53 protein-coding genes and 1 riboswitch (1 of these 54 cut by a window edge) are annotated in these 55,683 nt (G+C 59.9%); of the genes, 38 read left to right on the top strand and 15 right to left on the bottom strand.

What is annotated here, in order from left to right; translation table 11 throughout:
- The first annotated feature begins 103 nt into the window (after nucleotides 1-103).
- Nucleotides 104-1,288, top strand: a complete 1,185-nt coding sequence (locus G5154_RS06285) for an FIST signal transduction protein (RefSeq protein WP_421250545.1) — start codon at nucleotides 104-106, stop codon at nucleotides 1,286-1,288.
- 17 nt (nucleotides 1,289-1,305) lie between these two features.
- Entirely contained in the window at nucleotides 1,306-3,402 is a 2,097-nt protein-coding gene (locus G5154_RS06280) for an ATP-binding protein (RefSeq protein ID WP_421250544.1), read from the top strand.
- 249 nt (nucleotides 3,403-3,651) lie between these two features.
- On the opposite strand, the gene G5154_RS06275 is transcribed toward G5154_RS06280, so the two are convergent.
- The 3 genes from G5154_RS06275 to narQ form a co-directional block, all read right to left on the bottom strand.
- Nucleotides 3,652-4,227, bottom strand: a complete 576-nt coding sequence (locus G5154_RS06275; protein ID WP_005334473.1) for an LON peptidase substrate-binding domain-containing protein — start codon at nucleotides 4,225-4,227, stop codon at nucleotides 3,652-3,654.
- Between the two features lie 103 nt (nucleotides 4,228-4,330).
- The gene (narL, locus tag G5154_RS06270) at nucleotides 4,331-4,969 is read right to left on the bottom strand and encodes a two-component system response regulator NarL (protein WP_216979212.1); all 639 of its coding nucleotides are present in this window, start codon (nucleotides 4,967-4,969) and stop codon (nucleotides 4,331-4,333) included.
- Complete coding sequence (narQ, locus tag G5154_RS06265) at nucleotides 4,969-6,681, bottom strand: nitrate/nitrite two-component system sensor histidine kinase NarQ (RefSeq protein ID WP_421250543.1); 1,713 nt, start codon at nucleotides 6,679-6,681, stop codon at nucleotides 4,969-4,971. Before narQ ends, narL begins: the two co-directional genes overlap by 1 nt.
- Before the next feature lie 78 nt (nucleotides 6,682-6,759).
- Nucleotides 6,760-6,900, top strand: a riboswitch (molybdenum cofactor riboswitch).
- Between narQ and moaA the strand changes: the two genes are divergently transcribed.
- The 16 genes from moaA (at nucleotide 6,888) to G5154_RS06185 (ending at nucleotide 19,807) form a co-directional block, all read left to right on the top strand.
- Nucleotides 6,888-7,883 carry a GTP 3',8-cyclase MoaA gene (gene moaA, locus G5154_RS06260; protein WP_421250542.1) on the top strand — a complete coding sequence of 332 codons (996 nt, stop codon included), beginning with the start codon at nucleotides 6,888-6,890 and terminating at the stop codon, nucleotides 7,881-7,883. Its footprint overlaps the riboswitch before it by 13 nt.
- A 239-nt stretch (nucleotides 7,884-8,122) precedes the next feature.
- Entirely contained in the window at nucleotides 8,123-8,665 is a 543-nt protein-coding gene (gene napF, locus G5154_RS06255) for a ferredoxin-type protein NapF (protein ID WP_201907391.1), read from the top strand.
- 29 nt (nucleotides 8,666-8,694) lie between these two features.
- Nucleotides 8,695-8,949 carry a chaperone NapD gene (locus tag G5154_RS06250; RefSeq protein ID WP_041234405.1) on the top strand — a complete coding sequence of 85 codons (255 nt, stop codon included), beginning with the start codon at nucleotides 8,695-8,697 and terminating at the stop codon, nucleotides 8,947-8,949.
- A gap of 101 nt (nucleotides 8,950-9,050) precedes the next feature.
- Nucleotides 9,051-11,540, top strand: coding sequence for a nitrate reductase catalytic subunit NapA (gene napA / locus G5154_RS06245; RefSeq protein ID WP_421211639.1), 2,490 nt, complete (start codon nucleotides 9,051-9,053; stop codon nucleotides 11,538-11,540).
- 16 nt (nucleotides 11,541-11,556) lie between these two features.
- On the top strand, nucleotides 11,557-12,294 hold the full coding sequence (napG, locus tag G5154_RS06240) for a ferredoxin-type protein NapG (RefSeq protein ID WP_201907395.1): 738 nt from the start codon (nucleotides 11,557-11,559) through the stop codon (nucleotides 12,292-12,294).
- On the top strand, nucleotides 12,291-13,166 hold the full coding sequence (napH, locus tag G5154_RS06235) for a quinol dehydrogenase ferredoxin subunit NapH (protein ID WP_216979208.1): 876 nt from the start codon (nucleotides 12,291-12,293) through the stop codon (nucleotides 13,164-13,166). The genes napG and napH overlap by 4 nt, the downstream gene beginning before the upstream one ends.
- Nucleotides 13,166-13,621, top strand: a complete 456-nt coding sequence (locus tag G5154_RS06230; RefSeq protein WP_421211642.1) for a nitrate reductase cytochrome c-type subunit — start codon at nucleotides 13,166-13,168, stop codon at nucleotides 13,619-13,621. The genes napH and G5154_RS06230 overlap by 1 nt, the downstream gene beginning before the upstream one ends.
- Nucleotides 13,622-13,632: 11 nt before the next feature.
- Nucleotides 13,633-14,226 (top strand): cytochrome c3 family protein, encoded by a 594-nt coding sequence (locus tag G5154_RS06225; RefSeq protein ID WP_216979206.1) that lies wholly within the window; start codon nucleotides 13,633-13,635, stop codon nucleotides 14,224-14,226.
- Nucleotides 14,227-14,468: 242 nt separating this feature from the next.
- Nucleotides 14,469-14,975 (top strand): molybdenum cofactor biosynthesis protein B, encoded by a 507-nt coding sequence (gene moaB, locus G5154_RS06220; RefSeq protein WP_005344126.1) that lies wholly within the window; start codon nucleotides 14,469-14,471, stop codon nucleotides 14,973-14,975.
- Between the two features lie 9 nt (nucleotides 14,976-14,984).
- On the top strand, nucleotides 14,985-15,509 hold the full coding sequence (gene moaC / locus G5154_RS06215) for a cyclic pyranopterin monophosphate synthase MoaC (protein ID WP_421250541.1): 525 nt from the start codon (nucleotides 14,985-14,987) through the stop codon (nucleotides 15,507-15,509).
- Entirely contained in the window at nucleotides 15,506-15,751 is a 246-nt protein-coding gene (moaD, locus tag G5154_RS06210) for a molybdopterin synthase sulfur carrier subunit (RefSeq protein WP_005353453.1), read from the top strand. Before moaC ends, moaD begins: the two co-directional genes overlap by 4 nt.
- Before the next feature lie 2 nt (nucleotides 15,752-15,753).
- Entirely contained in the window at nucleotides 15,754-16,227 is a 474-nt protein-coding gene (gene moaE, locus G5154_RS06205; RefSeq protein WP_139407100.1) for a molybdopterin synthase catalytic subunit MoaE, read from the top strand.
- 91 nt (nucleotides 16,228-16,318) lie between these two features.
- On the top strand, nucleotides 16,319-17,047 hold the full coding sequence (gene modA / locus G5154_RS06200; protein WP_421244097.1) for a molybdate ABC transporter substrate-binding protein: 729 nt from the start codon (nucleotides 16,319-16,321) through the stop codon (nucleotides 17,045-17,047).
- A 111-nt stretch (nucleotides 17,048-17,158) separates the two neighbouring features.
- The gene (modB, locus tag G5154_RS06195; RefSeq protein ID WP_005361814.1) at nucleotides 17,159-17,839 is read left to right on the top strand and encodes a molybdate ABC transporter permease subunit; all 681 of its coding nucleotides are present in this window, start codon (nucleotides 17,159-17,161) and stop codon (nucleotides 17,837-17,839) included.
- A complete protein-coding gene (modC, locus tag G5154_RS06190; protein ID WP_421250540.1) occupies nucleotides 17,836-18,939 on the top strand; it encodes a molybdenum ABC transporter ATP-binding protein in 1,104 nt (367 codons plus the stop codon). The genes modB and modC overlap by 4 nt, the downstream gene beginning before the upstream one ends.
- 91 nt (nucleotides 18,940-19,030) lie before the next feature.
- Nucleotides 19,031-19,807: an alpha/beta fold hydrolase gene (locus G5154_RS06185; protein WP_421250539.1), complete on the top strand. Its 777-nt coding sequence runs from the start codon at nucleotides 19,031-19,033 to the stop codon at nucleotides 19,805-19,807.
- A 71-nt stretch (nucleotides 19,808-19,878) separates the two neighbouring features.
- Here the strand turns inward: G5154_RS06185 and moeB are convergent, their stop codons facing one another.
- Nucleotides 19,879-20,634: a molybdopterin-synthase adenylyltransferase MoeB gene (gene moeB / locus G5154_RS06180; protein WP_421250538.1), complete on the bottom strand. Its 756-nt coding sequence runs from the start codon at nucleotides 20,632-20,634 to the stop codon at nucleotides 19,879-19,881.
- Nucleotides 20,631-21,857, bottom strand: a complete 1,227-nt coding sequence (gene moeA / locus G5154_RS06175) for a molybdopterin molybdotransferase MoeA (RefSeq protein WP_421250537.1) — start codon at nucleotides 21,855-21,857, stop codon at nucleotides 20,631-20,633. Before moeA ends, moeB begins: the two co-directional genes overlap by 4 nt.
- Before the next feature lie 227 nt (nucleotides 21,858-22,084).
- On the opposite strand from moeA, the gene folE reads away from it, so the two are divergent.
- Nucleotides 22,085-22,741 (top strand): GTP cyclohydrolase I FolE, encoded by a 657-nt coding sequence (gene folE / locus G5154_RS06170; protein WP_421250536.1) that lies wholly within the window; start codon nucleotides 22,085-22,087, stop codon nucleotides 22,739-22,741.
- A 412-nt stretch (nucleotides 22,742-23,153) separates the two neighbouring features.
- Nucleotides 23,154-24,809: a methyl-accepting chemotaxis protein gene (locus G5154_RS06165; protein ID WP_421250535.1), complete on the top strand. Its 1,656-nt coding sequence runs from the start codon at nucleotides 23,154-23,156 to the stop codon at nucleotides 24,807-24,809.
- Between the two features lie 72 nt (nucleotides 24,810-24,881).
- Here G5154_RS06165 and G5154_RS06160 read toward each other — a convergent pair whose 3' ends face one another.
- Entirely contained in the window at nucleotides 24,882-26,612 is a 1,731-nt protein-coding gene (locus tag G5154_RS06160; protein ID WP_421250534.1) for a formate--tetrahydrofolate ligase, read from the bottom strand.
- A gap of 67 nt (nucleotides 26,613-26,679) precedes the next feature.
- Between G5154_RS06160 and G5154_RS06155 the strand changes: the two genes are divergently transcribed.
- Entirely contained in the window at nucleotides 26,680-27,108 is a 429-nt protein-coding gene (locus G5154_RS06155) for a hypothetical protein (RefSeq protein ID WP_106842653.1), read from the top strand.
- A gap of 42 nt (nucleotides 27,109-27,150) precedes the next feature.
- Here the strand turns inward: G5154_RS06155 and G5154_RS06150 are convergent, their stop codons facing one another.
- On the bottom strand, nucleotides 27,151-28,053 hold the full coding sequence (locus tag G5154_RS06150) for a LysR family transcriptional regulator (protein ID WP_421250533.1): 903 nt from the start codon (nucleotides 28,051-28,053) through the stop codon (nucleotides 27,151-27,153).
- 109 nt (nucleotides 28,054-28,162) lie between these two features.
- On the opposite strand from G5154_RS06150, the gene G5154_RS06145 reads away from it, so the two are divergent.
- From G5154_RS06145 to G5154_RS06130, 4 genes are all read left to right on the top strand, one after another.
- Nucleotides 28,163-28,723 (top strand): YceI family protein, encoded by a 561-nt coding sequence (locus G5154_RS06145; protein ID WP_005334411.1) that lies wholly within the window; start codon nucleotides 28,163-28,165, stop codon nucleotides 28,721-28,723.
- Complete coding sequence (locus G5154_RS06140) at nucleotides 28,723-29,460, top strand: hypothetical protein (protein WP_421250532.1); 738 nt, start codon at nucleotides 28,723-28,725, stop codon at nucleotides 29,458-29,460. The genes G5154_RS06145 and G5154_RS06140 overlap by 1 nt, the downstream gene beginning before the upstream one ends.
- 182 nt (nucleotides 29,461-29,642) lie before the next feature.
- Nucleotides 29,643-30,767: an adenosylhomocysteinase gene (locus G5154_RS06135; RefSeq protein WP_421250531.1), complete on the top strand. Its 1,125-nt coding sequence runs from the start codon at nucleotides 29,643-29,645 to the stop codon at nucleotides 30,765-30,767.
- Between the two features lie 76 nt (nucleotides 30,768-30,843).
- Nucleotides 30,844-31,152 carry a SelT/SelW/SelH family protein gene (locus tag G5154_RS06130; protein WP_019445942.1) on the top strand — a complete coding sequence of 103 codons (309 nt, stop codon included), beginning with the start codon at nucleotides 30,844-30,846 and terminating at the stop codon, nucleotides 31,150-31,152.
- A gap of 114 nt (nucleotides 31,153-31,266) precedes the next feature.
- On the opposite strand, the gene G5154_RS06125 is transcribed toward G5154_RS06130, so the two are convergent.
- Entirely contained in the window at nucleotides 31,267-32,976 is a 1,710-nt protein-coding gene (locus tag G5154_RS06125) for a lysophospholipid acyltransferase family protein (RefSeq protein ID WP_159144013.1), read from the bottom strand.
- A gap of 204 nt (nucleotides 32,977-33,180) precedes the next feature.
- The gene (gene pepT / locus G5154_RS06120; RefSeq protein WP_216961791.1) at nucleotides 33,181-34,404 is read right to left on the bottom strand and encodes a peptidase T; all 1,224 of its coding nucleotides are present in this window, start codon (nucleotides 34,402-34,404) and stop codon (nucleotides 33,181-33,183) included.
- Nucleotides 34,405-35,418: 1,014 nt separating this feature from the next.
- On the opposite strand from pepT, the gene speA reads away from it, so the two are divergent.
- Together speA and G5154_RS06110 are read left to right on the top strand one after the other, a co-directional pair.
- Complete coding sequence (gene speA / locus G5154_RS06115; protein ID WP_005344160.1) at nucleotides 35,419-37,320, top strand: biosynthetic arginine decarboxylase; 1,902 nt, start codon at nucleotides 35,419-35,421, stop codon at nucleotides 37,318-37,320.
- Nucleotides 37,321-37,593: 273 nt separating this feature from the next.
- The gene (locus G5154_RS06110) at nucleotides 37,594-37,782 is read left to right on the top strand and encodes a hypothetical protein (protein WP_005334402.1); all 189 of its coding nucleotides are present in this window, start codon (nucleotides 37,594-37,596) and stop codon (nucleotides 37,780-37,782) included.
- A 62-nt stretch (nucleotides 37,783-37,844) separates the two neighbouring features.
- Here the strand turns inward: G5154_RS06110 and G5154_RS06105 are convergent, their stop codons facing one another.
- The 3 genes from G5154_RS06105 to G5154_RS06095 all read right to left on the bottom strand — a co-directional run bounded on the left by G5154_RS06105 (nucleotide 37,845) and on the right by G5154_RS06095 (nucleotide 41,956).
- Complete coding sequence (locus tag G5154_RS06105; RefSeq protein ID WP_236768505.1) at nucleotides 37,845-38,150, bottom strand: hypothetical protein; 306 nt, start codon at nucleotides 38,148-38,150, stop codon at nucleotides 37,845-37,847.
- A 281-nt stretch (nucleotides 38,151-38,431) separates the two neighbouring features.
- Complete coding sequence (locus tag G5154_RS06100) at nucleotides 38,432-40,438, bottom strand: methyl-accepting chemotaxis protein (RefSeq protein ID WP_421250529.1); 2,007 nt, start codon at nucleotides 40,436-40,438, stop codon at nucleotides 38,432-38,434.
- Nucleotides 40,439-40,660: 222 nt separating this feature from the next.
- On the bottom strand, nucleotides 40,661-41,956 hold the full coding sequence (locus G5154_RS06095) for an amino acid permease (protein WP_159157265.1): 1,296 nt from the start codon (nucleotides 41,954-41,956) through the stop codon (nucleotides 40,661-40,663).
- A gap of 251 nt (nucleotides 41,957-42,207) precedes the next feature.
- Here G5154_RS06095 and G5154_RS06090 point away from each other — a divergent pair, with 251 nt between their 5' ends.
- The 6 genes from G5154_RS06090 (at nucleotide 42,208) to G5154_RS06065 (ending at nucleotide 48,345) form a co-directional block, all read left to right on the top strand.
- Complete coding sequence (locus G5154_RS06090) at nucleotides 42,208-42,591, top strand: Rid family detoxifying hydrolase (protein ID WP_005344164.1); 384 nt, start codon at nucleotides 42,208-42,210, stop codon at nucleotides 42,589-42,591.
- A gap of 22 nt (nucleotides 42,592-42,613) precedes the next feature.
- On the top strand, nucleotides 42,614-43,903 hold the full coding sequence (locus G5154_RS06085; RefSeq protein WP_201991871.1) for a serine dehydratase subunit alpha family protein: 1,290 nt from the start codon (nucleotides 42,614-42,616) through the stop codon (nucleotides 43,901-43,903).
- A gap of 64 nt (nucleotides 43,904-43,967) precedes the next feature.
- Nucleotides 43,968-44,621 carry a helix-turn-helix transcriptional regulator gene (locus G5154_RS06080; protein WP_005334376.1) on the top strand — a complete coding sequence of 218 codons (654 nt, stop codon included), beginning with the start codon at nucleotides 43,968-43,970 and terminating at the stop codon, nucleotides 44,619-44,621.
- A 154-nt stretch (nucleotides 44,622-44,775) separates the two neighbouring features.
- Nucleotides 44,776-45,363 (top strand): histidine phosphatase family protein, encoded by a 588-nt coding sequence (locus G5154_RS06075; RefSeq protein ID WP_421250528.1) that lies wholly within the window; start codon nucleotides 44,776-44,778, stop codon nucleotides 45,361-45,363.
- Nucleotides 45,364-45,513: 150 nt separating this feature from the next.
- Nucleotides 45,514-46,707, top strand: a complete 1,194-nt coding sequence (fabV, locus tag G5154_RS06070) for an enoyl-ACP reductase FabV (protein ID WP_005353312.1) — start codon at nucleotides 45,514-45,516, stop codon at nucleotides 46,705-46,707.
- Between the two features lie 162 nt (nucleotides 46,708-46,869).
- Nucleotides 46,870-48,345, top strand: coding sequence for a YfcC family protein (locus tag G5154_RS06065; protein WP_421250527.1), 1,476 nt, complete (start codon nucleotides 46,870-46,872; stop codon nucleotides 48,343-48,345).
- Nucleotides 48,346-48,408: 63 nt separating this feature from the next.
- Here the strand turns inward: G5154_RS06065 and G5154_RS06060 are convergent, their stop codons facing one another.
- Entirely contained in the window at nucleotides 48,409-49,623 is a 1,215-nt protein-coding gene (locus G5154_RS06060; RefSeq protein ID WP_043851260.1) for a pyridoxal phosphate-dependent aminotransferase, read from the bottom strand.
- Between the two features lie 387 nt (nucleotides 49,624-50,010).
- Here G5154_RS06060 and G5154_RS06055 point away from each other — a divergent pair, with 387 nt between their 5' ends.
- On the top strand, nucleotides 50,011-50,223 hold the full coding sequence (locus G5154_RS06055; protein ID WP_421250526.1) for a DUF1653 domain-containing protein: 213 nt from the start codon (nucleotides 50,011-50,013) through the stop codon (nucleotides 50,221-50,223).
- Between the two features lie 270 nt (nucleotides 50,224-50,493).
- The gene (aqpZ, locus tag G5154_RS06050) at nucleotides 50,494-51,183 is read left to right on the top strand and encodes an aquaporin Z (RefSeq protein ID WP_421250525.1); all 690 of its coding nucleotides are present in this window, start codon (nucleotides 50,494-50,496) and stop codon (nucleotides 51,181-51,183) included.
- A 92-nt stretch (nucleotides 51,184-51,275) separates the two neighbouring features.
- Here the strand turns inward: aqpZ and G5154_RS06045 are convergent, their stop codons facing one another.
- Complete coding sequence (locus G5154_RS06045; RefSeq protein WP_419772928.1) at nucleotides 51,276-52,025, bottom strand: lytic transglycosylase domain-containing protein; 750 nt, start codon at nucleotides 52,023-52,025, stop codon at nucleotides 51,276-51,278.
- A gap of 324 nt (nucleotides 52,026-52,349) precedes the next feature.
- Between G5154_RS06045 and G5154_RS06040 the strand changes: the two genes are divergently transcribed.
- Nucleotides 52,350-52,790, top strand: coding sequence for a GNAT family N-acetyltransferase (locus tag G5154_RS06040; RefSeq protein WP_005344181.1), 441 nt, complete (start codon nucleotides 52,350-52,352; stop codon nucleotides 52,788-52,790).
- A gap of 5 nt (nucleotides 52,791-52,795) precedes the next feature.
- Here the strand turns inward: G5154_RS06040 and G5154_RS06035 are convergent, their stop codons facing one another.
- Entirely contained in the window at nucleotides 52,796-53,338 is a 543-nt protein-coding gene (locus G5154_RS06035; protein ID WP_005344183.1) for a DUF1439 domain-containing protein, read from the bottom strand.
- A gap of 95 nt (nucleotides 53,339-53,433) precedes the next feature.
- Here G5154_RS06035 and cls point away from each other — a divergent pair, with 95 nt between their 5' ends.
- Both cls and G5154_RS06025 read left to right on the top strand, forming a co-directional pair.
- Nucleotides 53,434-54,915, top strand: coding sequence for a cardiolipin synthase (cls, locus tag G5154_RS06030; RefSeq protein ID WP_216979185.1), 1,482 nt, complete (start codon nucleotides 53,434-53,436; stop codon nucleotides 54,913-54,915).
- A 107-nt stretch (nucleotides 54,916-55,022) separates the two neighbouring features.
- On the top strand, nucleotides 55,023-55,683 hold the 5' portion of the coding sequence (locus G5154_RS06025; RefSeq protein ID WP_421250524.1) for a DUF945 family protein. 602 nt of this gene lie beyond the right edge of the window; the window shows 661 of its 1,263 coding nt (coding positions 1-661); the start codon lies at nucleotides 55,023-55,025; its stop codon lies off the right edge, out of view.

The raw sequence follows: 55,683 nt of genomic DNA, 5'->3' as shown, positions 1-55,683 counted from the left end.
TGTCATTGGTCTCAGTTGACCGCTATGTTAGCAAGCGAAGCGAGATAATTGTTTGATAAAGGTATGATTTTTGCTTGAGGCTGCCATTCGATAAAACAAGGAGATGGTGTTGAAATTTCTGACCGTTCACTCCCTCGCCCAGAATTCATCGCTGGCGGCCCAAGATATCTGCGCGCAGCTGCGCCACCATGCCGATCAGGCCCCCTCCCTGCTGTTGCTCTATTTTACCCAAGCCCATGAGGGGGCGATACTGCGCGACGCGCTCAAATGCCAGTTCCCGACGACCCGCCTGCTTGGGTGCAGCTCTTGCGGTGGTGTCATGACCGATATGGGACACCACGCCCGAGACGGATATGGGCTGGCCGTTGCTGCTCTGTACGATGAGAAAGGGGCATTCGGGGTAGCCGGTGCCAGCGGTGACGGGGTGGATGTGCGGCAGTTGCTGCGCCGAGCCATGAGCGACTGTGGTCGACCGGGCGAGCTGCCCCAGCTGATCCTGTTTCATGCCAGTCCCGGCAAGGAGGAGGGGCTGCTGGCCGGAATCGAGGCAGAACTCGGTGCCTCGGTGCCGGTGGTCGGTGGATCCGCGGCTGATAGCAGCGTCAGCGGTGACTGGCAGCTCTGCTGGGATGAGGCGGTGGCTCAGGATGGCATCGGTCTGGCGGTGCTCTATCCCGATTGCCAGCTGGCTTTTCAGTTTCACTCCGGTTATGTGCCTGCCGAATTCAGTGGTGAGATCACCGCCTGCAACGGGCGGGAGGTACTCACCATCGATCACCAGCCTGCTGCCGAGGTCTATGCCCGCTGGTGCGGTCGCGAGCAGCCCTGGCCGGTGGGGGCGATTTTGCGGGAGACCACGCTCACCCCGCTGGCCCGTCAGGTGGGAGCGCTGGATGGCATTCCTTACTACAAACTCTCCCACCCCGAAGCTGTGACCGAACAGGGCGGGCTGCGGCTCTTTACCGATGTGGTGCAAGGGGAGCGTCTGCTGTTGATGTACAGCAGTCAGGAAGGGTTGTTGCAGCGCAGCCTCAATGCCATGCGTATCGAGCCAGGGTATGGGGTCGACGTGGAATTGCAGCCTATCGGCGCTCTCATCATCTTTTGTGCTGGTTGTCGTTTGGCACTAGGTGATATGTTGTGCCAATTTGTCGAGCAGAGCCAGGCTCGCCTCGGCAAGATCCCTTTTATCACCCCCTTTACCTTCGGCGAGCAGGGGCGGCTGCCCAATGGCGAGCTGGCCCACGGCAACCTGATGGTATCGAGTGTGATCTTTCTGACCGCTTGAGCAGAGCAGGATACAAGATGATTGGCAACAGTGAATTGGAAGCCCTTGGCGACAAACTGCAGGCGACCCTGGTCGATCTTATGCGCTGTCGTGAGCGCGAGGCCAAGTATCGTCATGAATCCCATACCCTGCTGAAAGGGGTGGCCACACTGGCTGATGCCAAAACGCTGGAGCAGGTGCTGGAGAGCCTCATTCAAGTGCTCAAGCCCTTTATTGGATTTGAACATGCGGATGTGGTGGCCTGGAGTGGGGAACAGGGCATCACCCACCTCAGTACCGAGCCGGAACAGTGCGGTCGCAGCTGGGTGATGACCCCGGCCTTTGCTCGTGCCATTGCCGGAGAGACGTTGGTGATCTATGACCCGTTCCAGTTGCCTGAGCTGGCACCGCTGGCGAACAAGCCGGGCTGGGCCAGCCTGATGCTGACCGGGCTGCAGGCCCCCGGCTTTACCGCCGTTATCCTCTGTCGGCACTCACTGGCCGGCTCCTTCGATCTGACCAGCAAGGCCGCCATGGAGCGTTGCCGTCCGCTTATCGCCCAGGCATTGGTCAACATCACCTATCGGGCCCGTTTGCAAGAACAGGTCGCAGTGAAAACCGAGGCGCTGCAGGCCAGTGAACGCCGTTTTCGCAGTTTTGCCGCCATGGCCTCCGACTGGTTCTGGGAGACGGATGCCGAACATCGGCTCAGCTATGCTTCCGAGCCAGGTTACCTTGACGATATGACCCCGCTGGCGACCCGGCCAACCCTCTATGACTATGTTTGCAACAAGCAGAGCACCGAGTCACAGGTATATCTTGAACTATTGGAGAAGCGTAAACCGGTCCGGGCTGTACGCATGCAGGTTGCGATGCTCGATGGCCCACGCTGGATGGAGGTGAGTGCCGAACCCTGTTTTGATCATGAAGGGACTTTTACCGGATATCGTGGTACCGCACGTGATATCAGCCACCAGATCCGCCGTGAAGAGGAGCTGGCCCGCGCACGGGATGATGCAGAAGCGGCCAACCGTGCCAAATCCCAGTTTCTCGCCATGATGACCCACGAGATCCGCTCCCCCATGAATGCAGTGCTGGGGATGCTCGACCTGGTGCTGCACGCCGAGCTGGCTCCCGAGCAGAAGCAACTGCTACGCCACGCAACCCACTCGGCGCGATTGCTACAGACCATCATCGATGACGTGCTCGATTTTTCGAAAATCGAGTCGCAAACCCTGGTGTTTCGCTGCGAGACCCTGCAACCGATCCAGTTATGCCAGTCCATTATTGACCCTTTGCAGAGTCGTGCTGAATCCAAGGGGATTGCACTGAACTATCGGGTAGATGAGGCTGTCCCTGCCGAGTTGCAGGGGGATCCGATGCGCCTTTCTCAGGTGATGGGCAATCTGCTGGACAACGCCCTCAAATTTACCGAGCAGGGGGAGGTTAATCTACATCTGGGCTGGCAGGATGAGAGATTGCGGGTCTCTGTCTCCGATACCGGGATAGGGATCGCCAGGGCAGATCTACCCACCTTGTTTGAGCCCTTCTCCCAGGTTGATAATTCTGCGACTCGCCGCTTTTCCGGTACTGGGCTAGGCCTTGCCATCAGCAAGCGACTGGTGACCCTGATGGGGGGAGAGATCCACCTGAAGAGTGAGCCGGGCAAGGGAAGCTGTTTCTGGTTCGAGCTGCCGGGCATGGCACTGCCTTGCCATTGCCAACCCCTGCGAGAGGAGAGTGATCAGCCCTTGTTGCCACTGGACGTACTGGTGGTGGAGGACAGTCCGGTCAACCAGCTGGTGGTGTCGCTGATGTTGCAGAAGATGGTGAGAAAGGTACGGCTTGCAGCCAACGGACTTGAGGCTCTTGCAGAGGTGGATGAGCAGCAACCTGATCTGATCCTGATGGATATGCGGATGCCGCTGATGGATGGACTGGAGGCGACGAGACGATTGCGTGAGCTTGGTTACACCATGCCCATCATTGCATTGACCGCCAATGCCATGGCGGAGGACAAGGCGTGCTGTTTGGAACAGGGGATGGATGATTTTCTCGCCAAACCCATCACCTTGTCGCGGCTGAGGGAGTGTTTAAAGCGTCACTTTGGTCAGCGGTTACCGACACGCGGATAAAAAAAATGGTCAACTTTGTGGGTTGACCAGTTCTTCAGCAAATACTGAAGAGAGCACGGGATAAATCGGGTTGTATCAATCTACATGAAAAATCTGTGCCAACTTTATTGGGACTCTTTTGTGTTCAATTTTGGCCGTTCAGCGCAGCGGCTCTCTCTTGTTATGGCGTTCTGCGTTCCTACTTACTCGCAAAATGCGAATTTCAAATTTTCATTCTTGGAATAATTGCATTTTGCAACGCTGTTTTTGTCATTGTGAAATCAGGCGATGCAGAAATTTACGGGCCGCTTCGCTGTTTTGTTTGGCAATCAGCATCTGCTTTTCATAAATCGGCATCGGCAATATCTCGAGCCAGCGTTGGCAGAGCCAGGCGGCATCTTCAAAGCGTTTGTCCGGATAGAGTTCATCAAGCTCCGGATACTGCTCGAACACTTCCCGCAGGCGATTGACCAGCAGCTTGTCGTTGAAATCGGAGTGGGTGCTCGGCCAGTTGGGCAGCATCTCCACCTTGGCGCGGCGCAGGCCCATCTCGTCTGTTTCCATCTCGTGGATACAGAAGCGCTCCAGTCCTAGCACCGTCACCCCCAGCAGGCCATCATTGAGGGTGTAGAAGTCGGTCACCTTGACCCGGGTGCCCACCGGCAGAATGCGGCCGGATTGTCCCGAGGTAGTCGACTCTTCCATCACGATGCCAAAGCCCTGATCGTTGATGAATGACTCCTTGAGCATCTGCAGGTGGCGTGGCTCGAACAGACGCAGAGGAAGCTTGCCGCCCGGCAGTATGTGGGAAGGCAAGGGGAACAGTGCCAAAGGTTGTAGTTTCATGTTCCATCCTCCATTGAGTAGTTGCTGAATATGACAATGCAGCGACTGTGCCAGAGAATGAAAAAAGCCACCGGAGGGTGGCTTTTCGGGCGGTTGAGCGCGCTTAGTTGCGCTGCTCCAGATACATGACAGCCGCTTCCACGCGGCTTTGCGCCTCGAGTTTCTTCAGCAGGCTCTTCACGTGAACCTTGACCGTTCCCTCGGAGATATGGAGTACCGAGGCGACCTGTTTGTTGGAGAGGCCTTTTGCAATTTCGCGCAGGATTTGCATTTCGCGACGCGTTAAGCTTTCCAGCTTCTGCTGCAGGTGATCCAGCTCGTAGATGTTTTCGAGATAGGGGCGCAGCGGTTCGCTCAGGATCTGCTTGCCGGTCATCACGTCTGCCAGTTGGGCCAGCAGCAGGTCAGGCTCGGTATCCTTGAGCAGGTAGCCATCGGCACCCGCCTTGAGCAGGGCCACCACATCCTGACGGGCATCGGATACGGTGAGGATCACTACCCGGGAGGTGATCTCCTCAGCGCGCAGCGCCTTGAGGGTGTCGAGGCCGGAGAGCCCCTTCATGTTGAGATCGAGCAGGATCAGATCCGGCTCGGACTCTTTGGCCAGTGCCACGGCGTCTGTGCCGTTGGAGGCTTCACCGGTCACTTCCATGTTATCTTCCAGAGCCAGCAGCTGCACAATCCCTTTGCGCATGAGGGGATGGTCGTCTACGACCAGAACAGTGTATTTCATCTCGTCCATCAGGCGTCTCTCGTTAGACTGGTGGGAAAGGTCAGATGCACGCGGGTGCCTTGTGGCTGCTGTTCGCTGATGGTCAACAGTCCATGCAGTTTGCTTGCTCGCTCGTTCATGATGCTCAAACCGTAATGGTTGATCGCCGAGCTGGCAAGTCCGATCCCGACACCGTCATCTGAAATTTGAACCTCAATGTTACCACTGGCGAGGGTCTCACAGCTAACATCAATCACTTGCGCGTTGGCGTGTTTGATGGCATTGAGTACTGCCTCACGGATCAGCTGCAAAATGTGGATATGCTGGCCTGCCTCCAGGTCGTTGTCGGCCAGTCCGTAATGGAACCGGATCTCGGCCTGGGTCTGGGGCTGTAGCTGATCGAGCATTACCCGGATTGCTTCCCCCAGATTGGCATCCCCTATGGTGAGGCGGAAAGTCCCGAGCAGCTCGCGCAATTGGGTATAGGCATTGCTGAGCCCCTCGTCGATCTGCAGCATCGCCTCCTGCGCCTTATCATGCTGCCCCTTGGCGTAAGAGCGCTTGAGCAGGGTGGACTGGATCTTGAGATAGGAGAGGGCCTGCGCCAGCGAGTCGTGCAGTTCTCGTGCGATCACCGCCCGCTCCTCCATCAACAGCAGTCGTTGCTGTTGCAGCAGGGTCTGATCTTTGTGCAGCACTTGGGCCAGCAGCATAGTGAAGTTTTTGATCAACCGTTCGTCGATAGGGTGCTGACTGATGATGTCGAGGCGGCCGAACTCCTGTTCATCCATCTGTAGATAGAAGCTGGCGACCGCATCGAGATCGCCGGGCCAGCCGGTGCGCCCCGAGATGTAGACCGGCATGGCGTTGTGTTCGAAGCGGGTCAGCCGGATATGGTCGATATGCTGGTGGGCGGCGGCGCGGTCCAGCAGTTTGATGAGGGTACGGGTACTGAGTGGAGCAGCGTGCAGCTTCTGGGCGGTCGAGTAGAGAAACGAGAGGGTGTCATTGGCCTGTTGCAGCTTGGAGGTTTTCTCTTCCACCTTGTTTTCCAGCTCCCGATAGAGCTTGCCCAGCTCGTCGGCCATGGTGACGAAGGCGCGCGACAGCTCCCCCAGCTCGTTTTCGCCGTGGGCGGGCAGCTTAAGATCGAAATCCTGCCGCTGGATTTGGCGGGCGCAGTAGACCAGCTGGTTTAGGGGGGCGACCACCTGCTGGCGGGTGAAGCGCACCGTGAACCAGGCGATGGTGATGATGGCGAGCAGGCCGAGCCCCTCCGCAAGTGCCAGCATCCGCACCTTGAATTCCACGTGGTATTGCATCTGATTGACGAAATTGTCGATGGCCGCCACAAACTGCTCGGTGTTATCGGTGTAGCGTCTGGGGGTACGATCCTCAATGTGCTGGCGCATTACTTCCCATTGGCTGAGCACCTCGCCATAGGTGCGACGCAGAGAGGCAGGTGTGATCCAGCGTTGGGTCTCCTGTAGCTCCGCAGCATGAAGTGTCTCTTCAAACTGGGAGAGGCGCCCCAGCACGCTGTCGCCCCGCTCGATTTCGTAGGCCATCCGGTAGGCCTGCATCCGCAGCGAACCGGAGAGGTTGATCGCCTTGGCATCGGGTACCGAGTAGAAGAGGGTGACCATGGCGACCAGCGCGATCAGGCTGGCCATGAAGAGGATCAACACCATGGCGCGGCCAATGGCACTGCTGACCGAATGGACCCTGAACCGTTTTCCCATACTGATGCGCACCTCTGGATAGTGATAAAGACCCCGCAAGATGCGTGGGAGTGTACTCCAACTTGTGTTAGCATCGAAAAACTAGATGAACTCCGAGCGGTTTTGCCTAAGTCCTAGCGATAGGGGGAAACCAGCCGTCAGCCGACGTTCGAGCTGTAAGGGTCAGGAAAGAAATGCCCTGGCCTCCCGTATTTGGAAAGGTGTTTATGTTGCCACTTGAAGATGGTTTTTCCCGTCGTTTTTACTATTTGCGTCTGTCAGTGACCGATGTGTGCAATTTCCGTTGCACCTATTGCCTGCCTGACGGCTATCGCCCCCCCGAAGGTCACAAAGCGGGGCGTCAACCCTTTCTCTCGATTGACGAGATCCGCCGTGTGGTCAGCGGTTTTGCCGCCATGGGCACCCGCAAGGTGCGCATCACGGGGGGCGAGCCCTCCCTGCGCCGCGATTTCACCGAGATCGTCAGGGTGATTGCCTCTACCCCGGGTATCGAGAAGGTCGCCATGACTACCAACGGCTATCGCCTCAAGGAGCGGGCTCAGGAGTGGTTTGATGCAGGACTCAATGCGCTGAATGTCAGTGTCGACAGTCTCGACCCGCGCCAGTTTCACCAGATCACCGGTGAGAACAAGCTGGCCGAAGTGATGGAGGGGCTCGAAGCAGCACTGGCCGCCGGTTTCAAATCGGTGAAGATCAATGCGGTGCTGCTCAAGGGGCTCAACGACTACCAGCTCGATGCCTTTCTGGGCTGGATCAGGCACAGGCCCATCGAGCTGCGCTTTATCGAGCTGATGCAGACCGGCGAGATGGATACCCTGTTTCGTGACCACCATGTCAGCGGCGAACAGATCAAACAGCGCTTGCTGGAGAGCGGCTGGGTGCAGCAGTTGCGGGGCACGGATGACGGTCCGGCGCAGGTCTTTATGCACCCTGATTCGCAAGGTGGGGTGGGGCTCATCATGCCCTATAGCAAGGATTTCTGTGCCGGTTGCAACCGGCTGCGGGTCTCCTCGCTGGGGAAGCTGCATCTTTGCCTGTTTGGCGACAACGGCATTGACCTGCGGGATCTGCTCGGCGCAGATGGGCAATCTGATGAGCTGCAACAGCGCATTCGCGCGGCACTGGCGGGCAAGAGTGCCACCCATCGTCTCCATGAGGGCAATGCCGGCATCACTCCTCATCTCGCCTCGATCGGCGGATAACCGCAAAAAATCGCCAACGATTAAATAGCAATCCTCACATGGAGGTATTTTAACCGATACCTCCATTTTTATTGCGCTGCAAGGCTTTGATCTGGCGCAAGAATCCCCCCTGTTTATCTCCCTGGTGGTATATCCCTTACCTTGTCAGGGCCGCAATATACACCCACTCTTATAATTGGTATCAAGAATGCCAATCATGGACTCGCACTGTCCCCTTCTTCACCAGAACAGGAGTCAACATGCCGGATGAGATCGATCTTGCCCGCCGCGGCCTGTTCCGGGGGCGGCTGAGAACCGCCGAACCGCCGGTGCAGTTGCCCTGGTCAGTCAACTGGTCGGCATTTGTCGCCGACTGCACCCGCTGCGGGGATTGTCTGGCCGCCTGTCCGGAGCAGATCCTGGTGAATGGCGAGGGCGGTTTTCCGGTGGTCGATTTCCAGCGTGGCGAGTGCACCTTCTGCACCGAGTGCGTCACGGTCTGCAAGGTGCCCCTGTTTCGCCTGACCAGCGAGTCCCCCTGGCACTATAAGGCCCATATCGAAGCCAACTGTCTGGCCAATGGTCAGGTGTTCTGCCAGCGCTGTCAGGACAGCTGCGAGCCCAATGCCATTCGCTTTATTCCGGTGCTGGGGCGCGTGCCCACCCCGACGGTCGAGCCGGATCGCTGTAACGGCTGCGGCGCCTGTGTGCAGGATTGTCCGGTTGGCAGCATCAAGGTCGACGGGCGAGCCGCCCCATCCGGTGGTGCGAGCCAGTACACCCTCAAGCAGGAGTCAGAATGAGTCAGAAGCCGTGTGACACAGAAGCCACAATGGATCAGGAGTTCCATGTATCGAGTCTGGTGGTGCTGACCCAGCCCCCCTTGCGCCATCAGCTCGCCGGGCAGATTGGCGCCTTGGAAGGGGCCGAGATCCACGCCGTCAGTGACGAGGGCAAGCTGGTCGTGACCCTGGAAGGTCCGAGCCAGCGACCGATCATGGCGGCCATTGATGCGATACAGGCGATGCCGGGTGTGCTCTCAGCCGCCCTGATTTACCACCAGTTCGATGAACTGGGCGATCACTGAAAAGAGTGATGGGATGCCGGGCGTGCCCTCTACCGCTGATGGCTGGCTCCCGTTCGACAGATTCGACAACTATTACGCGATAAGCAATGTGAGGATATGCCATGAAGCTGAGTCGACGCGACTTTATGAAGGCCAACGCGGTAGCAGCTGCTGCTGCCGTGGCCGGTGTCAGTGCCCCCACGCTGGCAGCCAATCTCATCACCAGTACCGACAAGACTGCCATCCATTGGGATAAGGCTCCCTGCCGCTTCTGCGGTACCGGCTGTTCCGTGCTGGTGGGCTCTCAGGATGGTCGGGTCGTGGCGACTCAGGGCGACCCCGATGCACCGGTCAACCGTGGCCTCAACTGCATCAAGGGCTACTTCCTCTCCAAGATCATGTACGGCCAGGATCGCCTGACCCAGCCGATGTTGCGGATGAAGAACGGCCAGTTCGACAAGGATGGCGACTTCGCCCCCATCAGCTGGGATCAGGCGTTCGACATCATGGCCGAGAAGTTCAAGGCAACTCTGAAAGAGAAGGGGCCGACCGCTGTCGGCATGTTCGGCTCCGGCCAGTGGACAGTCTGGGAAGGCTATGCCGCCGCCAAGCTGATGAAGGCCGGTTTCCGCTCCAACAACATTGACCCCAATGCCCGCCACTGCATGGCATCTGCGGTTGTCGGCTTCATGCGTACCTTCGGTATGGATGAACCGATGGGCTGCTACGACGATATCGAGCAGGCCGATGCGTTCGTGCTGTGGGGCTCCAACATGGCCGAGATGCACCCCATCCTCTGGTCGCGGATGTCTGATCGCCGTCTCTCCAACCCGGACGTGCAGGTGCACGTGCTCTCGACCTTTGAGCACCGCAGCTTCGAACTAGCGGACAACGGCATTGTATTTACCCCCCAGACCGATCTGGCGATCCTCAACTATGTCGCCAACTACATCATCCAGAACGACAAGGTGAACTGGGACTTCGTCAACAAGCACACCGTGTTCAAGAAAGGTGCCACCGACATCGGTTACGGTCTGCGTCCGACCGATCCGCTGCAGCAGAAAGCGAAGAACCCGGACAGCGGCGATGCCACTCCGATGACCTTCGAGGAATTCGCCAAGTTCGTGGCGGATTACGATCTGGAGTCCGTCTCCAAGCTCTCTGGCGTACCCAAGGACAAGCTCGAGAAGCTGGCACAGCTTTATGCCGATCCGAACAAGAAGGTGGTCTCTTACTGGACCATGGGTTTCAACCAGCATACTCGCGGTGTCTGGGCCAACAACCTCTGCTACAACATCCACCTGCTCACCGGCAAGATCTCCGAGCCGGGCTCTGGCCCCTTCTCCCTGACCGGTCAGCCTTCTGCATGCGGTACCGCTCGGGAAGTGGGCACCTTTGCCCACCGTCTGCCGGCCGACATGGTGGTGACCGATCCCAAGCATCGCGCCATCGCCGAGCAGATCTGGAAACTGCCGGAAGGCACCATCCCGGAGCAGGTGGGTTACCACGCCGTGCTGCAGGATCGCATGCTCAAAGATGGCAAGCTCAACGCCTACTGGGTGATGTGCAACAACAACATGCAGGCCGGCCCCAACATGAATACCGATCGCCTGCCTGGCTATCGCGACCCGCGCAACTTCATCGTGGTCTCTGACCCGTACCCGACTGTTACCGCCCAGGCCGCTGACCTCATCCTGCCCACCGCCATGTGGGTGGAGAAAGAGGGTGCCTACGGCAACGCAGAGCGCCGCACCCAGTTCTGGCACCAGCAGGTGAAGGCACCAGAAGGGGCCAAGTCCGACCTGTGGCAGCTGATGGAGTTCTCCAAGCGCTTCAAGGTGGAAGAGGTGTGGCCAGCTGAGCTGATTGCCAAGATGCCGGAAGTGAAGGGAAAGACCCTGTTTGATGTGCTCTATGCCAACGGTCAGGTCAACCAGTTCCCGAAAGAGCAGAGCAAGGGGATGCTGAACGACGAAGCCGAGCACTTCGGGTTCTACGTCCAGAAGGGCTTGTTCGAGGAGTACGCCACCTTCGGTCGTGGCCACGGTCACGATCTGGCACCGTTCGATCAGTACCACGAAGCGCGCGGTCTGCGCTGGCCTGTGGTAGATGGCAAAGAGACCCTGTGGCGCTATCGCGAAGGGTTCGACCCCTATGTGAAAGCGGGCGAGGGAGTGCGCTTCTATGGCAAGCCCGATGGCAAGGCGGTCATCTTCGCCCTGCCGTTCGAGCCCGCCGCCGAGTCGCCCGATAAAGAGTACGATCTGTGGCTCTCCACCGGTCGCGTGCTGGAGCATTGGCACACCGGCACCATGACCCGTCGGGTGCCCGAACTCTATCGCGCCTTCCCGGATGCGGTGCTCTTCATGCACCCGGACGATGCCAAGGCTCGCGGCGTGCGCCGTGGTGAAGAGGTGATTGTCTCCTCCCGCCGTGGCGAGGTGAAGACCCGTGTCGAGACCCGTGGTCGCAACCGTCCGCCGAAAGGACTGGTCTTCATGCCCTTCTTTGATGCCAGCCAGCTGGTCAACAAGCTGACCCTGGATGCCACCGATCCGCTCTCGAAAGAGACCGATTACAAGAAGTGCGCCGTCAAGGTGATGAAGGCTTAAGGCGGGGGAGTGCGAGATGAGTCGTAGTCGTCGCCAGTTTCTGGCCGACATGGCCAAGGGGGCCTGCGGTGTGGGCCTGCTTGGCGTGGGGCTCGGTGGCGTGGCCCGCCAGCAGGCGCAAGCTGTGCCTGCCCAGGCGCTGCGCCCGCCCGCCGCTCTCGATGAAACAGAGTTCCTCAGCGCCTGCGTGCGTTGCGGGCTCTGCGTCGAGGCGTGCCCCTACGACACTCTCAAGCTCGCCCGGCTGTTTGACCCTGTGACCACTGGCACCCCCTATTTCAAGGCGCGTGCCGTGCCCTGCGAGATGTGTGATGACATCCCTTGCGTGGTGGCCTGTCCGAGCGGGGCGCTGGATCAGCAGATGACCGACATCGATCAGGCCCGGATGGGGGTGGCAGTGCTCATCGATCACGAGACCTGTCTCAACTATCTGGGTCTGCGCTGCGATGTCTGTTATCGGGTCTGCCCGCTGATTGACAAGGCGATCACTCTTGAGCTGCAGCATAACCAGCGTACCGGCAAACACGCCATGTTCCTGCCCACGGTACACAGCGATGTCTGTACCGGCTGTGGCAAGTGCGAGCATGCCTGCGTGCTGGAGGAGGCAGCCATCAAGGTGGCGCCACGCCAGCTCGCCAAAGGTGAGCTGGGTCATCACTACCGGCTCGGCTGGGAAGAGAAGGCCAAGGCGGGGAACAAGTCGCTCATCGGCGACAGGCTCACCCTGCCCACCCGCAAACCGGAGGGGTTATGAGTCGTTATCCGGGGGAAGAGGCTCGCATCAAACTGGGTTGGTGGCGTTCCCACCGCTTCCTGTTGCTGCGTCGGCTGAGTCAGTTCAGCGTGCTCGGGCTGTTTTTGCTGGGGCCGCTGGCGGGCATCTGGATCCTCAAGGGCAACCTCTCCAGCTCGCTGTTGCTGGAGACGGTGCCGCTGACCGATCCCCTCACGCTGTTGCAGTCGCTGGCGGCGGGCCACTGGCCCCTCACCACCCTCTGGCTGGGTGCTGCCATTGTGTTGGCCGGTTACTGGCTGGTTGGGGGGCGAGTGTTCTGCTCCTGGGTCTGTCCGGTCAACCTCATCACGGATGCGGCGGCCTGGCTCCGGGGGCGTCTTGGCCTCAAGGGAAATGGCCAGTTCAGCCGTGCGACCCGCTACTGGCTGCTGGCCATGGTGCTGGTGGTGCCAGCGGTGGCCGGGGTAATGGCGTGGGAGCTGGTCAATCCGGTGTCGCTGGCCATGCGCGGTCTGCTGTTTGGCATGGGGGCGGGCTGGGCCCTGCTTGCAGCGCTGTTCCTGTTCGATCTCTTCGTAGTTGAGCGGGGCTGGTGCGGTCATCTCTGTCCGGTGGGGGCCTTCTATGCCCTGGTCAACCGGGTCGGATTTATCAAGATTTCTGCCAAGGGGCGCGAGCGGTGCAACAACTGCATGGATTGTTATGCGGTCTGCCCGGAGCGTCCCATCCTGCGCGGGCCTGTTCATGGTGCCAAGCGAGGTCACGAGCCCTTGATTGCGGCTCAGGAGTGTACCAACTGTGGCCGCTGCATCGATGTCTGCGCGGAACAAGTTTTTGAAATCACTGTAGGTTTTGCCGTCAAGGCAGAAAAAACGTCGGAGAACAAATAATGAAAAAGCTGATTGGAGCAATGCTGGCCTGCCTGATGGCGGGATCCTTGATGGCAGCGGCCCCCGAGATCACCAACAGTACCGGTGGCCTCAAGTCCGAGCGGGGCGCCACCGATCTGGTGACCGATTCCACCGCTGCGCCGCTGAAAAACTTCCGCAAGGATGGCGCGCCCTACGACCGCCAGTACATGCATCAGCCGCCGCTGATCCCCCACGACATTCGCAACTACGAAGTGGATACCAAGGTCAACAAGTGCCTGGCCTGCCACAGCTTCAAGAATGCCAGCGCCATGAAGGCACCCAAGATCAGCCCGACTCACTTCGAGACCCGCGATGGCATGACGCTGGGTGAAGTCTCCCCCCGTCGTTACTTCTGCTTGCAGTGCCACGTGCCGCAAACAGATGCCAAGCCCTTGGTGGAAAATACCTTCAAGCCTGTTGAAGCGCTGAACTAAGGAGCCCATAGATGAAATTACCCGGTTTTGTGCAGCGTCTGTGGACCACCTTCAAGTCACCGTCGAAGGCGGCTCTCTGGGTCATTCTGCTGATGGGCTTCTTCGGCGGCGTGATTTTCTGGGGTGGTTTCAACACCGCCATGGAAGCGTCTAATACCGAGGCCTTCTGTACCAGCTGTCACGAGATGAAAGACAATGTGTTCGAGGAGTATCGCGATACCATCCACTACGCCAACCGCTCCGGTGTACGGGCCAGCTGCCCGGATTGCCACGTGCCCCATGAGTGGACCTACAAGATCATCCGCAAGGTGCAGGCTTCTAAGGAGCTGTGGGGCATGATCACCGGAAAGGTGGATACCCGCGAGAAGTTCGAGGCACACCGACGCGAGATGGCGGAGCGGGAGTGGCAGCGGATGAAGGAGAGCGATTCGCGCGAGTGCCGCAACTGCCACAACTTCGAGTACATGGACTTCTCCCTGCAAGGACAGCGTGCCGTCCAGATGCACTCTGCCAACCTCGGCAAGGAGGGGCAGGCTACCTGTATCGATTGTCACAAGGGGATAGCTCACCAGCTGCCCGACATGACCGGGGTGAAAGGGTTCTGATCCTGCGACGACAGGCCGGGTTTGCCCGGCCTGCGTTTTGTTCATATATGGGACAAGCATCAGATTTGTGTGTCTTTTAAATCCCATATCTCGTGAAACCTTTGATAGAATCAGCCCGCCGTCACACGCTTGAGCAAGTTGGTCACCCCTGTCTGCGTCCGTTTTTGCGCCCTGACAGCTGGCCTCTCATACCCCTTCTCTTCCTGCCTCGTTGACGGCCCATAGCCACAAGGAGCTGCCCGATGGGACAGAAACACAACGCATTTATTCCCCTCAAGATCGCCGTGCTGACGGTTTCCGACAGCCGCACTGCCGCCGATGACAGCTCGGGCGACTATCTGGTCTCGGCCCTTACCGACGCGGGCCATCAGCTGGCCGATCGGGCGCTCTGCCCGGACAACCTGTTTCGCATCCGCGCGCGGGTGAGCGAGTGGATCGCCGATGAGGGGGTGCAGGTGGTACTGATTAACGGCGGTACCGGCTTCAATGAACAGAACCGGGTACCGGAAGCGGTCGGTGTGCTGTTCGAGCGCACCGTACAGGGTTTTGGCGAGATGTTCCGTCAGCTCTCTTTTGCCGAGATTAAAGGCTCCGCCATGCAGAGCCGTGCGCTGGCGGGACTCGCCAATCGCACCCTGATCTGCTGTCTGCCCGGCTCCACCGGCGCCTGCCAGCTGGGTTGGGAGCAACTGATCCGCGATCAGCTCGATGCCCGCACCAAGCCGTGCAACTTTGTCTCCCACCTCTGAGAGCAAACGATGAACCAGACAGATACCAAGCAGACCCAGCCCAACCTGACGCATCTGAACCAGAGCGGCGATGCCCATATGGTGGATGTGACCGACAAGCAGGTAACCGAGCGTGAAGCCCGCGCCGAGGCGTTTGTTGCCATGGCCCCCGAGACGCTGGCGCTGATCCTGAGCGGCCAGCACCACAAGGGTGACGTGTTCGCCACCGCCCGTATCGCCGGCATCATGGCCGCCAAGAAGACCTCCGATCTCATCCCCCTCTGCCATCCGCTGGCCTTGACCAAAGTCGAGGTGGAGATAGTGCCGCTGCCCGAGCAGAATCGGGTGCATATCCGCACTCTCTGCAAGCTCTCCGGCAAGACCGGGGTGGAGATGGAGGCGCTAACCGCCGCGTCGGTAGCGGCGCTGACCATCTACGACATGTGCAAGGCGGTACAAAAGGACATGGTGATCGAACAGGTGCGGCTGGTAGAGAAAAAAGGCGGCAAGTCTGGCCATTTTCAGTTGGGCTCAACGAGCGGGGAACAAGCATGATCAAGGTACTGTTTTTTGCGCAAGTAAGAGAGCTGGTGGCCTGCGACGAGTTGAGCCTGCCGTGCGACTACGCCACCGCCGAACAACTGCGCGCGGCGCTCTGTGAGCGTGGCGACAAGTGGGCGCTGGCGCTGGAAGCCGGCAAGCTCTTGGTCGCGGTCAATCAGACCTTGGTGCCCCTCGATACCCCCATCAATGATGGCGATGAGGTGGCCTTCTTCCCGCCGGTGACCGGAGGTTAAGGATGAGCGAGGCAACCATGACCGATCGCATTATGGTCCAGCGGGAGGATTTCTCGCTGGCGGACGAATATGCCCGTCTCGCCACCCGCCCCGACAGTGGCGCCATCGTCACCTTCGTTGGCAAGGTTCGCGACTTCAATCAGGGGGAGGAGGTGAAGGGGTTGGCCCTCGAGCACTACCCCGGCATGACCGAGAAGGCGCTGGCCGATATCGTGCAGGAGGCCCGTCGCCGCTGGCCGCTGCAGGAGTGTACCCTCATTCATCGTATCGGCGAGTTGTGGCTTGGCGATCAGATCGTGCTGGTGGCGGTGAGCAGTGCCCACCGCGACGCCGCCTTTGATGCCTGTCACTTCATCATGGATTTCTTGAAAACCCGGGCGCCGTTCTGGAAAAAAGAGCTGACCGCCGAGGGTGTGCAACGCTGGGTCGAGGCCAAGGAGAGCGACAACGCCGCCGCTGCCCGCTGGCAAGCCTGACCTACCTGTTCATCACGAGGGGCGCAGGTTCAACGGGAACCACGGCCCCGCCAAGGGGCGCGGATGTGCGGGCCCCATCAGGAGAAAGGGAATGAAACCGCTGTTATCTGTTGTCATCGCCGGCGTCTGCGCCGCCACCTTGCATACTGGTGCCGTGCAGGCCGATGAAGTGAAAGTGGCCGTGGCGGCCAACTTCAAGGGCTCCATAGATCGTATTGGCAAGGAGTTCACCGCCAAGACCGGCCATACCTTGGCCATCTCGTCTGCCGCCACCGGGGTGCTCTACACCCAGATCAGTCACGGCGCACCGTTCGATCTCTTCCTCTCCGCCGATGCGGCGACCCCCGAGAAGCTGGAAAAAGAGGGCAAGGGGAGCGATCGCTTCACCTACGCCATCGGCCAGCTGGGGCTGTGGAAGAAGGGGGGCCCGGCCCCTGACGAAGCGACCCTGCGCAGCTGGAAAGGCAACCTCGCCATCGCCAATGCCCGCACCGCCCCCTATGGTGCGGCCGCCATGGCGACCCTCACCCATCTCAAGATCGATCCCAAGCAGTACCGGTTGCTGACCGGCGCCAACATCGGCCAGACCTGGCAATTTGTCGACACCGGCAATGCTGAACTGGGCTTTGTCGCCTGGGCCAATCTGGTGGAAGCGGGCAAGACTGGCGAAGCCTGGGCAGTGCCTGCGAGCTTCTATCCCCCCATCGAGCAGCAGGGGCTGGTATTGAAGAAAGGCGCCGCGGTCGAGGCTCTGGTCGCCTGGCTCAAGGGGCCGGGTCAGGCGCAGATCAAGGCGGCGGGTTATGCCTTGCCCCAATAAGGGGATGGGCCTGATGCGATACCCTGAGTGGTCGGCCTTCGGGTCGGCCACTCTTTGCAATAAGGATGGATACCATGCCGTTGGGGGCATTTATCAACCGGGAGGTCGGCAATGAGTGAAGGGGATCTGCTGGCGGTCTGGCTCACACTGAAGCTTGCGGCCTGCACCACAGCGATTTTGCTGTTGCTGGCACCGCCGCTGGCCTGGTGGCTGTCGCGCAGTCAGAACCGGCTGCGGCCGCTGGTGGAGGCGCTGGTGGCACTGCCGTTGGTGCTGCCTCCCACGGTACTGGGTTTTTATCTGCTACTCGCCTTCTCCCCCGAATATGGTTTCGGCGCCTGGTGGCGCGACACCTTTGGCGCCCCGCTCGCCTTCAGCTTTCTCGGCCTGCTGTTTGCCTCCATCCTCTATTCGCTGCCGTTTGTGGTGCAGCCGCTCACCTCCGCCTTCGTCAACATGGGTAACAAGGAGCTGGAGGCTGCCGCTACCCTGGGGCTCGGCCCGCTGGAGCGCTTCTTTCACATCATCTTGCCGATGACCCTGCCCAGCTTCGTGATGGCGGCGGCGCTGGGCTTTGCTCACACCCTGGGGGAGTTCGGGGTGGTGCTGATGATTGGCGGCAATATCCCCGGCGAGACCCAGGTGCTTTCGATAGCCCTGTTTGATCATGTGGAGGCGATGGATTACCAGAACGCCCATATTCTGGCGGGCGGCCTGATGGCCTTCTCGCTGGTGATGCTAGTGCTGGTCTACGGGGTGCTGCAGCGCAGACAGCGGAGAGTGTTTGGATGAATCAGCCAGCCACTATTTCTTCGCCAAGCAATGCCTCGTGCAGCCATGTCCTGAACCTCCATGTCCGGCGCGAGTTTGGCCCTTTTACCCTCGACTGCGCACTGACCCTCGAGCTGGGGGGGATCCTCGGCCTGTTCGGCCCCTCCGGCTGCGGCAAGAGCACACTGCTGCGCATCATCGCCGGACTCGATCGCCGAAGTAGGGATCGCTTGCGGTGGCGCGATCGGGAGTATGCTCAACTTCTGCCCGAAGCGCGCCGGATCGGATTGGTGTTTCAGGACTCGCGCCTCTTCCCCCATCTGACGGTGCTTGGCAATCTGCAACTGGCGGCCCGCAAGGGGCGAGGGCGCTGGCAGCCCGAAGCGCTGGCGATGCGACTCGGTTTTGCCGATCTGCTGGGGCAGCCTGCCCATGCGCTTTCTGGCGGCCAACGCCAGCGGGTAGCATTGGGGCGGGCGCTGCTGGCCGAGCCTGATCTGCTGCTGCTCGATGAGCCTTTCTCGGCGCTCGATCGGCGCAGCCGCATCCATCAGGCCCATGTGCTCAAGGGGTTGCAGCAGGAGAGCGGTATCCCGATGATCTTCGTTAGCCACGCCATGGAGGAGGTGAGCCTGCTCTGCGATCAGCTGGTGCTGCTGGAAGGTGGCAGGGTGGAGGCGCAAGGTCGACCGAGCGAGATCTTCGCCCGTACCGACCTTTCGCTTGCCAGTCGCGACGATGCCGGGGTGATGCTGACGGCGACCCTCTCTCACTACGATAATGACGAGCAGATGGCGACTCTGCAGCTTGGTGAGCAACACTTGCGTGTCACCATGACTCATGTGCCGGACGAGGGGGGGCCCCTGCAGATCAAGGTGGCCGGGCGCGATGTGGTGATCGCCACCGCCCCCATCGAGCACTCCAGCCTTTCCAACTGTCTCGTCACCCGTCTGCTGGCGGTGCGCGAGGTGCGCCCCGGCCAGACCCTGTTGCAGTTGGCGCTGGGTGAGCAGATACTGCTGGCCCGGATCACCAGCCGCTCCGCCAGGCGGCTGGCGCTGGTGCCGGAGCAGCAGATCTACGCTTACATCAAGGCGGTGAGTTTGGTCAGCGAAGGCTGATTGGGCGCCGTGCTGATAACGTGGCAGGATGGCCACGGGCAATATAACAACGAGAGATGGTTCAGGTGATGAGTCGAGAGGCAATGAACTGATGCGCCGCAATCAGGTGATCAAATCCAACGGTCTTGCCCTGCGCAGTGCGGGAGAGGGCCCCTTACTGTTGCTGCTGCACGGGCTGGGCTCCTCCAGCCTCGACTGGCAGGCGCAGATCGAACGGTTTTCCGAACAGTACCGGGTGGTGGCGCTGGACTTGCGCGGCCACGGCCAGAGCATGCAGGAGGGGCCGTTCGATGTGGCGACCCTGGCAGCCGATGTGGTGAACTGGCTCGATGCACAGCAAGAACCCGCCTGGGTGGTGGGATTGTCGCTCGGGGCCATGGTGGCGCTGGAGCTGGCGCTGCAACTGCCCCACAAGGTGCAGGGGCTGGTGCTGGTCAACGGTGTTAGCGAGTTTCTGCTAGAGACCCCCAAAGAGCAGGAGCGTTACGCCCAGCGCCTCAAGTGGCTGCGCTGGTTTGGCATGCGGCCGCTCGCCTGGTGGCTGGGGCGCGAGCTTTTTCCCGGCCCGGAGCTGGCTCAGGTGCGCCACACCTTCCGGCTGCGTTTCGTGCGCAATAAAAAGAAAACCTACAAGGCGCTGCTGGAGGCGCTACCCGGCTGGTCGGTACGCGCCCGGCTCGGCGCCATCTGGCAGCCGGTGGCCATCATCTCCACCAGTCATGACTACCTGCCGCTGGCCAAACGGGTAGAGCAGTTTGCCGCCTTGCCCAACGCCACCATCCACACCCCCAACGGCCACCACGCCTGGCCTGCGGAAGACCCCTCGGGCTTTAATCACCTGTTGCAACGGATCCTCACGACCCATTGAGAAAGGGGTTGTTAGGCGCAGATACCAAAAAGCCGAACCACAGGGTTCGGCTTTTTTTGATCCCGTTTGCGTCAAGGATGGGAACAGACGGGGCAGTCGGGGCGTTTGGGCAGCTTCATCTCGCGGAAGGTGCCGCTCAGGCCATCGATCATCAGCAGGCGGCCGCTGTAGCTTTTGCCCATGCCCGCCAGCAGCTTGATGGCTTCGAGCGCTTGCAGGCTGCCCACCAATCCCACCACGGGGGCGAGCACTCCCGCCTCGACACAGGTGAGGGCCTGCTCGCCAAACAGGGCGCTGAGGCAGGCGTAGCAGGGTTCATCTTCCTGCCAGGTGAAGCTGCACAGCTGACCCTCCAGCCGGATTGCGGCGCCACTGACCAGCAGTACCCTGTGCTGGCGCGCCTTTTGGTTGAGCAGGTTGCGAATGGCCAGGTTGTCGGTGCAATCGAGCACCAGCTGATGTCGGGGCAGCTGGGTATCGAGCAGCGCCTCATCGGCCACGGCAGCGTGGGTCTCCACCTTGAGCCAGGGATTGAGGGCGCGCAGCGATTGCGCTGCTGAGTCTACTTTGTCGTGGCCAATTCGCTCATCGTTGTGTAGCACCTGACGCTGCAGGTTAGAGAGCTCCACCTTGTCGAAATCGACCAGGGTGAGCTGGCCAACCCCGGCCACCGCCAGATACTGGCTTGCAGCGCAGCCAAGGCCACCGGCGCCGATCACCAGCACCTTGGCTAGTTTGAGCGCTTCTTGTCCCTCGAAGTCGAAGGATTTGAGGATGATCTGGCGGTTGTAGCGCAGCAGTTCGGCGTCGCAGAGGATCTCGCTCACAGCAGCAATCCTCCGAATGGCTCGACGGTCACCGTCTCGCCCGCGGCAACGCGACCCCGTTCCCGTTCGAGGACGATGTAGCAGTTGGCCCGCGACAGGGAGCTGAACACGGCGGAGTCCTGCGAGCCGGTGCTGCGCACCTCGAGACCGTTTGGCCCCTGGCTCAGCACGCCGCGCTGGAAGTCGAGTCGGCCCGGGCTCTTTTTGAGTGGCTCGGCCGCAATGGCTTGCAGCTGGAGTGGGCGCTCGAACTGCTGGCCTGCGAGCTTGGCCAGCGCCGGTTGCACCAGCTGATCGAAGGTAACCATGGCGGAGACCGGGTTGCCCGGCAGGCCGAAGAACCAGGCGCGGGGCAGGCGGCCGAAGGCAAATGGCTTGCCCGGCTTGATGGCCAGCTTCCAGAAGCCGATCTCGCCGAGCTCGTCCAGCAGCTGTTTGGTGAAGTCCGCTTCCCCTACCGAAACGCCGCCGGTGGTGATCAGCACATCGGCCTCTTCATCAGCGCGGATAAATGCGGCACGCAGCTGGGCGGGATCATCCGGGATGATGCCAAGGTCGAGGCAGTCGCAGCCCAGCCGCGCCAGCATGGCCCGCACGCCGTAGCGGTTGGAGTCGTAGATGTCGCCGTGGGCCAGCGGGGTGCCAACCGGCTTGAGCTCGTCACCTGTGCTGAAAATAGCCACTTTCAGCGGTCGGCGTACCGGCACGGTCGCGATGCCGAGGGAGGCCAGCAGCGGCATCTCGCGCGGGGTAAGGCGGGTGCCAGCTTGCAACACACAGGCCCCCTTGCCGATATCGCTGCCGGCGCGGCGGATATTCTGGCCCGGTTCGGGCTGTGCCAGAAAAGTGATCCGATCGCCGTCGGCCTGCGTTTCTTCCTGCATCACCACTGCATCTGTCCCTGCGGGAACCGGGGCACCGGTCATGATACGCACGCAGTGGCCGGCGGGCCATTCGCCCTGATAGGGCTGACCGGCAAAGGCTTTGCCCGCCATGATGAGCGGGATGCCGGCGGCGAGATCGGCCAGGCGCACGGCGTAACCGTCCATGGCGGAGTTGTCGAACGGGGGCACGGCGAGGGGAGAGGCGATGTCGCTGGCAAGGATCCGGCCAAGGGCCTCTGGCAGGGGCAGTTGCTCGCTGTCGCAACAGCAGGCCAGTTGCTCCAGCATTCCTTGCAGGGCATCGCTTAACGGCAGTAGTCCGCTGGTATCAAATCCCATCGTCATGACCTCTTGTGATGATTGAAGGCGGGATTATCACAAAAATTGCCGGGGATGGGCAGCGGATGGGGCGGTAAAAGTCGGGCTATGGTCATAAAGTATGATGACGGACGCAAGTTGACTTGAATATTGGCGGCAATGGCCGTTTACTATGCCGCCTTACAATCATCAAGCTTGGGGTGGCCAGCGTGGCGGCCCCGACGTCCCTGAGCATGGGAGAGAAGAGAATGACAACACTGAGTCAGGAAGCCTTGCTGGTCAGGGCGGCCCTCGAGGCCCAGGGACTGGAAACCCCCCTGGTTGCCAACGAGCTGAACAGCCAGCAGAAGCGGGAGAAGATCGAAGGCCATATGCGCTCCATCATGGAGACGCTGGGGCTCGATCTGACCGATGACAGTCTGGCTGAGACGCCGCACCGCATCGCCAAGATGTACGTCAACGAGATTTTCTCCGGACTCGATTACTCCACCTTCCCCAAGGTGACGGTGATCGAGAACAAGATGCAGGTGGACGAGATGATCATGGTGCGGGACATCAGCCTCACCAGCACCTGCGAACACCACTTCGTCACCATCGACGGGATGGCCCATGTGGCCTATATCCCTCGTGGCAAGGTGATTGGCCTGTCGAAGATCAACCGCATCGTGCAGTTCTTCGCTCGCCGTCCCCAGGTGCAGGAGCGGCTGACCCAGCAGATCCTGCTGGCGCTGCAGACCCTGCTCGGCACCAAGGATGTGGCCATCAGCATCAAGGCGACCCACTACTGTGTCAAGGCGCGCGGAGTGATGGACTCCACTTCCTATACCACCACCACCTCCCTCGGCGGGGTGTTCAAGACCCAGCCCGATACCCGGACCGAATTTCTGGGTGGCCTGCGCGGATAAGATGGCGGTTGTTTTGTAACCGCCTTGCTGAATAAACGAGACGCCAGCAGCTATTGCTGGCGTTTTTCATTGGTTCCGGATGAGAGTGGCGGCCTGCAACGGCTTGACCTGCTCGGCTTGCCTTATGCAAACGTTATGCATTTTTTTCGATTTATTCATCTGAGCGGTATATTTAATCGAACACGAAAAAAACCTCGTTTTCACCTTACAAAAAGTAACCGGGCAGACTCTTTCCGAACCATCACAATCCGGTTACTCTAGCGCCCCCTCACGGCTCTCGCTGCCGCTCATGGAATTCAGAGATATTCATCAAGGTTGGATGGTGCGCCACTGAACAGGTGGCCAGATAGTTCATGCCAGGAGGGCGTGAACCGGACGAGTGCTACGAATTTAACGACCACCAGGATATCCCATGAATACCAGTACCATGACCATAGGTAAAAAACTCACCGCCGGCTTTGCCGTGCTCGGTTTGATGGTCGCCTTTATCGGCGGTTTTGCCCTTGTCCAGTTTGGCAATATGAATGATGTTGCCATCCGGTTTACCGACAGTATCTTGCCAGCGGTTAATCGCACCAGTGCGATCGGGGATTCTCTCGGTGAGTTGCGTCGTTATGAGCTGGGTTATTTCGTGGTGGCCGCCGAGCCGCTGAAAAGGGCTGAATATCGGAATATTGCCAGTCAGCAGCTTAACTCGATCGCGCAGCAGCTGATTGCCCATGACAAGACGATCTGGCCTGAGGATGTGGCGGAGCGCCGTACCTTCGATACGGTGAAATCTGACTGGGATCGTTACGTCGCCCTGCACCAGCGAGTCCAACAGCTGCAAGACAGCGATCAGCTTGCCGAAGCCCAACGCATCTTCCTTGAGGAGGGGGTTCCCCTTTACACCGCGCTGAGCAAGTCAGTGGCCTCCCTTATTCAGATTAACCATGGTTATGCCTCTGAATCCCGCAGTGACATTGTCGCCTCTTACCAATCCGCCAACCTGAGCGTCACCATCGCACTGGTGCTCGGTTTGATCCTGGTGGTGGTGCTCTCAGTGGTACTGACTCGCCAGATCCGCGACCCGCTGATCATGCTGGCCCGTCAGGCCCAGCGCATTGCCAATGGTGATCTGGGTCAGGGCGAACTGCAGGAGTGGATCCGCGACAGCCGCTTCAACCGCGACGAACTGGGCCAGCTGGGTTCCGCCATCAACCGGATGCAGGGCTCCCTCTCCGATCTGGTGAGCGAGATCGCTGGCTCCGTGAGCCAACTCAGCAGTGCGGTGGAGGAGGTGAGCGCCATCTCCAGCCAGTCTGCCAGCGGCATGGCTATCCAGCAGAACGAAGTCTCCCAGGTGGCGACTGCCATGAATGAGATGCAGTCCACCGTCAACGAAGTAGCCCGCAACACCACGGATGCCATGAGCGCCGCCAAGGATGCCTCCCGCACCTCCGCTGCTGGCAGCGAAGTGGTGCGCAGCTCGATTACCAGCATCGAAGAGGTGTCGGTCAAGATTGAACAGGCAGGCACAGTGGTACAGCAACTGGAGGCCGACAGCGCCAACATCAGCGTGGTGCTGGATGTGATCCGCGATATTGCCGGTCAGACCAACCTGCTGGCCCTTAACGCGGCCATCGAAGCGGCCCGTGCCGGTGAGCAGGGTCGTGGTTTTGCGGTCGTCGCCGATGAAGTTCGCTCCTTGGCACAGCGTACCCAGGACTCCACCGCCGAGATCAGCAAGATGATCGAGCTGTTGCAGAGCCGCGCCGCCGAGGCGGGCAACGCCATGCAGCTGAGCCGTCACCAGATGCAGGAGAGCGTCGGTCTGGCGCGGGACGCCGGCACCAGTATCGAGACTATCAATGGTGCCGTGGTGCGCATCACCGACATGAACACCCTGATCGCCACCGCCACCGAAGAGCAGAACGCGGTGACCGAAGAGCTCAATCGCAGCATCGTCAACATTCACAATGCCGCTGACGAGAATGCCCAGGGCGCTCATCAGATCGCCCAGGCTTGCGTCGAGCTGAGCAAGCTGGCCAACACCCTGCACCATATGACCCAGCGCTTCACCCTCTAAGGGTTGATGCATGGGTAACAGAAGGCCCCGCCAATTGGCGGGGCCTTGTTGTTTCTGTCGTTGTGGAAGGGCTCAGCTCAGTCCGACTATCTCGCCGTTCTCATCGATATCGATATGGCGATAGGCAGGCAAACTGCCCAGCCCCGGCATGGTCATGATGGGGCCCGCCAGCGCATAGACGAAGCCTGCACCGGCGCAGAGCTTCACCTCGTCGATGGGCACCTCGAAATCGGTCGGCACCCCTTTGAGGGCGGGGTCGTGGCTGATGGAGAGCGGCGTCTTGGCCACGCAGATGGGCAAGTGATCCCACCCTTCGGCAGAGAGTTGGGCCAGCTGCTGGCGGGCTTTATCGGAGATCTGCACCCCGCGACCGCCGTAGCCGCACTCCACCAGGGTCGCCAGCTTGGCGTCGAGGCTCATCTCGTCGGGGTAGAGCAGTTTGACCTTGCTTGGCTGCTCGCAGGCGGCCACCACGGCGCGGGCCAGCTCGCTGGCGCCTGCACCGCCCTGGATGAAGGCGTTGGAGATGGCCGCGCCACAGGCGCCGGCTTGCTGCGCTTCATGGGCCAGCAGCGCCAGCTCGGCCTCGCTGTCGGTGGGGAAGCGGTTGATGGCGACCACCACCGGCATCCCGTAGCGGCGGGCGTTCCGGATATGCCAGGCGAGGTTGGCGCAGCCTTGCTTGAGGGTTGGCAGATCTTCCCCCTGCAGGCTGGCTGGCAGTGGCTGGCCCGGTCGGATATCGAGCAGACCGCTGTTGGCTTTGAGGCCGCGCACCGTGGCCACCAGCACCACGCAGGCGGGGGTAATACCGGATTGGCGGCTCTTGATGTTGAAGAACTTCTCCAGCCCCATGTCGGAGCCAAAACCCGCCTCGGTCACCACATAGTCGGTCAGGCCAAGGGCGATGCGATCGGCGATCACCGAGGAGTTGCCGTGGGCGATATTGGCAAAGGGACCAGCGTGCACCAGCACCGGCGTCTGCTCGGTGGTTTGCATCAGGGTCGGCTGCAGCGCGTCTTTGAGCAGCACCGTCATGGCGCCCGCCACTTCCAGCTGCTCGGCAGTGATGGGCTTGCCGTGGATATCGCGGGCCAGCTGGATGCGGCCGATGCGCTGACGCAGGTCTTTCAGATCGCTCGCCAGCGCCAGAATGGCCATCAGCTCGGAAGCGGCGGTGATGACGAAATGATCGCTGCGCTCCACCCCATCACTTACGCCGCCCTGACCTATGGTGAGGTGACGCAGGGCGCGGTCATTCATGTCGAGGGTGCGCGGCCAGAGGATGTTATCGGCATCGATATCAAGCCGCGGCAGGCCGGTTTTGGCGGTGAACTCTGTACCCAGTTTCTGTTCGTGGAACAGGCGGGCATCGAGAGCTGCAGCCGCCAGATTGTGGGCCGCCGTCAGGGCGTGAAAATCGCCGGTGAGGTGGAGGTTCATCTCCTCCATCGGCACCACCTGGGCGTGGCCGCCACCGGCTGCGCCCCCCTTGACCCCGAATACCGGGCCGAGGCTCGGCTGGCGGATAGTGGCGATGCTGGGCTGGCCGATATGGTTGAGCCCCATGGAGAGGCCAAGGGTGGTCACCGTCTTCCCTTCACCGAGCGGGGTCGGGGTGATGGCGCTCACCAGTACCAGCTTGCCGCTCTGCTTGGGCTGAGACGTGAGCAGGTCGAGGCTGAGTTTGCCTTTGTAGTGGCCATGAGGGCTGAGCTGGTGCTGGGGGATGGCGAGGCGTTCGGCCAGCGCGAGGATTGAGAGACGGGGGGACTGGCGGGAGATCTCGATATCGCTTAGCATCAGCACCTCGTTGGCATATCGGGGTAAAATATGCGCCGCAGTCTAGTGGAATATAACGGGTAATCCAATGACGAAAACGATTTTATTTGGTGAAGGTGAGGTTCGTCAGAATCCTGTTCGGCTGGATCTCAACGCACTCTATCATCCCCCCAAGCAGCCGATGACGGCGCTGGGGATTGTCAGCGCGCTGGTGCCGTTGTTCGGTTTCGGCTGGCAGGCGATGACCCAGGACCCCGAAACCCAGCTGCGCCACGAGATCCGCAAACGGGTCAACAAGCACAAGACCGACGAGGCAAACCTCATTTTGATCCTGCAGCTGGCCGCCATGTTTGACTGCCCCGAGATTGAAGTGGCGCTCCCCTATGCCCTCAGTGAGCCGCAGTTGTCGGTGATCCGCACCCGTCTGCCACGCTGGCAGTTAAGCCTCGAGCAGGAGCGTCTGCTAGCCAAGCTCACCCCTGTTGCTGCATCCACCACCGCACCCGACCAGCGTTAGGTTTCAAGCTGGACCAGCAGGCCGTACCCTCTGCTCTGGCCATCAGGTCGGCACATCCCACTGTTGCGGGGCGAGATAGCGCTCCTGCACGAACTCGATAAAGCAGCGCACCTTGGCCGAGACGAAGCGGCGGTGCGGATAGACCGCATAAAGTCCCACCTCTCCCTTGTCCCACTCCGGCAGCAGGCTGACCAGCTGCCCTGACCGCAGGGCCTCCCCTACGATAAAGGTGGGCTGCAATATGATGCCCTGATCATCACAAGCGGCGCGGGTCAGCGCCACCCCGTTGTTGGCCCGCAGCGGCCCCTGTGGCCGGATGCTCTGCTGCTCGTTTCCCCGTTTGAAGTGCCACTCCGGCTGGGTCAGGGTGTAGATCAGACAGTCGTGCTGCTTGAGATCCTCGGGTTTTTCCGGTCTGCCCTTGTGTGCCAGGTAGGCGGGACTGGCGCAAAGCTCGACCCGAATGGTGGCAAGCTGGCGCGCCACCAGCGAGGAGTCGCTGAGGTGGCCGATCCGCAGCGCCAGATCGAATCCCTCTTCCACCAGCGCTACCCGCCGGTCACTGTACTCGATATCGAGCTTGAGATCGGGAAAGCGCTGGCGAAACAGCGGCAGGGCGGGGGAGAGGTGCAGATAGCCAAAATCCATCGGCACCGAGAGCTTGAGTGTGCCGTTGGGCTGCTGGTTGTGGTGGGTCAGCTGGCTGTGGGTCTCTTCCAGCTCCGCCAGCAGGGCGAGGGAGCGCTGGTAGTAAAATTGGCCCGCCTCGGTGGGATTGACCTGGCGGGTAGTGCGCGACAGCAGCCGGGTGGCGAGGGACTCCTCCAGCTGCTGCATCAGTTTGGAGGCCATGGCGACCGAGATGCCGAGCTGGTTGGCAGCCTTGGTAAAGCTCTGGCACTCCACCACCTTGATAAAGGTGCGCATGGCGGCGATCTGGTCCATTTTCCATCCTCAGTAAATAATGAATTTAATAAATCACTGATTATTCATCTTCAGAACGAGGTTAGCATTTTAACCACTGATGTGAACCCCAAGATGAAGGAACGAACGGATGAAAATGACCAAGGCTCTGCTGGCCTCCTGCCTGTTTATGGCGACCCCTCTGATGGCGGCGGATTACGATGTGGATGCGGCGCACACCACAGTGCAGTTCAAGGTGGGTCACCTGGGCTTCTCCGAGCTGGTGGGTCGCTTCAACACCTTCAGCGGCACCTTCAGCATGGATGACGCCAACCCGGCGGCGGCCAAGGCGAGCTTTGAAGTGGATGCCGCCAGCGTCGACTCCAATCACGAGGCCCGCGACAAGCACCTGCGCAGCCCTGACTTCCTCGACGTGAAGCAGTATCCCAAGATGACCTTCGTCAGCTCCGCTTACGAGGGCACCAAGGATAAAGGCGTGCTGAAAGGGACCCTGACCCTGCACGGCGTCTCCAAGGAAGTGGCCTTCGATCTGGTCAAGATCGGTGAGGGCAAGGATCCCTGGGGCGGCTACCGCAGCGGTTTCAACGCCTCCACCACCATCAAGCGCAGTGACTTTGGCGTGAGCTACATGCTGCCCGGCATTCCGGACGAGATGAACATCAACCTGTTTGTCGAAGGCGTGCGCAAGTAATGGGCGCGGAACTTCTGCTGCAAACCCTGGCGGCTCCTCTGGGAGCCGCTTTGCTATCGTGGCGCTGGCCGCGACTGGGTTATCTGTGGGGCGCGCTGGCGCTCTGGCTGGTGGGATCCTGGCTCGGTGGCCTCTATGGCATGCCGGAAAAGGCGTGGCAGTGGCTGCCGCTGACCCTGCTGGTGCCCGCCATTGCGGCTCAGGTGAACGATCTGCGCGGCTCGCTGCTGCTCTTTGGGGTGTTCAGTGCGTTGGTGTGGTGGCAGGGATTGGCCTCGGTACTGGCGAGCGAACCCGGGATCTGGCTGGCGCTACTGCCCGCCATCCTCTGGTTTGGTTGGAGCACCTTGCGCTGTGACAGCCGCGAAGGGCTCGGGTTTGCCCTCGGCTTTATCTGGCTGGCGCTGGTGATCGGCATCGATGGCAGCCTGCTGATTGCCCAGCTGGCCGGTGCGCTGGCCGCTTTCGCCGGTTTTCGCGCCCTGCTTGCCACCTTTGTTGGCATCAAGGTAGCACCCGCCGGTCTGGCGCTGGCCCTCGCCTTAGTCCAGATGCTCGCCTGGCAATATGTGGAGGTGCCGCTGGCGGTGTTGCTACCGGTCTGGCTGTTGCCGCTGCTGGAGTGGTTTTTGCGTGACAAGTCCTTGCCTGTGCGCTGGGGGGGGATACTCCTGCTCGCCGCTTCGGGAACCGGACTCAGCCTCTGGACGGTGTGGCCAGAAGCTTCGTTGTACTGATTTTTGCATGAAAAACAGTCGATTACGGTCATTTTTGCTTACCCGCTCATACTCTTGACAGATAATGATTGAGCCCCCTATGTGTTTCAGATAAAAAGGATTTTCATTTTATTTGGACACACACAGAACCCGGCCGCGCCGGGTTCTGTTTGCCTGCTTTGCGGCACATAAGGAGGCCACAGTTGCGCAGTCAAGGATCTGAGCATCTGTTTTTTCGCCATTTCACCGGACAGGGACGTATCGACGGTCTCTGCATTCTGCTGGTCACTCACCTGCTTCCCGATCGCCCCCGTTTTATCGATGCCCTCGGTCAGATTGGGCGGATTGGCGCGATTTTACCCAAACCGAAATCGGTACACGGACCTACCTTCGAGTGGGTATCCCAGCACTATCCGGTGCTGCCCCTTAACCGGCACTGGACCAATGATCCCGACAGTCTCATCCAGCAAATTGCACCGCTGGTGGCCCCCCACGAGCGGTTGCTGATCCTCGACATAGGCGGTTACTTTGCCAAAACCCAGGTGATCTTGAGTGAATACTTCGGCCCCCGTTTCCTCGGGGTGGTGGAGATGACCGAGAACGGCCATCAACGCTATGAGCAGGAGGTGCTGGCTACCCCGGTTGTGTCGGTGGCGCGCAGCCCCCTCAAGCAGGCCGAGGATATCCAGATTGGTTTGAGCGTGGTCTACTCCGCGGAGTCGCTGGCTCGCACCCTCAATCGCACCTTCAACGTCTGCGAAGCCGTGCTCTTTGGCTATGGCAAGGTGGGGCGCAGCATCGCCCGCGACCTGCGCTGTCGCAACCTCCATCTCGGGCTGGTGGAGACCGATGTGCTGCGACAGGTCGAAGCGCTCTCTCACGGTTTTCGCCTGATCACCAAGGCCGAGGCGTTGAGCCGTGCCGAGCTGGTGATCTGCTCTACCGGCAACGGCTCGCTGGACTTGGCGGATCTGCAAGCGCTGCGCCCCGGCACCATGGTCGCTTCGGTCACCTCGGCTGACGACGAGTTCGCCTTCTCGCTGGCCCAGTTGCCGTGGCCGAGCGAAGAGGTGTGCCCCCATGTGCTGGCCCTCAACCGGCCGGATGGTACCCAGATCTACCTGCTCAACCGGGGCGAGGCGGTTAACTTCGTCCATGGCGCCGTGATTGGTGAATATGTCTATCTGGTGCTGGCGGAGATCATGGAAGGGATCCGGATGCTGGCGGCAGGCCCTCTTGCACCCGGCCTGTTCGAGCTGCCAGAATCGGCGATGCGTACCATTGCCCGCCATTGGCTGGCCGATTTTCATGGGGTTGAACAGCACTGATTTGACCAAACCGGGATCGGCTATTGGGCAGCGGTACGCCACTTCCCGCCATTGTCGCTTTTTTATGGAGTCACTCATGACCGAGTCTGAAACCCTGATCAGCAAACCCCGCATCGAAATCCGCTACTGCACCCTCTGTCGCTGGATGCTGCGCGCCGCCTGGCTGGCGCAGGAGCTGCTATCCACCTTTGACAGCGATCTGGGGGAGGTGGCGCTGGTGCCGGCCAGCAAGGGGGAGTTTCGCATTCTGGTGGGCGGGGTGCAGGTGTGGGATCGGGTGGTCGATGACGGCTTCCCCGAGGCCAAGGAGATCAAACAGCGGGTGCGTGACGTCATCGCTCCGGAGCGGGATCTCGGCCACTCGGATCGCAAGGCGGCCGAGTAACGCCAGATGGGCCGAGCGCCTCGAAAAGGTGCTGAGCATGAGAGCTAAAGGAGAGGGAGGCCATGGCCTCTCTCTCCTTTTTTGCCTTTGGCTGTTTGCCTGGCGCCTGCAGGGTTATAAGCGCGGCTCGGCCAGATGACTGCCGATATAGCGGGCCCGCTTGTGGGACTTGATGCGGCTCACATCGACCCACACCAGCCCGTCGATGCAGTGGTTGAAGTCGGGGTCGATACCAAAGTCCATAAATTGCACCCCGCCCGGCTCGCACAGCTCGGAGTACTGCTTGTAGAGGGTGGGGATGGCGCAGCCCAGATTGTCGAGACGGGCCTTGAGTGCTTTGAGATCGGCGCCGTAATCCACCCCTTCGAACAGAGGCTGCGTCTCGGGGTAGGGACGGCGGGAGGGGGCCAGCGCAAGCTCGGGGGCAAAGTGCTGGCGGTAGAAGCTCACCAGCAGATCCTTGGCCGCCGGCGGCAGGCTGCCGGAGAGCGACACCGGGCCAAACAGGTAGCGGTAGCGGGGATAGCGGGCCAGATAGGCACCGATGCCGAACCAGAGATAATCGAGCCCCCGCTTGCCCCAGTAGGCGGGCTGGATAAAGCTGCGGCCAAGCTCGATGGCCTGCTCCAGCCGGGGCAGCAGCTTATCCTCAAAGCCGAACAGGGTGTGGCTGTAGAGGCCATCCTTCCCCTTGCTGGCCAGCAGCTCGGCCACCGGGGCGAACCGGTAGGCACCGATAATATCGAGCCGGGCCGGATCCCAGAGGATCAGGTGGTGATAGTCGTTGTCAAAGCCATCGAGATCCCGCCGCTTGCCGGATCCTTCCCCCACAGCGCGAAAGGCGATCTCCCGCAGTCGCCCCAGCTCGCGCAGGATCACCGAGTGACTCAGTTCATGGCGGCGGTAGAGGTAGATCCCCTGACCATCCGGGGTGGTGCCGAGCTGTTCGCAGCTTTCGATGGCCTGTTTGAGCTGGCGGCGATCCTCCGGCAGGGCGATGGGGGCCTCGGTCTGCAGGCGCCCCGCCTTGCCACGGCCAATCCGGTAGAGGTGGTTGCGCACCAGCCGCGCCGCCGTCTTGGCGGGCAGCTCCTGAAAACTGCCGAGTGGAATGCGTGCCCCTATGGTCACCGGCAGGGTCTGCCCCTGCTGGCGAAACAGCTGGCGTACCAGCAACAGAGCGGAGGCGGGCTTGTTGAGCCAGGAGGCGAGATAGAACCAGAGGCTGTTGCGCCCCCCCAGATGGATGGGCACCAGCGGGGTGCGGGTGCGCTGGGCCAGTTTGATAAAGCCTGCCTGCCAGGGGCCATCTTTCACCCCCTTGAGGCCAAGCCGCGAGACTTCGCCTGCGGGGAAGATCACCAGTGCCCCTTCATGGGCGAGGTGTTCATTCATAGCGAGGATGGCCTGTCGATCGGTCTTGCCCTCCATATTGTCTACCGGCAATAGCAGAGGGCGCAGCGGCGCGAGCTGGGCCAGCAGCTGGTTGGCGACGATCTTCACATCGGGGCGGATGCGGCCGAGCAGTTGCAGCAGCGCCAGTCCATCCAGCGAGCCGATGGGATGGTTGGCAACAAGAATGACCCGGCCACTGGCGGGAATATGCTCCAGTTGCGCCTCGCTGACCCGATAGTCGAAATCGAGCTGGGTCAGCGCCTGCTCGACAAAGTCGAGGCCGCGCAGGTGCGGGTAGCGGGTGGCAAAGTCGGCAAAGGCACGTTCGTTGAGCAGCCAGCCCAACAGCCGCTTTAACAGCGGGGTGAGCAGGGGGTAGCCAAGCAGGCGGGGGAAGTGCTGGGTCAGCAGGGTATCGATAGTGAACATCTGGAGGGCTCCGGCGATCCGTTGCTCCCAGCATGATCTGGCACTGTTCCAGCGACATGTCAGCGGGATGACAGTTTGATGGCAGCGGCAGCCAGTAGCTCCTGAGCGACCCTCCCCCGGTTTCCCTTTCCTGATGGGGGGATGGCCAGATAGCAAGGGAGGAGCCGGTTAACCGGCTCCCCCCTTGGTTGTCATGGTAATCGATTAACCGCGCCAGGCTGCGGTGAGGCGCACCAGCTCCACCAGGGTGGCGACCGATTTCTCCATGGATTGCAGCGGGATGAACTCGTGCTTGCCGTGGAAGTTGTGACCACCGGTAAAGATGTTGGGGCAGGGCAGGCCCATAAAGGAGAGGCGGGCGCCATCGGTACCGCCGCGAATGGGCTTGATTTTCGGCACCACGTCGGCGGCCTCCATGGCGGCCTTGGCCAGCTCGACGATATGCATGTGCGGCTCGATCTGGCTGCGCATGTTGCGATAGCTGTCGGTCAGGGTCAGCTCGATGCGGGCCTTGGGATATTCGGCCTGCAGGGCGGCCACCCGGCTCTGCATCTCGGCCTTGCGTGCGGCGAAATGTTCGTCGTCGAAGTCACGGATGATGTAGTGCAGGGTGCTCTCCTCCACGGTGCCGCTCATCTGGGCCAGATGGAAGAAGCCCTCATACCCGTCGGTACACTCCGGGGTCTCTTCGGCCGGCATGGCAGCGTGGAAGCGGGCGGCCAGGGTTTGGCTGTTGATCATGCTCCCCTTGGCGGTGCCGGGGTGGACGTTATTGCCGATAAAACGCACCGTGGCGCTGGCGGCGTTGAAGTTTTCATACTCCAGCTCGCCCAGTTCGCCGCCATCCACGGTATAGGCCCACTTGGCCGGGAATCTCTCCAGCGGGAACAGGTTGGCGCCGCGGCCGATCTCCTCATCCGGAGTAAAGCCGACCCAGATATCGCCACGTGGGATCTCGGGGTGGGCCTGCAGGTGGTCGATGGTGGTGAGGATCTCGGCGATACCCGCCTTGTCATCGGCGCCAAGCAGGGTGGTGCCGTCGGTGGTGATGAGATCCTGACCCAGGTAGTTTTTCAGGAAGCGGTAGTCACGGATGGCGAGCACCTCGTCACCCTTGCCAAGGCAGATGTCGCCGCCCTGATAGTTCTCGATGATTTGCGGTACTACGTGCTCTGCCTCGTAGTCGGCGGTGTCCATGTGGGCAATCAGGCCGATGGCGGGGGCGTCCGGCTGGTTGCCCGGCAGGCAGCCGGTGAGGTAGCCGTGCTCATCCAGAGTGACCCGGGTTAGCCCCAGCGCCTTCATCTCTTCTTGCAGGGCGCGGGCAAAGATCAGTTGTCCCTCGCTGCTGGGGCAGGCTGGATTGGTCTCATCGGAGCGGGTATGAAAAGTTACGTAACGCAGAAAACGCTCAAGCAGGGTATCCATTAGTCAGCCTCTAACCGATTGTGAGCGGTCATTGTGGCCAATCCGTGCGGGGCACTCATTGCGTCAGCGCAGGTTTTTCCCATTTTTTGACGCAAGGGAAGAGCGGCGAATGTGCGGCGCGCGGGGCAACTTCGGCGAGGGGATGCGCATAAATGTGGCATTTATTGCAATATTTAGGCGCTGGCGGAGGCAGCCAAATTCCCCTCAGCGACCGCACAGCAAGGCGTCAGCCCAATCATGGCGTTTTCGCACACTTTTCAAGGGGGAATCGGGCTGTCGCATAACCTGCGCCATCCCAGAGCCCGCCTGCCCGCCAGCAAGATTTGATCGACTTATTAAAAGGGGATTTTGAACACTATTTTTTATTGTCACTGCCCGCGGTAAGTGTGTACACTCCGCGCCGATCCAAGGGTAACCCTGAAGCAGGCAGAGCCGCCAGAAACCCGACCGATCATACGCCTATAGGGCGAGGCACGCAGAAACGACAGACACTGCTGGGGAATGGTTTCTTTAATACCGGTTAGGCTCCGGTATCAGGGAGAACAACAGACTCTCATCCTTCATTTGACCGAGTGGGCCACCGGCTCATCATCTTCCCTTGTCATGGGCGGTCACTGACGGTGAGGTGGGCTGTGGTTGTTGTCGTCTATCAACACGCATGCGTGCTGGCGCCTTCGCTTCTCTTCCTTGGAACCCTCTCCTTCTGTCGGGATCGCTGCCGAATGATGAACTGACGGCGTGGCTGATGTCGTCTGTCATCAAAGTACCGCGGCGCCACGGCATAGTGGCACCGCATACCGTTGAGCTTGATGTAAAGCCACCAGCCCCACATCAAGACTCGTTACTTCCCCAAGATCCACCAGGCAGCCTCTGGCTTGCCGCGATGTGCAAAAGGTTGGTTTGGGTGGCTGCGTCTCGTGATGGCAGCGCTCGCCGTACTCTGCACTAGATGGTCTGGATGTGATTGAGGGTAACGAAGGCGACTTTGGGTCGCTCATTTGCGAGGCATAGCCCATGACTAACTGGTCCAGCAAGGACTCCTTGAAGGTCTACAACGTTCCCTACTGGGGTGCGGGTTTTTTCAATATCAATGACGCCGGTCATGTGACCGTCGCCCCCGACAAATCACGCCCTGACGCGCATATTGTGCTCTCTGACGCCATCGAACAGTTGCGTCAGTCCGGGCTGACCACCCCCGTGTTGCTGCGCTTCCCTGACATCCTCAAGAGTCGGGTCGATGCGCTGTTCAACGCCTTTGGTCAGGCCATCGAAAAGTCTGGCTATGAAGGGGACTACCTCTGCGTTTACCCGATCAAGGTAAACCAGCAGCGTCGTGTCATCGAGACCATCAGCCAGTCCTACAGCGACAAGCCCCGGCTTGGCCTGGAAGCTGGTTCCAAACCGGAACTGCTGGCCGTGCTGTCCCATCACCATGAGCAAGGCTCGGTGATCGTCTGCAACGGTTACAAAGACCGCGAATATATCCGCCACGCCCTCTTGGGCAACCTGATGGGCCACAAGGTCTACATCGTGGTGGAGAAGCCCTCCGAGCTGGAGATGGTGCTGGACGAGTCAGCTCGTCTCAACATCAAGCCCAACATCGGGGTGCGTGCCAAGCTCGCTTCCACCGGCTCCGGCATGTGGGAATCGAGCGGCGGCTCCATGTCCAAATTTGGTCTCTCCGCCTCCCAGATCCTGGCGCTGATCGAGCGTCTGCGCGGGCTGGGCAAGCTGGATTGCCTGCAACTGCTGCACTTCCATCTGGGCTCCCAGATCGCCAATATCCGCGACATTCAGGGCGGCATCCGCGAGTGCGGCCGTTTCTATGCTGAACTGCGTCGCCTCGGTGCCAACATCGAAGTCGTGGACGTCGGTGGCGGTCTGGGGGTGGACTACGAGGGAACCCGTTCCCAGAGCCACTGCTCCGCCAACTACAGCCTCTCCGAGTACGCCAACAACGTGGTATGGGGCATCGGCGATGTCTGCCGCGAGTTCGATCTGCCGCACCCGACCATCATCAGCGAGTCTGGCCGTGCCCTGACCGCCCACCACGCCGTGCTGGTCACCAATATCATTGGTGCCGAAGGGGTGGAGATGAACGACATCAGCGCGCCGGACGAAGATGCACCGACCATTCTGCAAAACATGTGGAAAGGCTGGCTGGATCTGCGTAGTGAAGATCCCTCCCTGCTGGAGATCTTCCATGACTCGGTGGCTGATCTGGGTGACGTGAATACCCAGTACACCATGGGCCTCTTGAACCTTGAACAGCGTGCCTGGGCCGAGATGCTGCACCAGAACACCTGTCTGGCACTCAAAGAGATGCTCAATCCGGTCAACCGCAACCACCGTGCGCTGGCTGACGAGCTGAGTGAAAAGCTGGCGGACAAGTGCTTTGCCAACTTCTCTCTGTTCCAGTCCCTGCCGGATGCCTGGGGTATCGGTCAGGTATTCCCGGTGATGCCGCTGGCTGGTCTCGATCGTCCGCTTAGCCGTCGCGGCATCCTGATGGATATCACCTGTGACTCCGACGGTCAGGTCGAACACTACGTCGACGGTCTGGGGGTCGAGAGCACCCTGCCGATGCCGGTCTACGGCGAGAACGAAGAGTGCCACGTCGGCTTCTTCCTGGTCGGTGCCTATCAGGAGATCCTTGGGGATTTGCACAACCTGTTCGGTGATACCCACTGCGCGGAAGTATGGCTGGACGAAGAGGGCAAGATGGACATTCGCAACGTGGTGCGCGGCGACACTGTCGATCAGCTGCTGCGTTACGTCAACATCGACCCGTCCGTGATCCGCGAAAACTACCAGCGGATCGCCGCTCACCCGGCGCTGGACGATGCCACTCGCAAAGCCCTGCTCGACGAGCTGGAGCTGGGCCTGCAAGGCTACGCCTATCTGGAAGACGAATAAGCCTTTTGGCTTGCCCCTCGCTTTGGCGGGGAGATGAAAAAACGGTGCCTGCGGGCGCCGTTTTTGTTACCGGGGGCCATCCGGCGATATGACGGGGCGCTCGGTCCATCTTCATTTGGATAACCTATGATGGCTCGGGGCATCCGCAAGCCACAGATCTGGCAGATATCTGCCCCTTTCAGCCGCTTCCATTGATCTGCATCAAGCGTGAACCTCGGTGGTTATTTTACGGTCAGGAGTGATGTTGATGGGATGTAACAAAAGGATGTGCATATGGAACTGAAAAGGGACCCGAGATGCTATACCGACGTCTGTATCGACGGTAAGTGGTATCACTACGACCACTGCAGCACCAATGTCTACATGCTGATGGGAGGCGCCGCGCCGAGCCTTCAGCTGGCCTATGAGCCGAGCAGCGAAGAGGAGCTAATCGAGATGCTCCAGCAGCTGGGGCGCTTCTGACTCACCGAATTGATGTCTTGCCATATGGCCATCGGGCACGTTGCCACGATGGCCACGACTCTTCACCGCTGTGCCTTATCTCGACGGGTTTTATTGCCTAATAGCCCCTTGCCAATCTCCAGCATGGCGACGGCTGCGGCATAGGTGCTATCGGACTTGCCTATCTCATCGGCCACATAGAGGAAGTTGGAGCGATACTTCTCCACCGCCTCGCGCGGGTTAGCTGCGTCGATAAAATCCTCTTCCACCTCGAACCCCTGCGTCAGCAGCACCGCTTTCTCGGGCAGGAAGGTGGGGGAGGCCATGTCGATAAAAGTGTACTGCTGCCGGTTGGAGGCCGGGATAGAGAAAAACTGGTACTTCGCCATTTGCGATACCTCGCCTGAACGGTTGTGTCGTGATGCGAGCTTCCTCTCGCCGAACTCTTGTCGAACTGCCTATCGGGCGTCGAACTGATCCCCGGGCCTGTGGCTGGCAAAAAGGTAACGTTCGAATCTTGTTGTGGCTGAAGATTACTCCGCTTTATCCTCATCGCACAATGGTTAGTCGATACTTTTTTCGCCAAGAAAAACAATGCTGCCTGATCGTCTGAATTTGCAAAAAACCAGCCCCGGTAGGGGCTGGCGATGGAGTGGGGGCGGGCGCTGGCTCAGAGCACGAAGCTCTGTACCATGGCGCGCAGCTGTTCGGTGAGCTGGTGGATCTGGCGGGCTGCATCGCGGGCGGCGTTGGCTACTTGCAGCGCCTCGTCGCTGCCATCCGAGATGCGCACCACGTTGCGTTCGATCTCGTTTACCACCGCACCCTGCTGCTCGATGGCGCTGGCGATGATGGCGTTGGTATCGACCATCCGATCCACCTTCTCGGTGATGGCACCGAAGGCCTGTTTTGCCTCCTGCGCCAGCCCGACCCCCTCCTGCGCTTCATGGCTGGCCGCCGACATGGCGGTGACCGAGGCGCGTGCGCCGGATTGCAGTTGTTCAATCATCTGCTGGATCTCGACGGTAGCCCCCTGGGTGCGGTTGGCAAGAGAGCGCACCTCGTCGGCCACCACCGCAAAGCCGCGACCCTGCTCACCGGCTCGGGCCGCTTCGATGGCCGCGTTGAGGGCCAGCAGGTTGGTCTGTTCGGCGATGCCGCGGATCACGCTGATGACGCCGCCAATCTGGCTGCACTGCTGCTCCAGCTGGCCGATGGTATCGGCGGTGCGCAGCACCTCGCGGTTGATATGGTCGATGGCCTTGATGGTGCGCTCCACCACATCCTCGCCCTGACCGACCACGTTCTGCGCCTCCTGGGTCATGCGGGCGGCTTGCAGGGCGTTGCCCGCCATGTCCTGTGAGGTGGCGGCCAGCTCCTTGATGGCGGTGGCGACCTGATGGGTCTCTCCTTGCTGATCAGCAATCACCTCCTGTGAGCGGCAGGTGCGCGCTTCGATCTCGGTGGCGCTCTCCACCACGGTGACGCCATTTTCCCGCACTCGCAGCATCAGGGTGCGCAGGGTCTCCAGCGTCACGTTGTAATCGTGGCTGATGGCGGCCAGTTCGTCCTGACCGACGATCTCGATATGCTGGCTGAGATCTTGGGCGTTGACCCGGGCGGCAATATCACGCACCCGCCCTACGGTTTCGCGCAGGGAGAGATAGGCGCCGATCATCAGGTAGAGGTAGAGCAGCAAGCTGACGGTCAGCGGCGCGGTGACCCACCAGAAGTGGCGCTGGTTGGCGGCCAGCCGCTGATGCAGGTCGGCCTCCAGCCGCTGGCGTACCTGGCCTGCCAACGCGCTGATAGCCTCGTCCATCTTATCCCCCAGTGCCTGTACCTCCTTGGTGGAGAGCTGCACCAGCTGATCCTTCATCATCTTGTTTTCCATGGTCTCGACCCCCTGACGCACCAGCTGTATCAGAGCATCAGTTTGCTGACCCAGCTCGGCGCGGTATGCCGGTTCGATCTGGTAGAGCAGGGTCAGATCGGCCTCCAGCTCCTGCAGGGTGGCGTTGATGAGGTCGAGACGAAAACGCAGGCCGCTGTAGCCCTCTGCCTGAAACAGGCCGAAATCGGCGATGGTGGCGGCGCGATCCCGCACCTGGGCCAGCAAGTCGCGCAGCTGCGGCAACCGTTCGCTGGCGAGGATTACCATGTAGTAGGTACCGAGCGACGGATCCTGGATCAGGCTGCTGCTGGCGGTGATGTGCTTGTAGAGATGGCGTACTTCGGTCAGCAGCTTGTCGTGGCGCAGGTTGCTCTGCTCCACCTCCAGCTTGCCCGCTTTACTCTGCAGGGCAGTCCAGCCCTGCTGGATCACCTCAAAGGAGGGGGTGTTCTGGCGGGTGTCGGCAAAGGCTTGCAGGCTCTGATCAACTGTTTGTGCGGCCGCCTTGACCTGATCGTCACCGACCGGATCCACCTCATAGGCGTGACGGGTCACCAGGTTTCGATGGGTTAGCAGGGCTTGCTCGATAGCGGGTACAGGGGCTAGATTGACCACTCCCGCCAGCTCGCGGTTGGCCTGCGCGTTGTCATCCTGCAGCCGCCCCAGCAGATTGGTCATGCTGTAGGCCAGTGGCAGCAGCATCAGGCAGGACCAGAGCAGGAATTTGTATTTGAAGGAGAGCTGATTGCCCAGCTTGATGGCCGGGTTGAAAATCCATTTCATATGAGGCCTCGATAACCGATAAGACGGGTGCATGCGGTGATGCCTGAATATTACTCCGCACCAGACCCCTTGGGGGAGGTCAGCTTGCAAGTTGTGATCCCCTTGGCTTTTTGCCCCGCGGGGTGACTTGGCAGCCGCAGCGACAGAGAGGCGGGTTGCGCCAATAAAAAACGGGCCACCCGAAGGTGGCCCGAAGTCGATAAGGAGGGCGTTTGCAATCGATCAGTTGAACGCCAGGAAGGGCGAGACACAAAGGAGCAGGCCGGTGACGATGATTATGTAGAGGGAGGTGCCCTTGTACTTGTGCAGCGCCGGTACCTGATAGACCAGATAGGCCGGGATGAGACAACCCACCATGCCGAAGATGGGGCTGCAGATAGAGGTGAAGCTCAGTACCGGGGCGTTGAGCACGATGGCACCCCAGGAGAGCATGACGGTAAACACCATGATCCCTTTGCCGACCAATCCTTTGTTGATGCGGTTTTCCGGCAGCACCCGGCGCAGCAGGTTCATCGCCAGACCCTGACAGGCTTCACGGAAACCGAGGTAAACGCCGAAGTAGGCGGTCATCACCGCGAAGATGTTGAGGGTGAGGCTGAGCAGCTTGAGAGTCTGGCCGGGCATCCCCTGGGCCACCATGGCCAGTGCGGAGATGTTCTCTTCAGAGGCTTTGACCGCCTGATCGTGTCCCATGGCAAGGGTAAAGGAGACCGCGTAGAAGAACACAACTACGAACAGGATGCCGAAGGCGATATTCATGGCGCGCATCGCCTTGAAGCGGGCCACTTCCAGCGACTTTTCCCGCGAGCGGTAGGAGATCACCATGGGGCTCAGGCTCTGGATAAAGAGGATGGAGGTGAGGGTAAAGGGCAGCATGATGATGGCATCCTTCATCCAGTCACCGGCAGCGGGCATGGCGGTGATGTTGGATGCATCCCACTTGTCCACCATCATCAGGCCGAGCACGGCCACCACGCTGATCTTGGTCAGCACCATAAAGGTGGAGATCTTGAACAGCAGGTTTTCGCCGCGCGAGGCCAGTGCCACCAGACCGCAGATCAGCACCAGACCGTAGAGCGGGTTTTCGGAGAGCAGACCGTCGGTAACGCCGAAGCTCTGCAGGAAGGAGGCGCTGTCATTGGTGATGGCGGTGGAGTAGACGAAGACCCAGATCACCAGCATCACGAAGTAGAGGGCGCCGAGCAGCACACCCCAGTTCTTGCCAAGGTAGCCGGTGATGACGCTGGGGTAATCCTTGCACTCCGGCGAGGTGGCCAGGGTGTTGATAAAGAGGCGTTGGAACATGTACATGGCGGGGTAACCGATCACTGCCGAGAGCAGAAAGACCCACAAGCCCATCAGCCCCACCTGTACCGGCAGGAAGACGATCCCCGCGCCGATGGCCATGCCGATGCTCATGATGATCCAGCCCCAGTCGGTGCTGTCGAAGCGAACCGCTTCTTTCCATTCCAGCGTGCCCATCGCGGGGCTGGCTAGTGTAGTGCTATGCGCGTCCATTAAAACCTTCTTTTTTGTAGGGATGTGGGAAAGCGGCGCAAATATAGTTGAATGAAACCGTCATAAACAATGCCCATAAGAGTACTTTTGTTCAAATCAGGATGATGATCACGGTTTATATTGAGGCCGAAAGGTGCCTTTAAACGCCATTTTTGTATCTTTTTGTTGAATGGATAAAATAAAAAGCAAATAATGTTGAACGGAATGAGATTCACGATTGCAAAAAAAATTGCACAAACAGGAGTGGCTATATGAAACGCATCATCACAGCAGCAGCGGCACCTGACGCTATCGGTCCCTACAGCCACGGCACTGCCTATGGCGACCTTATCTTTACCTCCGGTCAGTTGCCGGTCTGCAAGCAGCAGGGTGGTGTGGTGGAAGGGGGGATTGCCGCCCAGACCCGCCAGTCACTGGAAAACCTGAAGTCCGTGCTGGAAGCCGCAGGCGGCTCGCTGGATACCGTGCTCAAAACCACCTGCTACCTCGCCGAGATCAGCGATTTTGCCGCGTTCAACGAGGTCTATAAAGCCTATTTCCAGAAAGATTGTCCGGCGCGCAGCTGCTTCGCAGTGAAGGATCTGCCGATGGGCGTCAAGGTTGAAGTGGAAGCGATCGCCCATATCGCTCGTTAATGCTGATAAAAAGGTTCAAGTGATGAAACAAGCGTGGCAGCAGTATCTGCAGATTATTCAACAGGTTGTCAAACCAGCGCTGGGTTGTACCGAGCCAATCGCCGCCGCTTATGCCGCGGCTGTCGCCGCTCGGCAACTGGGGTGTGAGCCCGGTCGCCTTGAGGTTGCGGTGTCGGACAATCTCTATAAAAACTCGATGGGTGTCTATGTGCCGGGCACCGGCAAGATCGGTCTGGCCATTGCGGCCGCGGCCGGTGCCATCGGCGGTAACGCCGACGCCGGGCTGGAAGTGCTGGCCGCGATCCAGCCAGCACAGGTGGAGCGTGCCCAGCAGCTGATCGATGCCGGCAAGGTGCAGGTGAGCCGCACCGCCGCCCCCGAGTTTATCTTCTGCCGCGTGACCGTTTATGGCTCTGATGACAAGGGTGAAGAACACAGCGCCGAAGTGACCCTCTGCGGCGGTCATACCCGCATCGTCGAGCAGCGCCGCGATGGCGAGGTGACCTTCACCGCCGATCAGAGCCAGGGCGGCGCCACCGGTTCCATCTGCGATGGCGTCGATATCAGCATCGCCGCCATCTACGAGTTCGCCACCCAGGTGGAGTTCGAGCAGATCAGGTTCATCCTCAAAGCCTCCGAGCTTAACGGCAAGCTTTCTGCCGAGGGGATGAACAACCCCTATGGCCTCGAGATCGGCCGCACCATGCAGCAGAACATCAATGCCGGTCTTATCGGTGAGGATGTGATGAACCGCATCGTGATGATGACGGCGGCTGCCTCTGATGCCCGCATGGGGGGGGCGACCCTGCCAGCCATGAGCAACTTTGGCAGCGGCAACCAGGGCATTGCCGCCACCATTCCGGTGATGGTGATTGCCGAGCGCTTTGCGGCCAGCGAAGAGCAGCTGGCTCGCGCCCTCATCATGAGCCATCTGGGCGCCATCTATATCAAGTCCCACTATCCGCCGCTGTCGGCCTTCTGTGGCAATACCGTGACCAGCGCGGCCGCCTCCATGGCCATGGTTTATTTGGCGGGCGGCAGCTTCGAGCAATCCTGCTTCGCCATCCAGAACGTGCTGAGCGACAGTGCCGGTATGGTATGTGACGGGGCGAAAGCCTCCTGCGCCATGAAGGTGAGTACCTCCTCCGGTGCGGCGGTGCGCGGCTTCCTGATGGCCCTCAACAGCCACTCGGTGTCGGGGCAGGGGATCGTCGCCGGTGACGTGGATCAGACCATCCGTAACGTGGGTCAGATGGTGAAGGAGGGCATGTCTGCCACAGACAGCACCATTATTGATATCATGTCCGCCTGATGTCCCTGTCGGTTGCTGCCCGGCGTCTATTGTCCGGCAGCAACCCTTGCAAGAAGGTCCCATTGTGAAGCTGCAAGAGTTGAGTCCGAGCGATTTTGAGATCCTCAAGTCGATGGAGAACATTGTGGACGGCATCGCCGCCATGTATGGTCAGCACACCGAAGTGCTGCTCCACAGTCTGGATGCGCGCAATCCCTCGATCGTCAAGATTGCCAACGGCCATATCACCGGCCGCAGTGTCGGCGCCCCCATCACCAACCTGGCGATGATGAAGCTCAAGAGCGGGCAGGATATCTCCAGCCCCTACATGACCAAGTGTGCCACCGGCAAGACGCTGCGCTCCATTACTACCGTGATCCGCAACGGGGAGCACAGGGCCATCGGGTTGCTCTGTATCAACAGCGACATGGATGCCCCGCTGCAATCCGTGCTGCGCACCATGATGCCGGAGTGCATGCACCCCCACGAGAGCCATGCCACCCCGGAGGTGTTCGCCCGCAACATCGACGAAGCGCTCAACAGCACCATCGACACCGTCAGTGCCGAGGTGCGAGGCAACGAGGCGGTGCCCCCGTCCCAGAAGACCCGGGTTATCGTCAACCAGCTGCACGACATGGGGATCTTCGAGTTAAAAGACAGCGCCCAGATTGCGGCGCGCCAGCTCGGCATTTCGGTCCACTCCATCTACCGCTATCTGCGGGAGATCAAGAAGGGCTGAGCCGACACACTCTGGCCAAATTGGCAGCAAACGGGTCAGTCTTGACCCGTTTTTTACGCCCGCTTTAGCCTCTCTGTTCGGGCCATCCTTCGGGCTCATCTGCTATCATTTTCCCCCTTTATTTTTCTATCTCTCTGAACGTGCTGGAGAAATCATGTCTCGACTCATCTATCTGCTGCGCCATGGCCAGACCCGCTTCAATGCTGAGCAGCGTCTGCAGGGGCGTTACAACTCCGATCTGACCGACAAGGGTGAGGCGCAAGCCATCGCCATGGGGCGGCGCCTTGCTGGCGAACTGGCGGATCCTGCCCGCTGGACCGTCTATGCTAGCCCGCTCGGCCGTGCTCGTCAGACTGCGCAGCTGGTGTGCGAGCAGTTGGGACTGTCAGCTGATCGCATCATCTGGGACGATCGGTTGATGGAGCTGGGGATGGGAGAGTGGGAGAGCTGCCAGATCCCGGTGCTGCGGCTCGCTCATCCCGAGCTCGATATCGGCAAGGGGGACTGGTATCTGCAGGCACCGGGGGCCGAGAGCTTCGAGAGTATTCAGCGCCGGGCGCACCTGTGGTTGCAGGATCCCGCGATCGCCGAGCGTGCCATCGTTATCTCCCACGGTCTGCTCGGTGCCATGTTGCGCGGCGTCTATGCCGATCTCGGCTATGAGGCGACCTGGTCACAGGAGTTGCCGCAAGATGCCTTCTATAAGCTGCAGGATGGCCACATTACCCGCATTGCCTGCTAGTTGCCGTGAGGTGGCACCATGGCATGGACCATGATGGCCACCTTCGGATGCCCATTTTTGCCGCAGTTCAACACATCAGAGCACCTTATCGCGGCAAGATGAGGTATCTTATGCCCCGATTTCATCCATTAAACGGATCCGAGACCCCATATGATCATCAAACCCAAGGTTCGCGGCTTTATCTGCACCACCACTCATCCGGTCGGTTGTGAAGCCAATGTTCGTCGCCAGATTGCTTACACCAAGGCTAAGGGCACCATCGAGAATGGCCCCAAGAAGGTGCTGGTGATCGGCGCTTCCACCGGTTATGGCCTGGCCTCCCGGATTGCGGCTGCCTTCGGTAGCGGCGCCGCCACCCTCGGCGTCTTCTTTGAAAAAGCGGGCACCGAGTCCAAGACCGGTACCGCTGGCTGGTACAACTCTGCCGCTTTCGACAAGGCAGCCAAAGAGGCGGGCCTCTACGCCAAGAGCGTCAACGGCGATGCCTTCTCCAACGAGTGCCGCGCCAAGGTGATCGAGCTGATCAAGCAGGATCTGGGTCAAATCGATCTGGTGGTCTACTCCCTGGCCTCTCCGGTGCGGAAGATGCCGGAAACCGGCGAAGTGGTGCGCTCAGCCCTCAAACCGATCGGCGAGGTCTATACCACCACCGCCATCGATACCAACAAGGATCAGATCATCACCGCTACCGTCGAGCCGGCGAACGAGGAAGAGATCCAGAACACCATCACAGTGATGGGCGGTCAGGATTGGGAGCTGTGGATGGCTGCCCTGCGTGATGCAGGCGTGCTGGCCGACGGCGCCAAGTCGGTGGCCTACTCCTACATCGGCACCGATCTGACCTGGCCAATCTACTGGCACGGCACCTTGGGCCGCGCCAAGGAAGATCTGGACCGCGCCGCTGCCGCCATCCGTGGCGATCTGGCTGCCAAGGGCGGTACCGCTCACGTAGCCGTGCTGAAATCCGTGGTGACCCAGGCCTCTTCCGCCATTCCGGTGATGCCGCTCTATATCTCCATGGCTTTCAAGATCATGAAGGAGAAGGGCATTCACGAGGGCTGCATGGAGCAGGTAGATCGCATGATGCGCACCCGTCTCTACGCGTCTGACATGGCGCTGGACGAGCAGGCTCGCATCCGCATGGATGACTGGGAACTGCGTGAAGATGTGCAGCAGACCTGCCGCGACCTGTGGCCATCCATCACCAGCGAAAACCTCTCCGAATTGACTGATTACACCGGTTACAAGCAGGAGTTCCTGCGCCTGTTCGGTTTTGGTCTGGACGAGGTCGATTACGATGCGGATGTGAATCCGGATGTGAAATTCGACGTGGTCGAGCTCTGAGTCTGACTCAAGTGAAAACAGGGCCCCGCGGGGCCCTGTTTTTTTGGCAAAAATTCCGCCAAATTGCGGAATTTTATTATCAGCGATCACCTTTTTCCCATATCAAACCCGCTAGTCTTGCGCTGATCGGATCACAGACGGCATTGCCGAGGTACGGAAGCTATGACCACTCCAAACGAGGCGCCCAAGAAGCGCCAACTCCCCACAGTTTATACCCTGCTTTTCATCATCATCGCGCTGATGGCCGCCCTCACCTGGGTGCTGCCGGCGGGTAAATATGACTATGTCACCGCCAAGACCCAGCAGCCGGTGGCGGCAGCGGCCGTGGCTGATTACAGCGGCGACGAGCGGCTGTTGCCGGTGCCCGGCAGCTACACTGAGTTACCCGCCCACCCGCAAGGGGTATTCGAGGTGCTCAAGGCCCCCATCCAGGGCTTTCACAAGGCGGCCGACGTGGCGCTGTTCGTGCTCATCATCGGCGGCTTTCTGGCGGTGACCATGCAAAGCGGGGCGCTTGATGCCGGGGTGGGGGCCATTGTGCGCGGCTTTGCCGGCCGTGAGCGGCTGCTGATCCCGGTGCTGATCGCCCTGTTTGCCCTCGGCGGCTCCACCTTCGGCATGGCGGAGGAGACGGTAGCCTTCTGGGCGCTGATCGTGCCGGTGATGATGGCGGCGGGCTTCGATCGCATGGTGGCGGCGGGGATTATCCTGCTTGGCTCCGGGGTCGGGGTGCTCGCCTCCACCGTCAACCCGTTTGCCACCGGTATCGCCTCCGGTTTTGCCGGCATTCCCATCGGTGAGGGGATCGGTTTGCGGGTCATCCAGTGGCTGCTGCTGGTGATCTTCGCCTCCTGGTTCGTGATGCGCTACGCCAAGCTGGTGCAGCAGGACAAATCCCGCTCAGTGCTGGCCGACATTGCCTATGACGACGAGTTCTCCCAGATGAAGAGCGGCAACCTCGCCTTCACCGGCAAGCAGAAGCTCACCATGCTGGTCTTCTTCGGCACCTTCCTGCTGATGATCTATGCGGTGGTGCCCTGGTCCGATTTGGGGATCGACGTGCTGCCCACCTTTGGCTGGTGGTTTGACGAGCTATCCACCCTGTTCTTTAGCGCCTCCATCCTGATTGCGCTGATCAACCGGATGCCGGAGTCCAACTATGTGGCGACTTTCCTGAGCGGCGCTCGGGATCTCATCGGGGTAGCGCTGGTGGTGGCGGTGGCGCGCGGCATCTATGTGGTGATGGAGCAGGGCGTCATCATCGACACCATTTTGCATTGGGCTGAAGGGCTGGTGACCGGACTATCCTCGTCGGTCTTCATCCTGATGGCCTATCTGGTCCACATCATCCTGAGCTTCTTCATCCCGTCAACCTCGGGGCTGGCGACCGTCTCCATGCCGCTGATGGGGCCGCTGGCTGACTTCTCCGGCATCTCCCGGGATCTGGTGATCACCGCCTATCAGTCCGCCTCCGGCTGGATCAACCTGTTTGCCCCCACCGCCGCTCATCTGGTGGCCGGTCTGGCGCTCGCCAAGATCCCCTACGATCGCTTCGTGCGTTGGGTGCTGCCCTTTATCATCGGCGTAGCCCTCATCACAATGGCGGTGCTGGTGGCCGGAGCTCTGCTGCACGGCTGATGGCACGGATAAAACCACAGATAACAAAAAGGCTCCCGCGGGAGCCTTTTTCATGAGCTTTGCTTACTGCTTGTAGCCCTTGAGGAAGCGGGCGAGGCGGCCGATGGCATCTTCCAGCTCCTCTTCGCGGGGCAGGAACACCAGCCGGAAGTGATCCGGTGCCGGCCAGTTGAAACCTGTGCCCTGCACCAGCAGCAGCTTCTCTTGCTGCAGCAGGTCGAACACCATCTTCTGGTCATCGCGGATGTCATACACCTTGGGGTCGAGGCGCGGGAACATGTAGAGCGCCCCCTTGGGTTTGACGCAGGAGACCCCGGGGATCTCGTTCAAGAGCTCCCACGCCTTGTCCCGCTGCTTGCGCAGGCGGCCGCCCGGCAGGATCAGCTCGTTGATGCTCTGGTAGCCGCCAAGCGCAGTCTGGATGGCGTGCTGCATCGGCACGTTGGCACACAGCCGCATGGAGGCCAGCATTTCCAGCCCTTCAATGTAACCGCGGGCACGGCCTTTGGGACCTGTGATGACCATCCAGCCCTGACGGAAGCCGCAGGCACGGTAGGCCTTGGAGAGGCCGTTGAAGGTCACCACCATCACGTCGTCGCATAGAGTGCAGACGCTGGTGTGGGAGATATCGTCGTAGAGGATCTTGTCGTAGATCTCGTCGGCGAAGATGATGAGGTTGTGCTGGCGGGCGATCTCGATCACCTCCAGCAGGAACTCGCTGCCGTAAACGGCACCGGTCGGGTTGTTGGGGTTGATCAGCACCAGGCCGCGGGTGCGAGGGGTAATGCGGGCACGGATGTCGTCGAGATCCGGGTACCAGTCAGCCCCTTCGTCGCAGCGATAGTGCACCGCATGGCCACCGGAGAGGGTGACGGCGGCGGTCCAGAGCGGATAGTCAGGGGAGGGCACCAGCATCTCGTCGCCGTTGTTGAGCAGCGCCTGCATCGCCATCACGATCAGCTCGCTGGCGCCGTTGCCGATGTAGATGTCGTCGATGTCGACCTTGCGCATCCCTTTTTGCTGGTAGTACTGCATCACCGCCTTGCGGGCGGAGAAGAGCCCCTTGGAGTCGCAGTAGCCCTGGCTCTGGGGCATGTTGAGGATCACATCTTTGATGATCTCTTCCGGCGCATCAAAGCCGAACGGGGCCGGGTTGCCGATGTTGAGCTTGAGAATGCGGTGGCCTTCGTCTTCGAGGCGGCGAGCTTCTTTATGCACCGGGCCGCGGATGTCATAGCAGACATCGTCGAGCTTGTGCGACTTGTCGATTGTGAACATGGTGAGTGTGATTCCTTCCCCACAGGGACGCGTTGGCGAAAAAGGCGGTTTTTAGTATCAAATATCTTTTCCCCTATTCTTCACAGAATTGAATCCTAGAACAATCTTCTTTTTAGTAGAAATTCCTGATTTTTAGTCCCAAAACAGAGTTATTAAAAGGTTAAATTCAGCACGATCGTTTGTGCTTGGCAAGGTTCACCAGTGAAAGATGGGGGAGTGATTAACAAAGCTACTCTACTGTGTTGAAATCTTCACGCTCTCTGGCACGATTGGCTTGTGTAAAAAAGCCTCCTCATCGCCATTTCCGACGAGAAAAAGCTGATACAACTGGCACTGGCCAGCCCATATTTCCCCTTTCCCGTCCTGTTCCATCTGCAGAGGTATTCCATGCATGCACCCACACCCGGTCGCTATCGTCACTTCAAGGGGGGTTACTATCAGGTGCTGACCCTGGCCAGCCATACCGAGACAGGCGAGCAGCTGGTGATCTATCAGTCGGAACAGGATGGCACCGTCTATGCCCGTCCCGTCGCCATGTTTATGGAGTGGATTGAGCATCAGGGGCAGGTTGTCAGCCGTTTTGCCCCTGCAGGATACTGACCACGCCTCCGTTTTTATCGTTCAAGGGATGATTACTCGAGCTAAACGGTGTCACAAGTTGTCGCATGACGCCCTTGGGTATGAGATGTGCAGCCAGCTGTCTTAATGATAAATCTCTTATCTAATCAACGAATTGTGACGAATGTCACATTGAGTGAGCCCCGCCTGCCGGGTTCGCAATCTGGACTCACACTCCCATAATGCTGCGCTTGTTCAAGCATGGGCCCTTCTCGGGTCTTGTTCGGTGTTATCTCAAATGGGAGAAATAATGTGAAACCTGTTGCTGCTGAGTTTATGGGCACTTTCTGGCTGATATTGGGCGGGTGCGGCAGTGCCGTGCTGGCTGCGGCCTTCCCTCACGTCGGGATTGGTCTGCTGGGGGTCTCGATGGCTTTCGGTCTGACCGTGCTGACCATGGCGTTTGCCATCGGCCATATCTCCGGTTGCCACCTCAATCCGGCCGTGACCGTTGGTCTGTGGGCGGGTGGTCGTTTTCCGGCATCCGGTGTACTGCCTTATATCGTGGCGCAAGTGCTGGGTGGCATTGCCGCTGCTGCCGTGCTTTACGTGATTGCCAGCGGTCAGGCCGGGTTTGATCTCTCTGCCGGTTTTGCTTCCAACGGCTACGGTGAGCACTCTCCGGGTGGTTATAGCCTGACTGCCGCACTGGTGTGTGAAGTGGTGATGACCGGTTTCTTCCTGTTCGTCATCATGGGCGCCACCGATAGCCGTGCGCCTGCCGGTTTCGCGCCGATCGCCATCGGTCTGTGCCTGACCCTGATCCACCTCGTCAGCATTCCGGTGACCAATACCTCGGTCAACCCGGCCCGCAGTACCGGTGTTGCGCTGTTTGTCGGTGACTGGGCTATCAGCCAGCTCTGGCTGTTCTGGGTTGCCCCGATTGTCGGTGCCATTCTGGGTGCGCTGGCTTATCGCCTGGTGGCGACTGAGCAGAAGTAATCATTTGCGAAACAAAGTGTGGTATCGACACGCCTGTGGGCGTGTTTTTTGTTTCTGGAAGGGTGAGATAAGAGAACTCACCAAGCCAAACGTCAGAGTCCCTTGGCCTGCAGCATCTCTTTGTAGCGTTGATGGAGCAACTGGACGCGCTCTACATAAGCGCGCGTTTCCGCATAGGGCGGAATGCCGCCATGTTTTTGCACTGCGCCAGCCCCGGCGTTGTAGGCCGCAGTTGCCAGCGCAATGTTGCCGTCATACTGTTTGAGCAGTCCTGCCAGGTATTTCACCCCGCCGAAAATATTCTGCTCCGCCAGCAAGGCATTGCCGACCCCCAGCTCCCGCGCTGTGGCTGGCATCAGCTGGGTCAGGCCCATCGCCCCCTTGCGGGAGACCGCCAGCGGATTGAAAGCGGATTCCGCATGGATCAGGGCTCTGATCAGCGCAGGCTCAACCTGATAGGTTTTCGCGGCAGCCTTGATGGTGCTGGCATAGTCATAGAGAAACAGTCCTGTGGTCTGCCAGTTGACGCTGGATTTGGGATCGCAGGCGAAGCAGTCGTTGAACAGCAGCAGTTCGTAATGGCCCTGTTCGGGCGCCATATCGGAGTAACGTACCACCCCGTTTTGCTGCACCGATTTATAGACCTGGATCTGCTTCTTGCCGCCAGCGGCGGTTGCCGCCGTTTGAGCGGTTTCGGGTTGTGGAGCGGGCGCAGCATGACCGACCGAGCGTAAGGGAGAGGGGGCTACGGTCAGGAAGACCACCTCCGCGGGAGGGGGCGTCTGGCTCCATCCGCTCAATGGGATCAACACCATCTGGCCTGCCAGCATCCATGCTTTCAACCGTCACACTCCTTCCAGGGATCATCATGTTGAGTAAAGCACCATGGCGAGTGCAGAACAAGCGTACAAACAGGGAGTTGTGAAGTTGAAGGGGGATTTGGCCGAGGGATGGGGGGATGCCAGAGTATGGCCAGGAGAGGAGCTAAACGGTGGAACTTTCCGGTAGCCAATGGTCATAATCGCCTTATGGAAGTGCTCTAGGATGTTCGCTTTTTTGTTAACAAAATGCGTGCTATCTTGCTTATGTCAGCTGGTCTGGCTAGTTAGTCTTTATCTATTTTTATAATTGATTATAAAGGTATTTTTGTGTCAGGAATGCTGGCGATGGAACTCATCTTCGAGGAGTACTGTGACGCCGATCTCTCCCTTATCAAGGACTATTACGAGACGACTTTTTCCCACTATGTGCCGGATCTGGCCGAGCGGGTCTTTGTCGTACGTGATGCTCACTGGCTGGTAGGGGCAGTTCGGTTGCGGGACGAGGAGGAGTTTTATCATCTGTGCGGCTTTCGTCTGTTGCCTCACTACCAGTCGCTGGGATTGGGTTCACGGCTGTTGCAGCACGCCTGTCACGGCCTGGAGGACAAACCGGTAGTCTGTCAGGTACTGCCTTTCGAGAAACCCTTCTATCTCAAGGCCGGTTTTGCCGATATCTCCCTCACCCAATTGAGCGGGTCACTCTTCTCCCTTTATGAGCAACAGCAGCAGCAGGGTTATCAGGTGGAGCTGCTGGTACGGGATACCACCCAGCCCCTCCTGAATTGAGCGGGCTAGCGGGGTCTGGTCAGTAGGTGGATTTTACCCGGTGACAGCTCCAGCCCCAGCAGGTTCTCTTTCAGCCAGGCTTGTTGCGGATCCTTGTCATCCAGTCGGTAAACCGGTTTGCTCTCAAGACGCTTCTCCATGCTCTGCAGCAGCATGCCGAGCATCATGCCGAACTTTCTCTCTGCCGCCTCCGGTTCCAGCTTGTACTCCACCAGTTTCATGTTGTCGAGAAACAGCGCGCTCTGACTCTTGTCATAGCGGGGCCTCGCCTCATAGGTCATCTGCAGGCGGGCGTCATATTCGGTATTGTCGGGCAGGGCGATCTTGAGCTTGCCCTTGCCATAGACTCGGGCGGTGTCTGGTTGTTGACGGCCAATCTGGACATCGCTCTGCTCCAGCTTCACATGGGCCTTGATGATGCCCGGTAGTTCCAGCTGTTTGTCGACTTGCACTTGGGATTGCAGGTACTGATTGATCTGCTGCTCATTGATGTCATATGAGCCTTGACCTAGCATGGCCAGGCTGAGCAGCATGGATTGCAGAATCATGGGGGCAACCTGATAGAATGGATTTGCCTTACAGCATACCATTCCTGACTGGCAGGATCTGCCGACCACTGTTTGTTGATGAGAAGGAGTTACCGTTGCTAAACGGTCTGGAACATGATCTTCACCTGCTGTTCTCCCGCTTTCTGGGCTGGCTGCTACTGCTTTTTCATACCGTTATCGTCGCGGGTGTGTCGTTTCGGGTGGTGATGAAGCGCCGCCCCATCGGGGTGTCGCTGGCCTGGCTGGCGCTGATCTACGCCATTCCGTTTGCCGGTGTCGGCTTTTACTTGCTGTTTGGTGAAATCAAGTTGGGGCGTCGACGTGCCGAGCGGGCACAGGCCATGTACCGCCCTTATGCTATCTGGATCCGTCAGTTGGCCCGCCTTTTCCCCCAGCATTGCTGCGAGGTGGGGGAGAAGGCCCAACCATTGCACGATCTAATCCAGGGGCGGCTGGCTATGCCCATGCTCTCAGGCAACCGGATGACTCTGCTCAGCCAACCTGACCAGATCCTGCATGAGATTGCCCAGGATATTCGCCGTTCTACCCTCTCCTGCTATCTGGAGTTCTATATCTGGCACCCCGGCGGTGATGCCGACGAGGTGTGCGAGGCACTAATGGACGTCGCGCTACGCGGCGTGGATTGTCGTTTGTTGCTCGATTCGGTGGGTAGCAAGCACTTCTTCCGCTCCGGGTGGCCGAAAAAGCTGCGCAAGGCGGGGGTCAAGCTGGTGGAGGTGCTGCCGGTCGGCGCCTGGCGCATCCCGTTCCAGCGGCAGGATTTACGGATGCACCGCAAGCTGGTGGTGATCGACGACAAGGTGGGCTATACCGGCTCCATGAACATGGTTGATCCGCGTTTCTTCAAGCAGGATGCCGGTGTTGGCCAGTGGGTCGACATCATGATCCGGGTGCAAGGTCCCATGGTACCGCTGATGTGGTCGATCTTCGTCTGGGACTGGGAGGTGGAGACCGGCGAGCGGCTGCTCGACAGTCTGCAGCATGAGCCGGAAGCTTGGCCCCAGACCAACTACCGCGCCCAGTTGATCCCGTCAGGCCCTTTCGTTGGTGGTGACTGTATTCAGCAGAGCCTGCTGCTGGCCATCTACCAGGCGCGCAGCCATCTGGTGCTGACGACCCCCTATTTTGTCCCGGACGATCCGCTGGCCGCCGCACTCAGTTCGGCTGCGGCGCGTGGGGTGCAGGTGCAGCTGGTATTGCCGGCACGTAACGACTCCATCATGGCCAACTATGCCTGCAACGCTTTTATGGAGGAGCTGCTGGAAGCGGGAGTGGAGATCTATCGCTACGATGCCGGCCTGCTCCATACCAAGAGCGTGCTGGTAGATGACGACTTCGCTTTGGTGGGCACGGTCAATCTCGACCGGCGCAGCCTCTGGCTCAACTTCGAGGTGACCTTGCTGGTGGACAACCCTTCTTTCGTGGCCCAGATGACCCGGCTGGTGCAGGGGTATATGGCAGAAGCCACCCCGATGACCCTGGCCCAATGGCAGGCCCGCCCCTGGTACAAGAAGGCGATGGAGAACATCTTCTATCTCTTCAGCCCCTTGCTGTGATGTTGTGGCGAGCCGCAAGAAAGTGGACTCGCCATCTGATTGGACTTGCCTAGCCCCGAGTCCGCCCCGTAGAGTGCAGTGACAACTCCCTGGAGACACATGGATATATGAAAAAGATAGTGGCCCTCGCCGTGGGTGCGGCACTGGTTGGTGGTGGTCTGGCCGCGTGCTGGTACACGGGCAGCAGTTTCGACAACATCATGGCGGAGCAGATCGCCAAGGTGGAGGACGAAACCGGCATCGACATGCAGTGGCTGCCGGGCAGCAGTAACCTCTTTACCCGTGATGGCATCCTGAAGGTGGTGATCACGCCCGAGGAGCTGGCCTCCATCGACAGCGAGCTGGAAGGCAGCCAGCCCATCGAGTTACAACTGCTGGTCAAGAGCCGGATCCTGCCGCTCTATATCAAGAGCCACTTCCAGCTTGATACCCATAATGGCACCCTGGCGCCAGTTTTCACCGCACTGGGCATGGAGCAGTGGCAACTTGGTCTGGAGTCGGCAACCAGCCTCTGGACCCAAGCCAACAGCAGCCGATTCTGGGCCAATGAGTTCAAGGTAAAACAGGGGCTGGACGAGTTCAGCTTCCTGCCTCTGAACGGCGAGTTTCACGGCAATCTGGAGGGCAGTGGTCACCTCACCATGACCTGGCAGGGGATGACGGTTCATGAAGAGCAGAGCAAGATGGACTTGGTGCTGGCCGACCTGAAAGGGAGTGCCGATGTTGCCGAGATCAGCGGCGTCTTTCTCTCTCCACAGAGCGAGATGA

The sequence above is a fragment of the Aeromonas sp. 600527 genome, from assembly GCF_049175415.1.
GTDB classification, from domain to species: Bacteria; Pseudomonadota; Gammaproteobacteria; order Enterobacterales; family Aeromonadaceae; genus Aeromonas; species Aeromonas veronii_A.
This window is presented reverse-complemented; position numbering and strand designations above follow the sequence as displayed.

What these genes read in the sequence shown, in the direction of transcription:
- G5154_RS06280 (WP_421250544.1), top strand. Translation starts at nt 1,306, where the DNA reads ATGATTGGCAACAGTGAATTGGAAGCCCTTGGCGACAAACTGCAGGCG.
- moaA (WP_421250542.1), top strand. Translation starts at nt 6,888, where the DNA reads ATGTTGCCACTTGAAGATGGTTTTTCCCGTCGTTTTTACTATTTGCGT.
- G5154_RS06185 (WP_421250539.1), top strand. Translation starts at nt 19,031, where the DNA reads ATGCGCCGCAATCAGGTGATCAAATCCAACGGTCTTGCCCTGCGCAGT.
- G5154_RS06225 (WP_216979206.1), top strand. Translation starts at nt 13,633, where the DNA reads ATGAAATTACCCGGTTTTGTGCAGCGTCTGTGGACCACCTTCAAGTCA.
- G5154_RS06275 (WP_005334473.1), bottom strand. Translation starts at nt 4,227, where the DNA reads ATGAAACTACAACCTTTGGCACTGTTCCCCTTGCCTTCCCACATACTG.
- G5154_RS06110 (WP_005334402.1), top strand. Translation starts at nt 37,594, where the DNA reads ATGGAACTGAAAAGGGACCCGAGATGCTATACCGACGTCTGTATCGAC.
- G5154_RS06035 (WP_005344183.1), bottom strand. Translation starts at nt 53,338, where the DNA reads ATGATTCTGCAATCCATGCTGCTCAGCCTGGCCATGCTAGGTCAAGGC.
- G5154_RS06085 (WP_201991871.1), top strand. Translation starts at nt 42,614, where the DNA reads ATGAAACAAGCGTGGCAGCAGTATCTGCAGATTATTCAACAGGTTGTC.
- G5154_RS06100 (WP_421250529.1), bottom strand. Translation starts at nt 40,438, where the DNA reads ATGAAATGGATTTTCAACCCGGCCATCAAGCTGGGCAATCAGCTCTCC.
- G5154_RS06285 (WP_421250545.1), top strand. Translation starts at nt 104, where the DNA reads ATGGTGTTGAAATTTCTGACCGTTCACTCCCTCGCCCAGAATTCATCG.
- G5154_RS06105 (WP_236768505.1), bottom strand. Translation starts at nt 38,150, where the DNA reads ATGGCGAAGTACCAGTTTTTCTCTATCCCGGCCTCCAACCGGCAGCAG.
- G5154_RS06095 (WP_159157265.1), bottom strand. Translation starts at nt 41,956, where the DNA reads ATGGACGCGCATAGCACTACACTAGCCAGCCCCGCGATGGGCACGCTG.
- narQ (WP_421250543.1), bottom strand. Translation starts at nt 6,681, where the DNA reads ATGGGAAAACGGTTCAGGGTCCATTCGGTCAGCAGTGCCATTGGCCGC.
- speA (WP_005344160.1), top strand. Translation starts at nt 35,419, where the DNA reads ATGACTAACTGGTCCAGCAAGGACTCCTTGAAGGTCTACAACGTTCCC.
- moaB (WP_005344126.1), top strand. Translation starts at nt 14,469, where the DNA reads ATGGGACAGAAACACAACGCATTTATTCCCCTCAAGATCGCCGTGCTG.
- moaC (WP_421250541.1), top strand. Translation starts at nt 14,985, where the DNA reads ATGAACCAGACAGATACCAAGCAGACCCAGCCCAACCTGACGCATCTG.
- pepT (WP_216961791.1), bottom strand. Translation starts at nt 34,404, where the DNA reads ATGGATACCCTGCTTGAGCGTTTTCTGCGTTACGTAACTTTTCATACC.
- G5154_RS06060 (WP_043851260.1), bottom strand. Translation starts at nt 49,623, where the DNA reads ATGTTCACAATCGACAAGTCGCACAAGCTCGACGATGTCTGCTATGAC.
- napG (WP_201907395.1), top strand. Translation starts at nt 11,557, where the DNA reads ATGAGTCGTAGTCGTCGCCAGTTTCTGGCCGACATGGCCAAGGGGGCC.
- G5154_RS06150 (WP_421250533.1), bottom strand. Translation starts at nt 28,053, where the DNA reads ATGGACCAGATCGCCGCCATGCGCACCTTTATCAAGGTGGTGGAGTGC.
- folE (WP_421250536.1), top strand. Translation starts at nt 22,085, where the DNA reads ATGACAACACTGAGTCAGGAAGCCTTGCTGGTCAGGGCGGCCCTCGAG.
- narL (WP_216979212.1), bottom strand. Translation starts at nt 4,969, where the DNA reads ATGGACGAGATGAAATACACTGTTCTGGTCGTAGACGACCATCCCCTC.
- G5154_RS06160 (WP_421250534.1), bottom strand. Translation starts at nt 26,612, where the DNA reads ATGCTAAGCGATATCGAGATCTCCCGCCAGTCCCCCCGTCTCTCAATC.
- G5154_RS06075 (WP_421250528.1), top strand. Translation starts at nt 44,776, where the DNA reads ATGTCTCGACTCATCTATCTGCTGCGCCATGGCCAGACCCGCTTCAAT.
- G5154_RS06065 (WP_421250527.1), top strand. Translation starts at nt 46,870, where the DNA reads ATGACCACTCCAAACGAGGCGCCCAAGAAGCGCCAACTCCCCACAGTT.
- napF (WP_201907391.1), top strand. Translation starts at nt 8,123, where the DNA reads ATGCCGGATGAGATCGATCTTGCCCGCCGCGGCCTGTTCCGGGGGCGG.
- G5154_RS06145 (WP_005334411.1), top strand. Translation starts at nt 28,163, where the DNA reads ATGAAAATGACCAAGGCTCTGCTGGCCTCCTGCCTGTTTATGGCGACC.
- G5154_RS06250 (WP_041234405.1), top strand. Translation starts at nt 8,695, where the DNA reads ATGGATCAGGAGTTCCATGTATCGAGTCTGGTGGTGCTGACCCAGCCC.
- moeA (WP_421250537.1), bottom strand. Translation starts at nt 21,857, where the DNA reads ATGGGATTTGATACCAGCGGACTACTGCCGTTAAGCGATGCCCTGCAA.
- G5154_RS06040 (WP_005344181.1), top strand. Translation starts at nt 52,350, where the DNA reads ATGGAACTCATCTTCGAGGAGTACTGTGACGCCGATCTCTCCCTTATC.
- modB (WP_005361814.1), top strand. Translation starts at nt 17,159, where the DNA reads ATGAGTGAAGGGGATCTGCTGGCGGTCTGGCTCACACTGAAGCTTGCG.
- moaD (WP_005353453.1), top strand. Translation starts at nt 15,506, where the DNA reads ATGATCAAGGTACTGTTTTTTGCGCAAGTAAGAGAGCTGGTGGCCTGC.
- modC (WP_421250540.1), top strand. Translation starts at nt 17,836, where the DNA reads ATGAATCAGCCAGCCACTATTTCTTCGCCAAGCAATGCCTCGTGCAGC.
- G5154_RS06155 (WP_106842653.1), top strand. Translation starts at nt 26,680, where the DNA reads ATGACGAAAACGATTTTATTTGGTGAAGGTGAGGTTCGTCAGAATCCT.
- moaE (WP_139407100.1), top strand. Translation starts at nt 15,754, where the DNA reads ATGAGCGAGGCAACCATGACCGATCGCATTATGGTCCAGCGGGAGGAT.
- G5154_RS06130 (WP_019445942.1), top strand. Translation starts at nt 30,844, where the DNA reads ATGACCGAGTCTGAAACCCTGATCAGCAAACCCCGCATCGAAATCCGC.
- G5154_RS06125 (WP_159144013.1), bottom strand. Translation starts at nt 32,976, where the DNA reads ATGTTCACTATCGATACCCTGCTGACCCAGCACTTCCCCCGCCTGCTT.
- napA (WP_421211639.1), top strand. Translation starts at nt 9,051, where the DNA reads ATGAAGCTGAGTCGACGCGACTTTATGAAGGCCAACGCGGTAGCAGCT.
- fabV (WP_005353312.1), top strand. Translation starts at nt 45,514, where the DNA reads ATGATCATCAAACCCAAGGTTCGCGGCTTTATCTGCACCACCACTCAT.
- G5154_RS06090 (WP_005344164.1), top strand. Translation starts at nt 42,208, where the DNA reads ATGAAACGCATCATCACAGCAGCAGCGGCACCTGACGCTATCGGTCCC.
- napH (WP_216979208.1), top strand. Translation starts at nt 12,291, where the DNA reads ATGAGTCGTTATCCGGGGGAAGAGGCTCGCATCAAACTGGGTTGGTGG.
- G5154_RS06165 (WP_421250535.1), top strand. Translation starts at nt 23,154, where the DNA reads ATGAATACCAGTACCATGACCATAGGTAAAAAACTCACCGCCGGCTTT.
- modA (WP_421244097.1), top strand. Translation starts at nt 16,319, where the DNA reads ATGAAACCGCTGTTATCTGTTGTCATCGCCGGCGTCTGCGCCGCCACC.
- G5154_RS06230 (WP_421211642.1), top strand. Translation starts at nt 13,166, where the DNA reads ATGAAAAAGCTGATTGGAGCAATGCTGGCCTGCCTGATGGCGGGATCC.
- G5154_RS06140 (WP_421250532.1), top strand. Translation starts at nt 28,723, where the DNA reads ATGGGCGCGGAACTTCTGCTGCAAACCCTGGCGGCTCCTCTGGGAGCC.
- G5154_RS06055 (WP_421250526.1), top strand. Translation starts at nt 50,011, where the DNA reads ATGCATGCACCCACACCCGGTCGCTATCGTCACTTCAAGGGGGGTTAC.